We start from the raw sequence: 57,671 nt of genomic DNA on the forward strand, positions 1-57,671 counted from the left end.
CTGCCGGGGTACGTTGTGTGCAGTTGAATCACTTGAACCAGTGCCAGATTTTTGGTTTGGCGAGTCGTCCGCTTGTTTGTTCATCCCTGATGCCTTCATTAGAAATGTGTGGTCATGTCCATGCCGATGCATTTAATTATTTAGAGCACCTAGAAAACGCCACACGTCCTTAAACGCTCAGAAAAATCCCATGCCATTGCCATTCGCGGTTCACTATTAGATTCAGCGCATAACCATTATTAAGCGGCCTTCGTACTCAAAACATCCTGATAATGCTATCGTCCAGACCAATGAATAGAGTCTGATCACATCCCCTTCGCACCGTGTTCTTACACCTGATTGTTCAGATTCTTCTCTTTTCAAATACTCTTGAGTCCATCCTCTTTGGAACGTCCCTATGATCCGTCCCTGTTTTCGAGCTAAGCCGCTATCTCAACTGATTGCTTCGGTGTTGTTGATGTCACTTGGACATCTGACGCAAGCCGCGACCATTGATCTGCGTGTGCTTGAGACGACCGACTTACATACCAACATGATGGATTTTGATTATTACAAAGATAAATCCACGGATCGTTTTGGATTGGTACGTACCGCGAGTCTGATTCATACAGCGCGCGCTGAGGTTGCCAACAGTGTCTTGGTCGATAATGGTGATCTATTGCAAGGCAGCCCACTCGGCGACTATATGGCCAAAAAAGGGCTCAAACAAGGCGATATTCATCCCGTTTATAAAGCGATGAATACACTGGATTACGCGATAGGTAATCTCGGTAACCATGATTTTAACTATGGTCTGGACTATTTAAAGACAGCCATTGCCGGTGCTAATTTTCCTTACGTCAATGCCAATATCATTGATGTGAAAACGGGTAAAACGATGTTTCAACCGTATCGAATCATTGATACACCAGTCAAAGACCACGATGGCAAAATACAAACCCTGCGTATTGGCTATATTGGTTTTGTGCCTCCCCAGATTATGACGTGGGACAAAGTAAATTTGACAGGCAAAATCACCGTCAACGATATTACGCAGACGGCGCAAAAGTACGTACCCGAGATGCGTGCCAAAGGTGCGGATCTCATCATTGCGATCCCACACTCAGGATTATCCAGTGAGCCTTATCAGGCACTGGCGGAAAATTCTGCGTATTACTTAAGTCAGGTGAAAGGCATAGACGCCATTTTGTTTGGTCATGCACATGCAGTATTCCCTAGCAAAGATTTTGAGTCGATCAAAGGTGCAGACATCCAGCAAGGAACCTTAAATGGCATTCCTGCCGTAATGCCGGGAATGTGGGGCGATCACTTAGGCGTCGTTGATTTTGTGATCAGTAATGACAGCGGTCATTGGCAGGTTGCAAAGTCCAAGGCCGAGGCGCGACCGATTTATGACACGGTGACTAAAAAGTCTCTTGCTGCAGAAGACCCCAAACTGGTTCAAGTTCTGGCTGATGATCATCAAGCAACCCGTGATTTTGTCAGTCAGCCAATTGGTAAGTCAGCGGGGAATATGTATAGCTATCTGGCATTGGTTCAAGACGATCCCACCGTGCAAATCGTGAATAATGCTCAGCGGGCTTATACCGAGCATTTTATCCAAGGTGATCCTGACTTGGCGAAGATTCCTGTACTTTCAGTCGTGGCGCCTTTTAAAGCAGGTGGACGAAAGAATGATCCGGCCAGTTATGTCGAAGTGGAAAAAGGGCAATTGACCTTCCGTAATGCTTCAGACCTCTATCTTTACCCCAATACTTTGGTCGTGCTGAAAGTCACTGGTGCTGAGGTAAAAGACTGGCTAGAGTGCTCAGCAGGCATGTTTAATCAAATCGACGTGAACAGCGATAAACCCCAATCCTTGATGAATTGGGATGGATTTCGCAGTTATAACTTTGATGTGATGGATGGTGTTCATTATCAGATTGATGTGACCCAGCCTGCACGTTTTGATGGTGAGTGTGCTTTGATCCACCCCGATGCGCATCGCATCACCCAGCTCACTTATCACGGCAAAGCAGTGGATCCCCAAGCCACATTTTTAGTCGTAACTAATAACTATCGTGCTTATGGCGGTAAGTTTGCGGGGACAGGGGAGAGTCATATCGCCTTTGCATCGCCTGATGAGAGCCGTGCCATTCTCGCCGCGTATATAGGTTCAGAGACCAAAGCCCATGGGCAAGTGACACCTACGACAGACAATAATTGGCGTTTGGCGAAGATTAAGAGCAAGCATTCGCTTGATATTCGCTTTGAGACTTCCGCCAGTGACAAAGCAAAAAGCTTTATCCATGACCATGCCCAATACCCCGTCAAAGCAATGGGCACCGATGATCTAGGATTTGAGATTTATCAGATTGATTTACAGCAATAAGCATTGGTCTTTATCACCCCACGTCTTGATCACAAGAAGGGGGTGATGTTAAACCACTCAACGTCAGTCGATGTTAAACGCTAGAATTTTTGCGAGAGCAACGTCAAGTTTAGCTTTGAGTTCTGGGCTTGCGACTGTCATCGGTAAGCGTACATTATCTTGGATCAGCCCCATAATGCTGAGTGCCGCTTTAACAGGTGCGGGATTGGGCTCTGAAAAGAGCAAATGAATGAAGGGCTGCAAGGCATCATTAATCTGTCGTGCTTTGACCAAATTCCCTTCACCAATCAACTCATGCATTTTTTTATATAGATCGGGCCGGATATGTGCGGCGGCTGAGATCGCGCCTTGTCCTCCCAAGCAGGAACAGACAAAAATAATGCTGTCTTCACCGCTTAGGATATTTAAGGACGTATGACTGATTTGATCATTCAGTTGACTGATATCGCCATTACCACTTTCTTTGACGGCAACAAACTGTGGGTTACGGCTCAAGTGCTGTAGGGTTGCTAATTCAATATTCACACCCGTGCGATAGGGAATGTTGTAGATGGCGATGGGCAGATCAGTTGCGGCAGCGGCAGCTTCAAAGTGATGAATGATGCCTTGTTGTGACGGGCGGACATAAGCCGGTGCGCTCATCAGAAATCCTGAAATCTCAAAATGATTGCTATAGTGTTTGATATTTTTCGCAACTTCTACGGTATCACTTCCGCTAATCCCGACCATGACCGGGACCTGATCTTTAACCGTATCCAGCACGACTTTAAGCAGTTCGTTGTGTTCAGCATGGGTCAGTGTTGCTGACTCGCCCGTGGTTGCACCTACGATGAGACCATCGATGCCTTGATTGATCAGGTGGATGACGAGTTTTTTAACCGCTTCTAGATCAAGTCGATTATCTTGCCCGTGAAAAGGGGTTACGAGCGGAATCCATATGCCTTGAAATCGATTTATTAGTGCCGTCATGTGTTACTCCAGTGATAGAGGGTTGTTAAAAACACCACGTCGCAATTGCCACACACGAATGTGCTGCGCAACTTGATCTAGAAGTCGCCGTGAGATTTGAAACTGTAGGAGTAGTGGATAAGGATGTCATTGTTATCATTGCCCCGACAGATTCTCATCTGACGGGACAGTTCCCCCGTTAGACGAGAAACCGTTTCTTAGACTTATGGCTCAAAAGCGAGAAGCTTGTATATCCTGAATGCGCCATTGCATACACAGCCGAACCCAATACCCTTGCGGAGCAGGATAAGAACGCGCTGTGATGTGAATTAGGCATATAAATCAAAATACATAAGGGGTGATGAGTCTTGAGTGTACTTTGAGATTATTCATCATGACAAGAGGGGATCAGATGGATGGGTGCAATTTTTATGACATTTTTAGATGGGATGACTTTTGATAGATACTCTTTGGGCACAAGGCTAAGTCACTCAAATAAAAAAACCGCCTCAACGGTGAGACGGTTTCTTAATTTTTTAAGCATTTAAGCCATTAGAAGCGATAAGTTCCGCCGACGCTGAAGCCGTAATCATCATTGCCCAGAGTCTGGCCTGCATTCACACCGGCTTGCAGACTCACGTTTTCTGCAAGGAATTTACGTGCATTGATGCCCACAGAATAGCTGTCATCAAAGTGATCTTCAGTGCGCAGGTTATATGACGCGCCTACGCTCAATGTACGATCGAGGTAGTAGTCACCAGAAATGCCGTAGCTGTCTGAGTGATCACCAATACGGACATTTCCTTCCAAATTGACATCGTTGCTACCAAGTTTGGTCAGATATTTTGCACGAATCGTTGGGTCAGTATCATTGTCATGCTGGTTGTAAGTTCCGACTACACCGATCGCAATGAGCAAGTCGCTGATGGGTAATAAACCGACTTCAACGCCATATGTCCCATCATTTGAGCCATGACCTTGAAATTTTGGACGGTCAATATTTGCAGACGCGTAAAAGTTGCTGTTCGGAATGTAATACTCGCCAGCGATGTTGAAGTTTTGAACATCTAAGCCGTGGTCGCTATTGCTATAGCTATAGCCTGCAGAAACGTTACTCGCACGTTGGCTAAATGCAGCTTCAGCCAATGGGCCATTTTGGGTATGAACTTGATCAAAATAATAAGTTGCGCTACCACCAAAGATACTGGTTTCAATACTTGAGCCAGGAGCATCAATATTGCTGTATCCAACACCACCATTTAATTCAACTTGGTAGGCATGCGCTGCGTTTAGGGACAGAGTCGCGATAAACGCCGTTAATAATAATTTTTTCATCAATTTCTCCTAGAGGATCGTCGTTGTGCAATCCAGAAATACATCATTTGTTACAATTAAATGGTATTTAGTGTTTCAAAGTTTGTCAAATCTCATGACAGTTTTATGACATGAGAATGAAAAATTAGTCCACCTAGGATGATGAAAAATATAAATTAAAAGGAATTGTTGCAGGTTTGTGCATTCGGCTTTGCTTGACAGCAGCCGAAAAATGCAATAACGCAGGCGGAATATCTAGCTTCTTGCGCGAGCTACAGCACGATGCCAACGCTCCAAATGACTGGCGCGCGTGACTGAATCCATCGATGGTTCGAAGCGTCGTTCAAGCTGCCAAAGTCCAGATAACTCATCGACAGATTTAAAAATTCCTGCGCCCAGACCTGCCATCAGAGCTGCGCCGAGAGCGGTGGTTTCTCGCACCACAGGACGGAGCACAGGAACACCCAATAAGTCGGCTTGGAACTGCATCAGCATGTCATTGCCGCTTGCTCCACCATCCACACGCAGCTCGGTAAGTGGGCCGTGCGCGTCATGCTGCATGGCGGTAAGGACGTCTGCGACCTGAAAGGCAATCGCTTCAAGGGCTGCGCGTGCGATATGAAAACGATTGGTGCCACGGGTCATGCCGGTGATCATCCCACGGGCTTCGCTATCCCAGTAGGGTGCTCCAAGCCCAGTAAATGCCGGCACCAGAACCACGCCATCACAATCGGGGACTTGGCTTGCGAGTTTCTCCACATCACTGCTATCGCGGATGATGTTTAGCCCATCACGTAGCCACTGAACGATTGCGCCAGCCATAAATACACTGCCTTCCAAGGCGTAGTGGGTGGTTTGATCTGGGGTTTGCCATGCCAGCGTGGAGAGGAGTTGATTTTGGCTGATCTGGACTTGAGGACCGGTATTCATCAGCATAAAGCAGCCCGTGCCATAGGTATTTTTAGCCATGCCTTGCTTAAAGCAGCTTTGACCAAACAGCGCCGCTTGTTGGTCACCGAGTGCGGCTGTCAGCGGGATACGTCGTCCGAGTAATCCATCTGCCGTCTCACCAATCAGTCCACCCGAAGGTACAATCTCGGGGAGCAGAGCGCGGGGGATATTAAACAGTTCTAGCAGTTCGTCATCCCATTGCCGAGTATGTAAATTCATGAGCAGGGTGCGTGAGGCATTACTCATGTCGATCACATGACGCGCACCGCGTGTCAGGTTCCAAAGTAGCCAAGAGTCCACGGTTCCAAACGCCAGTTCCCCGCGCTGAGCCTGTTCGCGGGCTTTGGGAATATGATCAAGCAACCAGACCAGTTTTCCAGCGCTAAAGTAAGGGTCAAGTCGTAATCCTGTTTTTTGTTGCACCAGTGGTTCATGTCCCGCGAGGCGTAGACTCTCACACCATTCTGCTGTGCGTCGGTCTTGCCAGACGATGGCGGGTGCGATGGGCTGTCCGGTTTTCTTATTCCAGATGATCGTGGTTTCGCGCTGATTGGTCAGGCCGATGGCGGCGATATCTTGGGCAAGTAACCCTGCCTTGACGATGGCTTGCTGTGCAACGCCGATCTGGGTTTGCCAGAGCTCTAGTGCGTTTTGTTCCACCCAGCCGGCATGGGGAGTGCTGAGTGTAATCTCACGTTGCGCGGATGCCATGACATTGCCCTGATCATTAAAAACGATAGCGCGGCTTGAGGTTGTTCCCTGATCGAGGGCGAGGAGGTAGGTCATGCGGGTCATCCTTGAGGCTTATGTTTTTAACGAGCGCTTACATGGCAGCCTAACAAAAAGCGTTAACTTCTGCTATAGTAGCGGGCTATTGGGGATGTTCTGGCTTCGACGCTGGTTGTGAAACTCTTCGATGCATGTCGAGAGCGCATTATCTCTCGTAAATCAATTTTGCATTTTAATAGTCGCAAACGACGAAACCTACGCACTCGCAGCCTAAGGGCTGAGAATCGCCGCTATTGAATGTCTGTGGTCGATAGCCGCGAGCGCATGCACACAGAACCGCACACTGGGATGTCCCGTATCAGTGTGTCAACTCTAGGGAATCGCGGTAACACCCCTGTCTGTCGGGTCGGTTATTGTTAAACTAAATGACAAGTACTAAACATGTAGACTCACGAGCGTAGTGCTGGCGGACGCGGGTTCAACTCCCGCCATCTCCACCAATTCAATGAAACCGCATGTTCACACATGCATTTGTATCATCAAAAGAAAACCCGCCTAGTGCGGGTTTTCTTTTGTCTCTATGAAATCTTCCAACTCATTATTCCCTTCTCTACACTTAAACCACTATTCCATCCTACAGACTAGTGCTTTTGACTACTATTATAGTTTGCGGGTTTTAACAGAGACTGTGCGAAGAGAGTCCAATTGGTGTGATTGTAAGACGGATATCAATTTAGCTATAGATGCTAACTGCGCGGAAGCTTGAGCATAACTTTCCTTACTTGGTTTTTTTCCATAGCATTAAAAGGTTCTATCTAAGTGCTATTTTTCGCGGACGGCATTCTACATTGTATTATTCAAGATTCAAGCAATTTCGCCTAATTTAGCAACTGCTAATTAAAGTTAGCGCTTGCTATAGATTTAAGTATAAGTTTGCTTATATCGCAAAATAGAGCCATTCCAAGGGGTGTTTTACACATTTTGTTTGTTTTTCTACTACGCAACAACTTGATACAATTATTGGTGAAAGAAATCTAGGGCTCATTGGTCAAAAATCTGTCAGCAATTTGCGATTGCTGTAGGGAGATAAAATTAAAATAATTATCTGGAAGTACTTGTTATTAAATACTTTAATATCTAACGTTTGAGTAAGATATAACTGACCTGATGAAGCTTTGCTTTAATTTCTAAGAATTTTTTTATTGAATGCCAATTTTCATGAATGCTTTTACTACTGCCGTTCATATATGAATCATGGTATAAAAGTCGCTGTTACGTATCTGTATGAGTTTTCAGCATTACAGATAGTAATAACCCGTTTGAAGTGTAGAGACTTCAAACGGGTGAATTTACTAAAACCTGCTCCTCGCCAAAGGACCATCAAAAGTAAGGAAAACCAACTAGAGATGTAAGACAGGCTTTTGCGTCATTAGGAATACCTAATATCGCAATTGCGATAATACACAGATTGAACCACTGGTTCAAAAGTTAAATCCCTTTAACGTAGGTGTTAACTAAAGTTAAAGTTGTTTAACCGATTTATACCTATGAGGTATTTTTTACTTTAGTAGAATTTAGCTCGTTAAACCAGAGGTTTAGTAGGTATACCTACATGTTCCCTTTTGTTATTCACTAGTGAATAATTAAATGTAACAATTTGTTTGTATTGCGATGAAAAAGCTTTTTGATATCGTTTGAGGCTGTATGACTTTATCAATTGCTCTAGTTAGTAATGTTCCAGTTTTTGATCGTCCTCCTTAAGTCTTTTTAAAAAGGAGGTCGAAATGACCACTTCTGTTTTACTTAGCCTATCTACTTTATGTACTAAACTAGATACCACTCCCAACGGCATACGTAGTATTTCACTTCGCGATCCATCGTTTCCCAGAGCAATAAAAATGGGGACTACTCGACAGGCGCGGGTATTTTATGATGCCGCTGAAATTGATAATTGGCTGGAGTCCAAAAAGCGTGCTCGCGAGCAATGCTTTAATTTTCACGCTAGTAATTTGAATGCTTTGCTAAGGCGACAGTTCGAACTTAAATACTTACAGTTTATTCAGGTTAGCAATGCAGTCAGTCATGCAGGACGGCTACTAAGTATAGGTGGTAAGCAACTCAAGCCAAGATTAAGGCGAGAATTGATGGAGCTAGAAAGGTACTTGCAACTTTCACTATCATTTGAATTAATCTGAGAACTACTATTTATTTGTATTTAAAAAAGAAAATCCGCCTAGTGCGGATTTTCTTTTGTTTGTTCTTTTTCCCATCAAATAAGAGAAACCTATGAGCGGTTCAGTACTTAAGTCTTTGGACATCTCTAGAAAAGTTACCCCCAAACCCTGCGGGTAAGGGTGTGGATAAAAATGAGTGGAACGCGTGGAACTATTGAGATCGTTGATTTGTAATTAAGTGACTATTTTGTATGCAGTTATTCTTTTTAAATTTTAACGATCAATCCTCCTGATCGTGATTGAGTGGTCAAAGTGTGAGAGCCTCATGGTCAATTCCGCCATGTTATCGCTCAGGGTGAGTCGATTATAGTAAAACGATTCATCCGTAGAGAACTCCTGATGCTCAGTGTACAAGCACGATTAGCGCGCCATTTCCTTGATCTCAAATTTAAAAAAAGCAAAACCCGTGATCACCATCCTTTAACGTCCCGAAAAAGCCTTGCCCAAGGGATGAAGCACATGCCCGTGCCCAAAGGGATCAAGGTCATTCAAACCCATATTGGTCAGGTTCCCGTAGAGATTATTCGCGATTGGTCAACGACCAAAAGCTCAAGGGCGATGATGTATATCCACGGTGGCGGTTATCTCTCGGGTAGTCCAGAGACCCATCGGGCATTTACTGCGCGGCTCGCAATAGAACTGCAATGCGAAGTCTGGGTGCCAGATTATCGCTTGGCACCAGAGCATCCTTTTCCCGCAGGGTTGCATGATGTCGCGGAAGTCTGGGAAGCCTTTATCAAGAAGCAAAACGATAAGACTATCATTCTAGGCGGAGAATCCGCAGGCGGTGGATTAAGCCTTGCGCTGTGTTATCTCGCCCGCGAGCGTGGTTTACGCTTACCTGATCAGTTGTATTTGCTATCGCCTTGGCTTGATATTCGTATGGCGGGAGAGAGTTACAAGCGTAATGACGGGCGGGACATTTTGGTCAGTTCCTATTATGCAGAGCACGGATTTGCCAGACACTATGCGGGAACGCATGCGCGCACTGATCCTCTCATGTCGCCTTTGCTGGGTGATCCGACAGATTTACCGCCGACCTATGTACAGGTATCCGACACCGAAATATTCGAAGACGACAGTCGAAGCTTTGTTGAGACGGCGCGTAAGGCTGGGGTGAATGTTACCTTTGAGGTGGGGCGGGGTCTATGGCACGCGTGGCCTTTGTTTGCGCCATTCATTCCAGAGTCCAATCAGGCAATCAAACGTTTTGGGAAATGGGTGAAGCACTTTTAAATAAGAACGAGTCGGGAGTCCCACCAAAAATCTGTGGAAGTTACCCACATAGCCTGCGGGTAAGGGTGTGGATAAAATTGAGTGGAACACGTGGAACTATTGAAATAATTGATGATGCTATAAGTGTATATTTTGTATACAGTTATTGATGTCTGACTTGTTGAACTGTAAATAACGTCAACTTCAAGAAAATGGATGTTCACATCGACAAAAGAAAACCCGCTTGGCGCGGGTCTTCTTTTGTCTGCATGATGAGATTTATATCAGCGCTAAAACCTTCACTTGGTTTGCAAGTAAGCCTTGATCATCTCATGCGCTTGCGTCTTATGCGCTTGTTGCCACTCGGGCGCTAGTAAGTCAGTATCAAACATATACGATAGGGTATAAGCATTGGATTTATGAAAAACGCTTAAGCTCACCAGCGTTGTATACAAGTGCAGCGGATTGATGTTGGGTCGGATCGTATGATTCTCTTCCCCACGTTTGATGAGCTGACCCAGAATATCGAGGATCGGAAAGGACATCTCTTGAATCCGCTTGGACTGTTTGAGATAGATCGCCTTGTTCAGATTCTCAGATTGCAGGAGACTTTGCAGGTCTTTATTGCGTGCAAAATGGGCTTCGGTAAAGTCATAGAGTTTAAGGATGCCTAATACGGGATCAATATTGTGCACGTCTAGATTGAGCTTAAACTCATCATCGCGCAGCTCACTCAGGACATATTCCAAGACTTCGATATAAAGCTGCTCTTTACTCACAAAATAATGATAGATCATACGAATATTGATATCCGCAATACGCGCAATCGCTTCGACCCGTACACCGCTATATCCTTTTTCAGCAAACTCGCGCACAGCGGTTTGCAGGATGCGATCACGGGTTACTTGTGCATTTCTATTGGGTAGTTTGCCACCATCCACCTCGGCTACATCAGCGGAGGTATATTGTTTGTTCATTGCAGGCTACCTATGATCATTGAATGAAAATCTAAAATTAATTTTGGCATATTTAAAGGCTATTTCCTATGCGCGTGCTCTTAGCTGCGTTGATAAGGTTGCGTGAGTGCCGTAGGTGCGGTCTGACGTCCAATTAACCCCGCGACAGCCAAGAGCGCCAGTAAATAAGGCAGTACGATCAACAGTGCTGTAGGGACGTGAATATTGAGCAATGGTAACTGAAATTGCAATGAACTCGCCGCGCCGAACAGCAAACAGGCGAGGGTGGTCCGACCAATTTTCCAGTTACCAAAGATAATCGCTGCAATCACCAAAAAGCCGATGCCGTTGGTCATTCCTTCCGTAAAAGTATGGATATCGCCAATCGAGATCAGGCTGCCCGCAGCAGCAGACATGATGCCGGAAAAGAGTACAGCGCCATAACGTATCTTCGCGACAGATAGTCCAGACTGATCGACAGCGCGTGGCGCAGTACCCACTGCATTGATTGCAATGCCGAGCGTGGTATAGCGCAAGATAATTCCTGTCAGGATCAGAATGACCAGACCTAAATACACCAGCCAAACCTGATTGAATATGGTATCGCCAATCAGCGTGCCATGACCCAGACCAAACGGGGTCCATTTATCTAGACCGGGAACGATCATGTTGGAGCGTGCGCCAAAGATCTCACGATAGGCAAGGGTAGTGCCGCCCAATGCGAGGATATTTATACCAATCCCAGTGACAAGTTGGTTGGAGCGCAGCGTGATGCTTAAAAATGCCTGTAAGAGCGATAGAGGAATGATGCCAATCATCGCAATCAGTAAGCCCAGTGTTGGACTGCCCGTGAGCCATGATCCGTAGGCACTGAGAAATGCGCCCGTGAGCATCATGCCTTCCACGCTGGTGTTGAGGACGCCTGATTTCTGGCTGACCAGTTCTCCTGTAGCCGCTAACAGTAATGGTGCCGCCAAGCGTAAAGCTGAGCCTAAAAAGATGGCTGCAAGTTCATAAGTCATCATTTCTTTGCTCCCGAACCACTGAGCCAGATTGAGGTGCCTGCGAGCGTCAGAATGATGACGCCTTGCACCACGAGCACAATGGCAGAAGGCACTTGAGCAACCATTTCCATATTGATACCACCAGATCGCAAGAAGCCGAATAGCAGCGCCGCAATGAATACACCGCTGATTGAACCGCGTGCCAATAAGCCAACGACCATACCGTCAAAGCCATAACCCGAAGAGAATCCAGCTTTCAGAGATTGCTGATCGCCTTGCAGCATCAGCGCACCGGCTAATCCACCAAAGGCCCCGGAGATTGCCAGTGCAATGATGATGGTGGATGCAACCTGCATTCCCGCGCGTTTTGCCGCTTGCGGGTTTAAACCGACCGCGGAGAGCCTAAGACCAAAGCGGCTGTATTTCATGGTTACAAGGAGGATCAGCGCCAGAATAATGGTGATGATGAGACCCAAGTGCAGACCGAATCCACTGCTGATGAAGATATTCGGAATCTGCGTACTGTCAGGGATCGGTAGGGATTCGGGGAGTGCTGCACCATCTGTCATGGGTTGTTTGAGTAAGGCTTCAGACTGCACGCATCCATAGAGTACCCAGACAGCAATGAACGACAGTAAGAGGGTGCTGATGACTTCGTTCGTGCCTACTTTTGCCTTGAGCACGCCAGCGATTGATCCCCACAGCGCGCCGGCGAGCGTTGCTGCAAGCATGGGAATACCATATGACAGTCCATCAGGTAAGTGTGCACAGCCACTGTATAGACTGACTGCGGTGGCGACAATCCCGCCGACCGCAATTTGACCCTCAGCACCGACATTGGTCAGGTTGGCACGGTCTGCCAAGATAAATCCCATCCCCACCAGTGCAAAGACCAAACTGCGATTGATGGAGGCGCCGATCACATACGGAGAGCCCCATGCACCCTCGGCAAAAGCAGTCAACGCAGTTGTAATCGGAACTCCTGCGGTTGCGATAAGTGCCAGTGCGCAGAGCACTGAAAATAGAACTGCACTGGTCAAGATGATTGCAGTGCGGAGTTGGCTGCTCTGTAGCCATAGCGAGTAATAAGCGGTATTCATAGTGTTTGTCCTGCCATCCAAGCCCCGATTTGCTGACGATCCGCCTGCTGTGTAGCACAGGAGCCCATGATTCGACCGCGATAAAAGACAATGATCCTGTCGGCATGAGACAGAATTTCTTCTAGTTCTGATGAAATGAGCAACACACCCACGCCCTGATTTCGTGCTGTTTTCAAGTGGCTATAGACTGCACCTACTGCACCGACATCAAGACCACGCGTTGGATTGGCCGCCAGCAAAAAGACCAACGAATCCAGTGTCAGCTCTCTGGCTAATACGGCTTTTTGCTGATTGCCCCCCGAGAGTCGGCCAAATGCGAGATCGGGACTGGATGCGCGAACATCGAATTGTTTCATGAGCTTCAGCGCGTCTTGACGCATCTTATTGCGCTGCAAGAAACCATAGCGACTATATTGATCCAAGTGGTTGAGGAGGATATTTTCAGTGACGCTCATGGCTGTTATGCAACCTGTTGCGTGTCGATCCTCGGGCACGATACCGATACCCGCTTTTGTGATCTCTTTGGGTTGAGCAGTGGTCATGTCACGACCATTGACATAAAAACGTCCTGAACTGGTGGGCAGCATGCCCGCGAGTATGGCGGCCAGCTCACTTTGTCCATTGCCTTCTACGCCAGCAATCGCGACGATTTCACCTGTGTTGACAATGAAGGTGCAATTATCCAGTCGTGTAATGCCTTGCGCATCTTGGTAGCTCAGACCATTCACTTGCAGTATTTCGTCGCTGAGTGGTCGGCTATTGGGTGTGGCGACAGGCAAAGGCATCGCATGGGGTAGTAATGCCGTTGGTGTTTGCAATGCAGAATCGTCATCGGATTGGATCATGGCTCTGACTAATTGCTTTAAATCTTGCGCGGGGTTTTCAGAGCGCGCGACGATCCGCCCACCGCGTAATACCGTTGCCCGAGCTGCAATGGCACGAATTTCTGCGAGTTTGTGCGTCACCAAAATCACGGCACAGCCTCGCTCGGCTACCCGCTTGCAGATTTCAAGCAGTGCTTCAATTTCAGCAGGCAGAAGTACAGCGGTTGGTTCATCCAAAATCAACAGCTGTGGATTACGGATCAGACATTTGACGATTTCTACGCGTTGCCGCTGTCCTACGGAGAGTTCGGCCACTTGTGCAAAAAGATCCAGCTCAAAACCCAGATCGACTAACAGGTCTGCGATTCGCTGGGCGTGTTTTTTACGATCCAGCCAGCCACGCACCTGTCCCAGCAGCAAGTTATCCAGTACGGTGGTATTTTCGACCAAGGAAAAGTGCTGGTGCACCATCGCCACACCACGATTGAGCGCATCCTTAGGGTTACTCGGGAGGTAAGGTGCCCCATTCAGTGTCATGTCTCCGCCATCGGCAGAGATCACACCAAAGATGACATTGCATAAGGTCGATTTTCCTGCACCGTTCTCACCCAGCAAGCAATGGATCTCACCTGCGTGAATCTCTAAAGAGAGGTCATTCAGCGCTTGGAATGAACCGAAAAACTTATTGATCGATCGCAAGGCAAGCACCGGTTCTGCTTGCAGGGGCGAGGACGTTGTATCCGAGGACAGCATCACCATTACCCCTCTGAGACTTTGATCTTACCGCTCAAGATATCCTGTTCGATCTGAGTGATCTTTTTATCCATATCAGGCGTCGATTTACAGATTTTCATTCCTGAAGCTTTTGGACCCATGGCTAAACCAAATGCCTTATAGCCCGGCTGCCATGTGCCTTTAGACAATTGTTCAATCGCATATTGCACTTGATAGCCGACACCAGTGATGGTGTAGGCCAGATAGAGTGGATTGGTGCCGCAGCGGTCTGTGTAGCTACCAATAATGTGGGTGTTTTTTTCTTTTGCCGCTTGCTCTAAACCTTTTAGACCTAGATTCAGAATATGGTAATGAATGTCAGCGCCTTGTGAGATTGCGGCAAGGGTTGCTTCGTGTGCTTTCGAGACGTTATCAAAATCACCTGTAAAGGTACTCATTTCCTCAATCTTCGGATTGATATAGTGCGCACCATTGGCAAATTCTTTGCCGGCATTGACGATAGAAGGAATCTCCATACCACCGACATAACTGATTTTGCCGGTTTTGGTCAGCATTGCTGCTGCGGCGCCTGCAACAAATGCTATTTGCGCTTGTTTTACATCATATCCCGCGACATTACTGGGCATATTGGGGATCTGATTACCGCCGACGATAGAAAATTTCACCTGTGGGAAACGTTTGGCGACTTTCAGAATAGCCGCTTGTGTTTGCCCACCAATGCCGATGACCAATTGATTCTTAATCGCCAGATTGGTGAGAGCCTGCTCCATATCGGCATAGTTGATGTTTTCGATCAATTGCGTTTTAAGCTGCGGACCAAAGGCTTTCTGTGCCGTGGTCACACCGCTGTAACCCGACTCCATCCAGCCGCCATCTGCTTTAGAGCCGGGCAGCAGGACGCCGACTTGCATCTGTGGGGCGGCCATTGCAGACATGGAGGACATTACCAAGAGTGTTGCAGTGGCCAACCGCCATGAGATATGAGCAGCAGGATGTACGATGTTTGAAACTGTTTTTTCTAAATGTGACATGTTGATTCCCCGATAATCATTTAAGTAAGTAAGTGTTTCATTACTTAAAAAGCAAATTGGATGCCAAGTCGACAGAGAGCGTGGCAGCGTGGTTTTTAACTGCTGATTAAATTCAGTTTTCAGATTTATTCTTAAGGCCGATACCGCTGTATGACGTGTAGCAGTGGAGTGATTTTGGCATGCATAAACGTATTGTTCGTGAATCTGCAGCGCTAAATGCACCAGATTGAGAGGTGAATGCACCGCGGCTGTGCATGTGCGCATCATCAGTGAGGAAGTCGGTCTCATAAGCCAATCGCCAGGCCGTTGCTGCGTGGGTCGTGTGCACCTGTCAGTGTATGGTCTGCGTCAATCCGAATGACACCCGGATGGCCTGCGAGTTGGCTTTGTGCCGGGATCGCACTGACTTCATGGCCGCGTGCAGTCAACTCAGCAAATACGCTACGGCCAGCATCTTCTTCTAGCTTGAGTGCATCTCGGGTGTCAGAGAAGGTCTTGCCCAGCAAAAAACGTGGACGAGCGAGCGCGGTATAAGGATCCATCTGATAATCAATGAGTCGGGTCAGGATTGCAGCTAGTGTTTGTGGCTGGCCATCCGCACCTTGTGTCCCAAACAGCAGATGCGGGCGACCTTCTTTGAGATACATGCCCGGATTTAATGTATGAAATGGTCGTTTACCAGATTGCAGGGCATTATGATGCAGAGGGTCGGTGCTAAATGATGCGCCGCGATTGTGCCAAAGAATTCCTGTATCTCCAGCAACGATGCCGCTCCCCCAGTCAAAATAAATGGTTTGCAGTAAGCTGACACAGCGGCCTTCTTGATCGCAGACCCCAATAAAAGCAGTGTCGCCATGTTTAAACACTTCTGGCCAAGCGCGTGCATGCTGTAAGTGAATAGATTGTGCATGGGCATCAAGAACGGCAGAAGACAGCATGTGATCAATCGGCACTGATTTATAGTCAGGGTCACAGACCAGACGGTCTCGATCACGAAACGCACATTTCACCGCTTCCACAAGCAAGTGGTAGTAGTCGGCACTGCCTTCGGCAATGGTACTCATGTCGAATCGGTCCAAAATGCCCATGATCTGTAGTGTAGTGACCCCTTGCGTGGGTGGGCGCAAACTCACGAGCTCTCCATCACGATAAGCAACACGTAAGGGGGACTCGACTCGAGCGTGGGTATGGACCAGATCAGCCAATCTGATGGGGGAGCCTGCTTGCTCTAGTCCCGATGCAATATCCGCTGCAAGGTCGCCTTCATAAAATTCCCGGGCTCCATATTGAGCAATGCACTCAAGACTTCTCGCTAATTGAGGCTGAGCAAAGTGCTCGCCTATGCTTAATAGACCGCCGCCTGGTGCAAAAGTTTCTGAAAAACCGGATAAATCACGTAATACGTTGCCCCGCAGTCTCTGCCAGAAATGCTGAGACTCAGTTACGGGAAAACCCACCGACGCATACTCAATGGCACGATTAAAAAGTGACGGCCATGATTGCTGGCCGCGCCACTGCGTCTTGCTGATTTGATAGGCCTGATCCCAGCTATCGACAGCTGCGGCTGTGGTTAAAGCTGATCTGGCACCGCGTTGGGGAATCGCCCCAGAGAAATCAGGCAATTGCACTGCGGCTTGTCCAATCCCTGATATGGTTTGAACTGCACCGGACTGGTCACTAATGACCCAAAACGCATCGCCACCTAAACCATTAAAGTGGGGATAGGTCACGCTGAGTGCTGTAGCAACAGCGATTGCGGCTTCAATCGCATTGCCACCTGCTTTGAGTACTTCAAGGCCTGCAGCGCTTGCCAATGTATGTGGACTGGTGACCATCGCTTTCGTTGATGTCGCAAGTTGACTGCTATATAGGCTCATTCCTGAGAGCTCCAAATGTCATGTTGGCACTTATCTTGCTTAGAATTAGTAAGTAAGTAGTTCATTACTTAAGTTAGCAAGATTAATGCCAGATCATGAGATGGTCAGTATGCTGAAAGAAAAGCAAGATCACCGGTCATTTAATTGATTTGACAGGGTAAATCTTTAAAGTTTTGAAAATCGGGGGATTGATATGACTGATAAAGCAATACAGAGCGAAGTAGGACAGTTGGGGCGTTGCACCAAAACGAGCTGGCGCGCCAGTGCGCATAGCGTGGATATGGTTGCACCCATTCATACGCCTAAAGTCATGCAACTACACAGTGCACCACAACAGCTCAGGATTGATCTTAAGCAAACGGCCTTGATCATCGTGGATATGCAAAATGACTTTTGCAGTGCAGACGGCTGGGTCGACCATATCGGTGGTAATTATGCGATCGATCGTACACCCATCGCACCATTGCAGAGCATCTTGCCTGAGCTTCGCCGTCAAGAGGTTCCGATTATTTGGCTGAATTGGGGTAACCGCCCTGATCTTGCCAATATGCCGGCTAACCAGCATCACCTTTATAAGCCGACTGGGCATGGCATTGGTTTAGGCGAGGCTTTGCCAAAGCATGGTGCGCACGTTCTTGAGAAGGACTCGTGGGCTGCAGGAATTGTTGATGAGCTAGAGGTGAACCCACAGGACATCCTCGTCGATAAATATCGAATCAGTGGTTTTTGGGATACCGAGTTGGACAGCATTTTACGCAATCTGGCGATACGCACCATTTTGTTTGCGGGGGTGAATACTGATCAATGCGTTTTGCATACCTTGTCGGATGCCAATTTCTTGGGTTATGGCTGTGTCCTGCTTGAGGATTGCTGCGCTACATCTTCCCCTGATTTTTGTCGTGATGCCGCGATTTGGAATGTCAAAAAATGCTTTGGCTTTGTCTCTGATTCAACGCATCTCCTCGCGGGATTGGCACAAGTTGCTTCCGATGAGGAGGCAATATGAGTGCCTTTATGCCAGGGCCTTTGATCGAGGTTAGAGCCACTACCTCGGGGCCGCTGTCTGATCTGAGATTCGCGGTCAAAGACCTGATCGACATCCAGGGTGTGACAACAGGAGGGGGAAATCCAACGTGGTTAAGCACCCATGATGCTGCAAAAGAGCACGCGCCATGTGTTCAAGCGTTGCTAGACGCGGGCGCATCCGTTTACGGCAAGACCATTACGGATGAGTTGGCCTATAGTTTGGAGGGGGAAAATGTCCATTACGGCACCCCCTTTAATCCTCAATGGCCATGGGCGCTGCCCGGTGGCTCATCCAGTGGTTCTGCATCGGCAGTTGCCAGTGGTGAGGTGGACTTTGCTTTGGGAACCGACACGGGGGGATCTGTCCGTGTTCCCGCGGCATTTTGCGGGATATGGGGATTTAGGCCGACTCACAATGCAGTTTCTTTAGCAGGAGTGCTTCCTTTCGCTCCTTGCTTTGATACGGTCGGTTGGTTTGCATCATCTGGCGACGTGTTGGCGCGGGTGGCTGATGTCTTGCTACCAGAAGCGATCCATGCACCTTCAACTCTACCTTTACGATTACTTGAGGAAGCCTTTGCGATTCGCGCGAGGCACGAGCCTGATGATGCTTACCGTTTGCAGCAGATTGCAAATACGCTTGGAGTCATAGAGTCCATCAGCGTCTTTGATGATCAATCTGAAGCATGGCTGCGCTGCTATCAACATCTGCAAGATCATGACATCCAGACGACTCTGGGAGATTGGATTCGAGAGAGTAAACCACTGTTTGGAGCAGCAATCGCTGAGCGGTTTGCGCGTATCGAGAGCGTCGACTCCGCACAGCTTGCGGATTCGCGCATACGGAAAGAATCGCTTTGTCAATACATTCAGCAAATCGTTGATACCAGTTATTTGGTTTTTCCCACCACGCCTTATGCGCTTTTACCTAAAGACGCTAATGCCGATCTGTTAAGCGATTTCTACTACCACGCATTGACGATCAATGCATTGGCTGCTATTGGCGGCTTACCTCAAATCACGATACCAATCCAAAGTGATGCACAACGACCACTGGCACTTTCTATTTTGGGGGCGCGGGGCAGTGATCGGCAATTAATTGCTTTAGCAAGAGAGCTATTCAGAAGCCATCAGGGTTTGAATTCGGTATCTCTTTAGCCCAAGCAGGGTGGCTAGCCTACAAGAGATGCTGAATCGCATGCTGATCGTGGCTATGCCGAATCTAGATGAACAGTTTGAATAGGGAGGAATATCGTCCAGTCCATTAATGAAGACGAGTTATCGGGTCGAGTGTAAATGTAGTTATTGATGATTTATTTATTTTTTTCCGGGGGAATTTACGATGTTATTACAATCAATACAGTTATTGATGAAACGGGGACCCATGTTGGGGGCATTGATCGGCGGGGTAGCTACTGCCGTGCTATGCAGTAGTACCGCACAGGCAGCAGAATGGAGTGATACCTCACTGGGCTGGCGTTATGGAACCATGTTTGCTGAGCCCTATGATAACAAGCCCGATGGCAGTCGTCAGGATATCAGCAAAAATATCATTTCACTGACCCATAGCAGTGGATATGCCTATGGCACTAATTTCTTTAACGTGGATTTATTGCTGTCAGATAGTAAGGATCCCGGCAAGGGAACGACGGACGGTGCGCAAGAGGCCTATGTGGTCTATCGCAATACAGTGGACTTCAGCAAAGTCTTTAAAAAAGATCTCAGCCTAGGGCCAGCAAGAAGTTTTGGCATGGAAGGGGGCTTTGATTTTAATAGCAAGAATGACAGTTATAGCTCCAAAAAGCGTCTTTTCGTGGTTGGTCCAACCATGATGATGGATGTGCCCGGCTATTTAAATATCAGCGTGCTTGCACTGTTTGAAAGTAATAATCCCGATGGCATTGCCAAACGCTATGAATATAAAGCACATCCAGAATTAGAAGTTGTTTGGGGACTTCCTGTATTTTCCCTGCCGCTGTCTTTTGAGGGCTATGGACTTTTTATCGCACCGAAGGGAAAAAATGAGTTTGGTCAATCAACGGCACCCGAGACTCATCTGGATATGCAATTGATGTACGACCTCAGCTCTGATCTTGGAATCGCGAAAAAAACCTTACGTGTTGGTGCTGAGTACGAATATTGGCATAACAAATTTGGTAATCCAGAGTCACAAGCCGGGAAAGGTGCTACCGCCAGCACGCCCATGGTTCGCGTCGAATACCACTTTTAAATATTGACCCTTCTAAGTCTGATCACTCCTTTTTCATTTGAAAGAGGAGTAATAGATTCAAGTTTGCTTACATCACCTGAGTTTATGAAATGATGCGTCGTCCAAGATTCTTGCCCGATAATTTTACGCTGATGCTGATTGCTTCTGTCGCACTTGCCAGTCTGTTGCCTTGTCGCGGGCAGGTTGCGATAGATTTTAATCTACTGACCAATATCGCAATCAGTCTATTGTTTTTTTTGCATGGTGCGAAACTATCTCGCGAAGCAGCGTTAGCAGGATTCACGCATTGGCGGCTTCATCTTATGGTTTTAGCAGCTACTTTTGCGGTCTTTCCTCTTTTGGGACTCCTCTTAAAACCTGTACTAGGCTTACTTGTGACGCCCGCGCTTTATCTTGGGGTTTTATACATCTGTGTGTTGCCATCCACGGTGCAATCCTCTATTGCGTTTACCTCGGTTGCCCATGGCAATATTCCTGCTGCGGTATGCAGCGCATCTGCATCAAGCCTGATCGGTATTTTCATTACACCTATTTTGGTCGGCATGATGATCATGCAACATGACGGAAGCGCTGGTTATGATGCGGGTCATGCGGTCTTACAAATTGTGATCTTGCTCTTGATTCCTTTTTTAGCGGGGCAGGTGTTGCGCCGCTGGATATTTTCTTGGATTCAACGGCATCCGAAGTTGGTCAAGGTGGTTGATCAAGGCTCCATCCTGCTCGTGGTTTATACTGCCTTTAGTGAAGCGGTTATTGAGGGGTTATGGCATCAATTACCCATCCCTGCATTACTCGGTGTGCTGGTGATATGCGCAATTTTATTGGCGATCATGATGCTCTTGACGACCTATGCCAGCCGCTGGCTCGGTTTTGATAAAGCGGATGAAATCACCATCGTTTTTTGTGGATCTAAGAAAAGTTTGGCAAGTGGGATTCCGATGGCCAAAGTTCTATTTTTAGGTCACCCGATTGGGCTACTGGTTCTGCCGTTAATGTTGTTTCACCAACTGCAATTGATGGTCTGTGCAGTATTGGCCCAGCGCTATGCCGGTCGGATTAAATCTGATCGGACATCATGACGTGTAAGTCACCTTATCACGATAAGCTAAATGGTTGATATCGCCTAGGCTGCACGGATGTGGCCTTGTCAAAGTTACCCCCAATGCCTGCGGGTAAGGGTGTGGATAAGTTTGAGTGGAACACGTGGAACGTTTGATGTTACTGATAATTCTATAACTGTATGTTTTATCTGCAATCTCCTTTTTTGGGGTAATCCTAGGCGGGATTGGTTTAGCGCGGAGTCAATTGATTGTGGTAGTGCTTTGCCCTCGTGCTCTACACCAAATCTCCATATTCTAGAAAACAAAAGTTACGATTCAAGTGCTTGGAATATGGCAATATCTTGAGTTTAGTCCTCACAGAGTGCACATGATGTCAGACGTACAAATTTCCATTGATCTAAAATCCTGTATTGATCATAAAGTTTCACCTGCTGCGTTTGAACAAAAACTGAAATCTGCAATTCCAGCAATCGGTTTTACCGTAGAGATCGTTGATCATCCGACACATTCGAACGTATTAGGTATTCATCCAGTGGGTTGTTCTGAACTTGCGTTCTCATCTGAAAAACCGAATCTGCCTAAGCACGAAATCTATGAAATTATTACCAGCGTGTTTAATAACCTGAAGCAATAAATTTTTAATGAGATGTATTTGAATTAGAAAAGCCCAGATCGTGAGAGATGGGCTTTTTATTTGCGGGCATGATGAACCTTGCGGTAATCTGAGTTACCCCCAATGCTTGCGGGTAATGGTGTGGATAACTTGGAGTGGAACGCGTGGAACTCATAGAACCATTAGGAATTTTTTAGATGTGCATTATCTAACCAATTTGGTATAACTCGTCTTTTTGTATATAAAACAATTTTTCACATGTAATCTCACCAGCAGTTCGATTATGCTCGCTATATAGGAGCGGGATATGGATACGAGAAAAAAATTCCCACGCGTTTCAGATATTGTTCTGATTATTTTTCTAATCGCCTTTACCATCGGCGTTCTCTATAAGTGTACGCATCATCCCCATCATTTGGTGACCTTGAAATTCCAGACGCTAGATGAATGCTTGATCGGGGTTCGTGCTAGCGCCGGTGAAGATTTGGAAATCGCGTCTTCCAATGCTAATGGGGTCTCCGGTCATTTGACGGTGAGCAAACGCAGTTTTGGTTGCAGTCCGCAGATTCAAGGCGCACCCAATCTTGGCTATCAGGGCTGGTATCAAAAAGCACCGACATTGGAAGAGCGTCTGATTTCTGATTAAAGTGGATTGAGTGAGTAGAGTTTTTTGAGTATGCAGAATCTTGAGCTTCATTTACTCGACCCCAGCGACGCTGATAATTTGCTGGCTTTTGAACGCTCTAATCGTGCCTATTTTGAACGTTTAATTAACGCCCGATCTCCAGACTATTATCATATCGACACGGTTCGAGATTCGATTCATGAGTCTCTACAATTACGTGCCCTTGATTTGGCTTATCACTATGTGGCCAAAGTCAGTGGTGAGATCGTCGCTCGCGTTAATCTCACTCAGATTGCAAGGGATTATTATAATAAAGCGGTATTAGGCTATCGCGTTGCTGAGTCTATGACCGGTAAAGGGGTGGCATCAAAGGCGATTGAACTTGTTTTAACCGAGGCTTTTGATACATTAAATCTATGGCGGGTCGAAGCGGTGGTCCGTGAGCCTAATGTGGCTTCCATCCGGGTATTACAGAAAAATCATTTTTTGCAATATGGTCGTTCGCAGCAGGCAATGTCTCTTCATGGCGTTTGGTGTGACTTAATCCATTTTGAGTGCTTCTCACCAAAAGGTGCTCACCTGAATGCTGAGCCACACTGAGCGCTAAGGATTAAGTATCTTTAAGCAGCTTTTGCAATCGCTTTACCTCATCTTCTAGTGCTTCGATACGTTGATCGCGTTCGGTGAGAATGCGTTGTACATCTTTGGCTTCAAATCGTTGTGGGATGTGTTGTGGGCAGTTGGCATCCCATGCTTTGACCTTGAATAAAATGACCTGCTCCGGCCGCGCTTTATAATTGATCGGCATGAGCTTCGTTAGCAATTCTGGATCATCTTCGATCACGACTGCCTCACCCCAGATTTTAATCCGTTGACGATGTTGATAGTCCATTAAAAATAAATGCGCTTGAGGATTTTCTTGCAGATTGCCCATCGTAATAAATTGCCGATTTCCGGCAAAATCGGCAAAACCAATGGTCTCTTCATCAAGTACATGGAGGAATCCCGCGGGCCCACCGCGATGCTGAATATAAGGTTGTCCTTGAGCGCTAGCCGTTGCCATGAAGATGCTGGTCTGGGCTTCGATGAATGCTTTCAGGTCTGAGGTGATGCGAGTCTCCCACGAGCCAGATTGCTCCATGCGTGCGTAGCTTTGCCGTGATCCTTTTGCTGTTTGTATAGCTTTGATGGTTGGTGTGAAGGCGATATCACTGGAAAAGTCCATAGCTCAAATACTCTCTATTAAAGCCCTAAATCACTTAAGCCTGCGTGATCATCTGGGCGGCGCCCTGCTGTCCAAAAGAACTTGCGTTCACGCTCCAGAATGGGCAGATCATTAATGCTGGCGATGCGTAGACGCATTAATCCCTGCTCATCAAATTCCCAGTTTTCATTGCCATAGCTGCGGAACCATTGACCGTGCTCATCGTGCCATTCATAGGCAAACCGTACGGCTATACGATTTTCATGAAAGGCCCAGAGTTCTTTGATCAAACGATAATCCTGTTCCCTATTCCATTTGTCAGTGAGGAAAGCCTCAATCGCTTCTCGACCTTGTAAGAATGTCGATCGATTGCGCCATTGGCTGTTGGGTGTATAGGCCAATGCAACGCGTGCTGGATTTTTGGAGTTCCAGCCGTCTTCCGCCATGCGCACTTTCTGTGCCGCTGTTTCTTGTGTAAACGGCGGGAATGGCGGGCGAGGTGCCTCTAGACTAGGGTTCATTGAAGTCTCCATGGATGAAACTGAGTGGGAAAATATGATGAGTTTTACTGTTTGAGTCAGGGACTACAATTATCGTAATTGATCTATTTTGTATATAGAATGATTATCAGAAATAAAACACTATTTCAATAATTGGAATAATATGGATAAACTTCATCTGATCACCGTGTTTGTGAGTGTTGTGAATACCAACAGTTTTGCGGGTGCAGCACGCAAGCTCAATATCTCTCCACCTGCGGTGACTCGTGCTATCAATGAACTTGAACGCCAGCTCGGACTGGCCTTGTTGACTCGAACGACTCGCATTGTCCGCCTAACCGATGCCGGTGCGAGATATGTCGTGGATTGTCGGCGGATCTTGTCTGAGATAGCCGATGCTGATGATTCGGTAACGGGGATGCACGCCGCACCGCGTGGACGTTTGACGATTACGGCACCTGTTTTGTTCGGTAATCTGTTTGTGACATCTATAGTCACTGAATATTTAAGTCATTACCCCGAGGTCAGCGCATCTTGTTTTTTTCTGGATCGGGTCGTGAATATGTTGGATGAGGGTGTGGATGTCGCGATTCGGATCGGTGAGCTTCCTGACTCTTCCATGCAGGCGATTCGTGTAGGGCAAGTCCGTCGTGTGATTTGTGCCGCGCCAAGCTATCTTAAGCAGTACGGCATGCCAAAAAGTGCGGACGATCTCCAGCAGCATACGATTATTTCATCCAGCGGGGTGTCGTCCGCACTGGATCGACAGTGGCAGTTGATGCAGGAGGGGGAGGTTTTTTCAGTCAAAATCAGGGCGCGATTAACAACGACAACCAATGATTCTGCAATAACAGCCGCTGTAAGTGGATTTGGCTTAACGCGCTTACTTTCCTATCAAGTCGAAGAACATATTCGTGCTGGGCAATTGCAAGAAGTCTTGAGTCATTTAGAGCCAACACCACTACCAGTTCATGTGGTTCACCACGAAGGGCGGCATGCGTCGCAGCGCGTGCGTGCATTTATTGATTTAGCGGTTGCGCGGTTAAGGGCAAACCCTGCGATAGAGTAGACCCATTAGCATTCACAGCAGGCGTCTACATGCATGCCCAATCTGAACGAGGATTAAGTGGAATTGATTTATTAAATCGGAATAGACTGTCACCTTTGGTCGGAATTTTATCTAGTTTGTTTATTTTTTGTGTGACAATTCATCTTGTCAATTTTCGAGATGAAAAGTTGGCAGGCAAAAAAATAAGACTAACGTGATAAAAGGATGATCTATGAAAAATCGTATTCTAACGCCATTGCTATTGACCGGAGGTTTACTCATTTCTGGGTGGGCTTCAGCAACAGTCGCAACTTATCAATTTTGTAGTACCGATGGCTGCCGCACAGGTGGTAGTGCAACGGTGACTTCAGACTATGCCAAGACAAAATATCCGATCGTTTTTGCACATGGTATGGCTGGATTTTCATCTGCGGGTCCACTTCAATACTGGTATGGTATATCGCCTGATTTGGTGGCTAATGGTGCGAATGTTTTTGTCACTCAAGAAGCGTCATTTAATTCATCGGAAGTGCGCGGTGAACAATTACTGAATCAAGTACAGCAGATTCTGGCGATCACGGGTGCCGCCAAGGTCAATCTCATCGGCCATAGCCATGGCAGTCATTCGATTCGTTATGTTGCGGGTTTGATTCCTAATCAAGTGGCTTCCGCGACCGCAGTGGGTGGACCGAACAAAGGTTCACCTGTCGCCGATGTGATTTATAACTTGAGCAAGATTCCCGTTGTCGGTTCAACCATTCTTGCGCCAGTAATCTCGGCAGGTGTGAATGCCTTCTTCTCATTGGTTGGGATTTCATCAGGTCATTATTATGATCAGGATTCTTTGGCGGGTTTGAATTCCCTGACCACAGCGGGTTCTGCTGCGTTCACCGCGAATTTCCCAGCTGGGATGCCGACTTCTTCATGTGGCGAAGGTGCCTATGTCGCCAATGGTGTGCGTTATTACTCATGGGGCGGTACGAGCAAACTGACCAACGTGCTTGATCCATTAGACGCGGCGCTGGTCTTAACGGGCGCGCTGATCCCAGGGGATAGTGATGGTCTTGTTCCACGCTGTTCTAGCCACCTTGGGCAAGTGATTCGTGATAATTATGCGCAGAACCATCTGGATGAAGTGAATCAGACTTTGGGTTTGGTCAATATTTTTGCTGGAAGTCCTGTAACTTTATATCGTCAACAAGCCAACCGTTTGAAGGTTGCGGGCTTGTAACGCGCTACTGAAACAAAAAGGGAGTCTGTGGACTCCTTTTTTATGCCGCTTAAGTCCAATTTCATCCCGTCAAAAGCACGGATATGCTGCTTTTAATTCCTCATTTTATCGCTATACTCAAAGCATACCACGATTAAAAAGATTAACACGCGACATAATTGATGAGATTATCAACGAGTGAGAGGGCGCGATGAAGGACGTTATTCAGCCATCAGGCCAAGGTGAATCAAACACATTACAAGAACAAGCACTTCAGCAACTGGCTTCGGAATTACGTCGTCCTCCACAGAGTTTGTCCGCGTTCTCCCATCTATCGACAGAGCAATTGACTTGGCTCAGTACGCAAGTTGCCAAGGTCTGTGCACATGAGGATGAAAAACTCAACAAGGCACTACATCAGGCAATCCCTTGGTTACTGCGTCCCTTCCTTTTGCGACGATTCGTGAAGAGTCCAGCAAGTCGGAGGTCGTCATGAGTCTTCTTGCAGCCCAAGCCGAACTCCATAAACTCGCCGACAAACTTGATGTTCCGGTGGATGAGATTCGCTTTCTGACAGACATCCCACCTGAAGCATTACGCCACTTAAGAACAGCGCTCACGGATCGTGTCTTTGATCAGCAACGTCCATTATTCCGCTGGTTTGCGGCATGGGTACGCTGGTTTCCGGTTTTACTTTCGGTTCTCTTAGTGCGTTTTTGGATAGGGGCAACCCTTGCCACACGGGTAGCGAGTGAGTTGCCTGCTTGGCGCGTTGCTGATATCGCCAAGCATCTCTCGGCAGAGTTTATGGCCGATGTGGCGATGGGCTTTGATCCTCGAGTCGCACGAGAGCTCGTTCGTTTATTACCTGTTGCCCAGATTGTTGAAATTTCTGAAGTCTTGCTGAAACGTCGTGACTTTATGACGATGGGTCGGTTTGTGGGGCTCCTGCCAGATAAAGTTGTGCGTGAAGTCGCGGCTTCGATTGAGGACGAAGGCGATTTACTGGAAATCGTTTTTAATGTCGAATCCCGTGAGCGCATCGACCACTTGGTCCATGTGTTGCCTCCAGAGCGGATTCGGCTGACGATTTTGATTGTCTGTGATGTTTCGAAGCGTTTGCTTTGGCCTAAGCTCTTGGCTCTAGTGACCAATGTCAGCGATAGTATGAAACGTGAGCTGGGCGATTTTGCCGCCAGTCAAGGTGAGGATGTATTGGAAGCCATTATTCGTGCAGCCGATGAGGATGGCTTATGGGAGGACATATTACCTGTTGTTGCGTGTTTATCATTACCGGTTCAGCAGCGTGTTGTGAATCTACCGGCATTGCATGCCCCATTGGTGATGCAACATATTCTGGATGCTGCCAATCGTGAAGAGCTATGGACGGATATGTTGACGCTCGCCGCCAACATGAATGATGCGGGCCGTGATGCGGTCGCCGATGCGATGACACGGGTTGATGACTCTGTACTCGAGCGTGTGGCTTATGCTGCTTTGCTGCGCGCGCAGTGGGGGACTGCATTGGATGTGGTGCGCCGTTTGCCTGTTGAGTGGCATGAGCGTTGTGTGCAAGTCTTGGCAAAATATACGGATACCTTAGATCCTGAGACCGCCAATCAGATTCGATCTGATCTTGCCCTATATGGCATTACCCAGCCTGTAAGCCAGCTTGCATAGTCCCTAAGGCTTGATTAGCGAGGCAACGTGTCACGGATGGGAGTCAGGAGTTCCAGTCCATACTGATAGCCTCGTTCAATAAGCTCATCCAAGCGATGCCAATCAAACATCCCGATATCAGCTATCGGCATCCGTAAATAAATATCCGCATTAGAAATCGATGACATTTGGATCGTGGTGTCACTGGCCAGTGTTGCGGTGCGCATCAGAATCTCAGACAGGCTGGGCGCGCGTTTGGTGCCTTTCCAGTTTAAAAGTGCCATTTGATCGGGTTCTTCTTCACCCGCACCCGGTGCACGGATATCCCCATTCATACTGACATTACTGGCGATAATAATGCCGCGCTCCAAGTTGCGCATCACATCGGTGGGCAGGTTGTTTACGACACCGCCATCACACAGCAAATCTCCATGCCATGCGACAGGTGGTGCGACACCCGGTACACTCATGCTGGTGCCGACCCATGTGGCCAGAGTGCCACGATCATGGATCATCGGGTTGCCGGTCGTGAGGTTGGTCGAAATACAATAAAATGTACGGCGTAATTCTTCAATACGGCGATGACCAAATACCGACATCAGGCGTTTATGGAAACGTGCCCCTCGAATTAAAGACACTTTGGGGACGGTATAGTCGTTAAGATAATTCCGTGCAACAAAGGTTTCATGAGCAATATGACTCATCTCGACACTATCAAAACCACAGGCGACCAAGGCAGAGACAAATGCACCCATACTGGTACCACCCACGATATCGACAGGGATCTGGAGCTGCTCCAGCGCGCGAATGAGTCCGATATGAGCAAATCCTCTGGCGCCGCCACCGCCTAAGACGAGCCCCACGCCTTGTCCTGAAATTTGCCGCGCTAATGCGCTGATATCGGCATTTGCCCATGGATGAACAAAGTAGTGTGCGCGTGCCCCCGTTTCTTCGCGCCATGCGAGTGTATGCGGGGAGGGATCACCTTCTGATCTCAGCAGCACCAATTCAATGGGTGCAATCAACCCACTGCGATGCAGTGCATCAAGCACAGGGACATTTTCTGGTAGTCGTGTTGCTTCGGCCAGAATCAGGATACGATCGGCTTGGTGTAAGCAGCGCAATGACCAAGGATCGCGATCGTTGTCTGCCGCATAGAGAACATAATGATGACGTTCTTCTAAGGATGCTAACCACTCTCGAAGGTGGAGATCGTTGGCACTTTCATCAAGTGGTGTTTGTGCAACGCCATCACCAAAGATAGAGTCGACATGAGCTGCGGTGATGAGGCGAGTTTCAGGCCAGCCATCTAGATGCTCGACTAAGGCTTCGGCAAGTTGAATCGCGGATACTCCAGACGATGCGGGAATGACCGCCAACGTCCCGCCAAAATCTCGTTTTTTAGAGGCTTTAGGGTTGTTGTTCTGATTATAAAAATGACGACTGCGATTAATGACGAGGCGGGTTAGATCGAGCAGTGAGGCAGCATTGACCTGAATGAAATTCAAGAACTCAGACGCTCCAAAACGCAATAATAAGCTGTCCCGTACAGCATGAACCGATGTATTACGTACTTCACCGACGATCACATCCATTTCCCCAATCGGCTGGTGTCGCCCCACATAACCTAACATGACATCCAAGAGACTAACGCGTAGCCGACCATGCAACACCACATAAAAATAAAGAGAAGGATCTCCCTTTAGATAAAGTGCATCACCAGTATTGAGCTGGAGTGGCTCAGCGCAGTGCGCGAGTGACTGTAATGCGGTATCTGAAAGTTTAGCAAAGATAGAAACTTGCTCGAGCGCAGCAAGGATATTGATTGGCTTATGCGGGATTTTAAAGTCTACGGTCATGATGGGCGTCTCCAAGCGCAGATAGGGCGTAGAGTCCTTTGAATTATTATTTTGCCTGCGATCTTAGAGGATAAAAGCCGTTTCATCTTCCTCACCTGCGCTCATTGTATTCATTCATAGAGTGTGTTGCTTATGCAGTAAAGTCAATATCATTTAGCATGGTTTCACTTCTGCTTATGGATCGAAAAGTGAGTCGGGCAGGAGCTTAATGATGAATAGTTAGAGTACATTTCTTTATTCATTTAAAATATAAACAAGTTAATTTTTATTGTTTCTTTAAATAAGCAAACAGGATTAGCATATCTATTATCAAGGCTAAAGCGCATTTTTACTGTTTTATAAGAACGACTAAAACAGGGTGTACTGCTTTAAATCCCATGTTTTAAGTGATGGAGTAAATGAACATGAATGCATCCGTATCTAAAGAAATTCAACAAGCACAAGAACAATTACACACATCATCAAATTCCGAACATCAGGCAGACACCACTTTAACTGCTGTGCAAATTCAAGACATTCTTGATCGTGCTAAACAATATGCGATTGATGAAGAATTAGACTTTGCTGGTGGTGTGCCGCCTAAAGATGCATGGGCACTGGTGAGTGCCGGGGCCGCTGTATTGGTTGATGTGCGTTCAAACGAAGAGCGTAAATTTGTTGGTCATGTGCCGGCAGGTGAGCATGTCGCTTGGGCAACTGGAACATCATTGAATCGTAACCCACGCTTTGTGAAAGAACTGGAAATCAAACTTAAGAATAATAAGGATCAGGTCGTTGTCCTATTGTGCCGCAGTGGTAAACGTTCAGCACTAGCTGCTGAAGCAGCCACGAAAGCGGGCTTCACTCAAGTTTATAATATTCTTGAAGGATTTGAAGGGGAGCTGAATGAACAGCAACAACGCGGTGATCTTGGAGGCTGGCGTCATGCAGCCTTGCCTTGGGTGCAAGATTAATCTTTCTACTGAAGATCGTTCAAATCGAGAATAACTTCTTACAAAATAGGACTGCTGACCAACAACAGTCCTATAAATATTATTTCTAATGGCGCATTCTTTCAGTTAATGTAGACCATATCTCAAATTAGATGCTTGCCTCGTCGGGCTTAGAAGTTGTAACAGGAGTTCGCACCATGAGCCAGCCAGTCGTGCCAGCCGCCAATCAATCCCATCAGTTTTCTACAAGCACAACATCTACCAAGGCAAATGCTGATACGCCACATTGGCCATTGGAACGCATTGTCAGTGAACTCCGTGCTGAGCGTGCACGCTGGCGTGAGTCACAAAAGCGTACACGCGAGTTTGGCGGGCGCGAGTTGCCTTCTAGAGAAACACTGCGTGAGATTGTGGAAGCTTTAAGCGGTGCGCTTTTCCCGATGCGACTGGGGCCTGCTGACCTCCGTCAGGAAGGGGAAGACTACTATATCGGTTATACGCTGGATTCCGCACTTAACGCATTACATGAACAAGTGCGTTTAGCCCTCTATTATGAAGCCCGCTATCGGGCATCCGCGACACAGGCGGATAGTCATGCAGAGCCAGCAACTTCGGTCATTGAACAACATGCCGTTGAAATCGTACGTGCTTTTTCTTTGGCACTCCCTAAAGTCCGTCGTTTGCTTGACAGTGATGTGCAGGCTGCCTATGACGGTGACCCTGCAGCGCGGAGTGTGGATGAGGTGTTGCTCTGCTATCCCGGCGTGCTTGCCATTATTTATTACCGTCTTGCGCATGAATTATATACGCAGGGTGTACCGCTGCTTGCTCGGATTATCTCAGAGCTGGCCCATTCGACAACGGGTATTGATATTCATCCTGGTGCCAAAATTGAAGCGGGTTTCTTTATTGATCATGGTACGGGTGTTGTGATTGGTGAAACTGCGGTAATAGGTCAACACGTACGTTTATATCAAGCTGTCACTTTAGGTGCAAAGCGTTTTGAAGTGGCCGAAGATGGTACTTTGCAGAAAGACTATGCACGTCATCCGATTGTTGAGGATGATGTGATTATTTATGCGGGTGCGACCATTCTTGGACGGATTACCATCGGCAAAGGCTCGACAGTTGGCGGGAATGTCTGGTTGACACGTAGCGTTCCCCCAAACAGCCATATCACCCAACAAGACGCATCGCATCAAAAAGTTTGATGCGCTGTGATCAAAGCGTCATACATTTTGAGTATATGTAAGGCAAGAATTATTGAAACGACTTTTGCTCAAAGTGAGTGGGTTAGCGTTTATATTCCTTTATGAAGAAATGGTTTGTTTTTGGTTAATTTTAAATCAAAGGCATTATAAGTATTCTTGAATTTGAATAGCTTATCTGTTTTTTATATAAGTTATTCATATTTTGTGATGAAGGATTTTTCCGTTAGGCTAGAGCCGATCTAAAAAATTTAGTTTTCTATTTGGTTTGTTTGAGACGCGTCGTTTGTTATAACGTTTTTAATCACAGGAGCCAGTCATGGCGAAGAATCAGGATTTACCACACGCACAGGCGCTTGGCGATAATGCAGCCCGCCAGCTTGCCAATGCAACCAAAACAGCCCCGCAACTATCCACGATCACGCCACGTTGGCTAGTGCATTTGCTGCAATGGTTACCTGTTGAAGCAGGTATCTATCGCGTTAACCGTGTCAGCAATGCAGATGATATCCAAATTGCCTGTACTCAGCGCGATGAGTCACAATTACCGCAAACGTTTGTGGATTATGACACCACGCCGCGTGAATACTTCTTGAATGGTGTTTCGACTGTTCTTGATGTCCACACCCGCGTATCCGATTTGTACAGCAGCCCACATGATCAAATTCGTGAACAACTGCGCTTGACGATTGAAACCATCAAAGAACGTCAAGAAAGCGAGTTGATCAACAACCCAGAATACGGTCTATTGGCAAGTGTTGCTGACTCTCAACGCATTTCAACCTTAACCGGCGCACCAACACCAGATGATCTTGATGATTTGATTGGTAAAGTATGGAAAGAGCCTGGTTTCTTCTTAGCGCATCCTGCTGCAATCACTGCATTTGGCCGTGAATGTACCCGTCGCGGTGTACCACCACCAACAGTTAGCTTGTTCGGCTCACAGTTCATTACTTGGCGCGGTCTACCATTAATTCCATCGGATAAAATCCCTGTGGAAGATGGCAAAACCAAAATTCTGCTGATTCGTGTGGGTGAGAAGCGTCAAGGTGTAGTCGGTCTGTTCCAACCTGGCTTAGCCGGCGAACAAGCACCAGGCTTATCTGTGCGTTTTATGGGAATTAACCGAAGTGCAATCGCATCCTATTTGATTTCGCTGTATTGCTCGCTGGCGGTGCTGACTGAAGATGCGTTGGCGGTTCTCGAAGACGTGGAGATTGGCAAATATCATGACTACTCAGACAAGTACAAGTAATAGCGTGACAGGACTCTCTCCTGAAACAGCTGGCTTGCCTGATGAAGCAACATTGAGTCGAATCGCTAGTGCGCTTTTTCAGGCGTTACCCGGCGAGAAACCCAATTTTGATTTGCCTGCAAGTCCGCCGCAACCCGCCGATCCATTTTTGGCTCTAGGCGGTCGTGCACCTGCGCTTGCAACAGGTCGTGCATTGAATCCTGAAATTCCGCACAATGTGCCGAATCTACCGGATTCACCTGAGAAAAAAACGGCTTCATTGCCTGGTGTAGGGGGGGCGAATTATCCGCAAGTCCCTTATTCACCAGTCACCCCTGAGATTGCAACCTTGACGCCAACGCTGCCGGTATTGGCAGGTTCACCGTCTCCAAGTGTTGCAGGTAATGATTCACCGTTTTATTTTTTGCAAGGTTCTGGCGCAAGTCATGCACCTCAACCGGTTGATCCTGCACTTGCGTTGGGTGGTCGTGCACCCGCTGTGGCAACATCGCAGGGTTTAAATCCAGCAATACCGCACAGCGTTCCGACTGATTTGGATGCGCCTGAGCAAAAAACGGAGTCTTTACCTGTCGTCGGTGGTGCTAGCTTGCCATCTGCACCAGCTAAAGTCCCTGCACCCGTTGCAACATCAGATGTAACGTCATTGACACCCAGTGTGCCAAGCGTTCCAGCCAATGTTGCAAGTGCAGCGCCAAGCTCTGCTTTTGGTCGTGCACCTGATACGAGTGCGGCTTCTTCACCGTTTTATTTTGTGAATGAAGGTGGAGCACCTGTACCAACGTCTCCAACTGCACCTGCAACGGATATCCCTGATGAAGCACTCTTTGCGCAATCATTTGGGTTACCTGGTGCCGATGCGCTAAAAGCGTTGCTTGCAGGCAGTACGTCTAATCGCGCCGCACCAAGTGCCGCACCCACCCCAAGTCCATCAGGTTTCTACTTCCTTGATGTACCGAGTGCGGGTTCAGCATGGCAAGATAAACCAACGAACATTGTGCCAGTCAGTAGTGCGCATCAACCTTTTGATGTGCAATCGGTACGTCGGGATTTTCCAATCCTGCAAGAGCGTGTTAATGGTCGTCCATTGGTCTGGTTTGATAATGCCGCGACCACGCATAAGCCGAAGTCAGTGATTGAGCGCGTGTCCTATTTTTATGAACACGAAAACTCAAACATCCACCGTGCTGCGCATGAATTGGCAGCACGTGCGACCGATGCATATGAACATGCACGTAAAACGATTGCGCGTTTCTTGGGTGCGAAGTCTGAGAGCGAGATTATTTTCGTTCGTGGTACCACAGAAGCAATCAATTTGGTTGCGAAAACGTGGGGTGTACAGAATATTGGTGCTGGTGATGAAATCATCGTATCTAATCTGGAACATCACGCCAATATCGTGCCTTGGTTTCAATTGGCCAAGCAAGTGGGTGCCAAGCTGCGTGTGATCCCTGTGGATGACAGCGGTCAAATTCGTCTTGATGAGTATCGTAAGTTGCTCAATGATCGAACCAAAATTGTCTCGATTACCCAAGTTTCTAATGCGTTGGGTACGGTCACACCAGTCGCAGAAGTGATTGCTTTGGCTCATCAGGTCGGCGCGAAAGTGCTGGTCGATGGTGCACAGTCTGTGGCACATCTCCGTGTTGATGTACAGGCGCTGGATGCAGACTTTTTTGTGTTTTCTGGCCATAAAATCTTTGGCCCGACAGGGATTGGTGTTGTTTACGGCAAGGCGGACTTGCTGGAAAAAATGCCTCCTTGGCAGGGCGGTGGAAATATGATCCAAGACGTAACCTTTGAGCAAATCATTTTTCAACCTGCACCGAACAAGTTTGAAGCAGGCACGGGGAATATTGCTGATGCGGTTGGTCTGGGGGCAGCGATTGAATATGTCGAAAGCCTCGGCTTAGATAATATTGCCCGTTACGAGCATGATTTGCTTGAATACGGTCAGCATGGTCTAAGCAGTGTTTCGGGCTTACGCTTGATTGGTACTGCACGTGAGAAAGCCAGTGTCATGTCTTTCACACTGGAAGGCTATGAGAATGAAGAAGTTGGCAAGGCATTGAATAAAGAAGGTATCGCGGTTCGTACCGGACATCACTGTGCTCAACCGATTCTCAGACGTTTTGGGGTTGAGACCACAGTTCGTCCTTCACTTGCGTTTTATAACACGACGGAAGAGATTGACTTACTGGTTTCAATTTTGCATCAGCTACGTCGTGCACGAAGCATTCGTCGATAACAGTTTGTAAAATCGACTAGTGTAAAAAAGCCACTAAGCATTCGCTCAGTGGCTTTTTATTACGCTGAAATTTTATTGGCTACTTCGGTAGCCAACATTCAATCAGGCCTAGAATGGCGATTCAAGTGGAGTACTAGGACTCACTTTTGTCGAGGAGGGCTGAGGTGTGTGTTTAGGTGCTGTTGATTCTGCAGTTTTAGATTCTACAAGATCGGCAATACTATCCGATGTTGTGGAAGTCGAATCTGTCGTGGAATCAGATTCAGTATCTATCACTTTCTTTTTACGAGGCTTAATTGCGCCTGACGCGTTGCTACTATTCGGGTTACCAGGATCTTTATCAATCCAGCTTTCTGGCGTATTGGCGAGTGCTTTGGCCATATATTCGCTCCAAATCGGCAGGGCAGCAACGCCCCCAAATTCTTTACGACCCAGTGTACGAGGCTGGTCAAAACCGACCCATGCAACCGCGACTAGCGTTGGATTGAAACCAGAGAACCATGCGTCTTTAGCATCATTGGTTGTTCCTGTTTTACCGCCTATGTCATTACGACCCAGTTTCATCGCCGCATAACCCGTACCATGTTGAATCACGTCACGCAAAATGCTGGCCATGTCATAGGCTGTTTTAGCGGTCAGTACACGTTCAGCACGACGATAATTCGCAGGTAGTGGAGTGGTTGCAGGTGAAGATGCCGGATTGTCTGTTGAGTTGATGCTGCCATCTGGGTTACTGGTCAGTACCGTCGGCGCGGCACTGCTTGCATCAGGCTGTACGCTACTTGCATCAGATAGGTCTTGCTGGTCTGGATTATTGGCTGCGTCGCAACTGCGGCAAACGCGAACTGGGTCTGCCTTGAAAAGTACATCGCCTTTGAAGCTTTCGACACGTTCAATAAAGTAAGGCTGGATACGATAACCGCCATTAGCAAAAGCGGCATAACCCGTGGCGACTTGGATAGGTAAGGCTTGTGCTGCCCCTAAAGCAAGCGCTAGGTTCTTAGGCAGTTTGTCTTCCATAAAACCAAAGTGTGTCAAATGCTCAACGGCTTTATTGATTCCAACGGCCTGCAATAAGCGAACAGAAACCAGATTTCGGGATAGATACAATGCTCGGCGTAAGGTAATGGGTCCCATAAACTTGCCATCAGAGTTTTGTGGGCGCCAATTGCCGACCTGTAGGGGCGCGTCATTGATAATGCTATAAGGTGTGAAACCACGCTCTAAGGCCAAGGAGTAGATGAACGGCTTGATGTTAGAACCAGGTTGTCTCCAGCCCTGCATACTGCGGTTAAAGTTGCTTTTTGCGAAGTCATAACCCCCGACAACCGCTTGAATGGCACCGTCATTCGGGTCTAGGGAGACGAGCTGTGCTTCGGCTGCTGGAATCTGCGTGAGTGTCCAGTTGATCCGTGACCATGCTGCTTTAGACAGGTCTAGTTTGGGTTGGGAGGGCTCTTCTGTTTTGGCTTTTGTTGCATCAGGTGCTGGATCATCAAGGTCCGCAGCGTCTGCTGGGTCATTCGTCTTGGCGGATGATTTATTTTGTGCATTCAAATATTGTTGGATTTGATCGGCGGTGAGATCCGATGGACGCACACGAATAATATCGTTCACATGAACAATTTCAGATGCATTGCTGGGCGCACCACCAACACGATCTGTCGAATAATATTTTCGTGCCCACGACATTCCGCTCCACGGTACTGTGATGGTCAATCCATTACTAAACACAGCATCAAAACTTTGTTTGGATACTTTAGTGACTTGTACAGGCCACATGTTGTTAATCACATAATGATCCGCGAGGGGTTTGGCATTGGATTCTGCACCACGCCAGCCGTGACGATGATCATATGCCTCAAGCCCTTTATGAACAGCATCTTCTGCCATTTTTTGGCGATCCGATGGGATTGTGGTGTAAACGCGATAGCCCGAGTTGAGTACATCTTCACCAAATTCTTCGACCATTGCACTACGAACCATTTCGGCTACATAAGGCATGTCAACATCAAGACGTTTAGTATTGGCGCTGTAGTTCAGCGCAAGGGGCGCATTAATATTTTCTTGATATTGGGCTTGGTTAATAAATCCCAGTTGCAGCATACGTCCAATAATCCAGTTACGTCGTTCGATCGCACGATCTGGGTCATTGACAGGATTGTATTTAGTCGGTGCTTTAGGTAGTCCTGCAATCATGGCCATTTCTGCAATGGTCAGGTCCTTTAAAGGTTTGTGGTAATACACTTTGGCCGCTGCGGCAATGCCGTATGCGTGTTGTCCTAAAAATATTTTATTCACATAAAGTGTAAAAATTTCTTGTTTATTCAGGTTTTGTTCAATCTTTCGGGCTAGAAAAATTTCTGTTAATTTTCGTTTGAGGGTCCGTTCTGGGCTTAAGTAGAAATTCTTGGCAACCTGCATGGTGATGGTCGATCCACCTGATTGCCCACTACCGCTTTGCATTGCTTCCGTCACTGCGCGGCCGAGTCCCTTAAAACTGACACCGTTATGAGTGAAAAAAGAGGAATCTTCCGCTGCTAGAAAAGCATTGACCATGAGTGGCGGGATTTCATCATACGTGACAGGCCGCGATATCTTTTCACCGAATTCGCCAATCAATTTATTGTCTTTTGAATAGACTTGCAGAGGAATTGCGACAGGCGCTGACTTGAGCTGAGCGATGTCTGGCAAGCTTGGAGCAATAAAGAGATAGAGCCCATAAAATCCAATGGGAAGAGCCAGTAGGAGCACCAGTAATAGTGCAAATAGTGGGTGGATTCGGCCTGCGCAAGATAGCTTTTTCATGACAAGTGAGTTTTAATGCCTTAAGTCAAGGTTGACGCCGTAGTATACCCACAACAAACAAGGATGGCATCTTATTGCTTTTATTTAAGTCTTCCCCCCGATTTATTTTTTGAACGCACTTGTAATGCTGCAAAAGGCGTGTTATCACTATCCTATAGCTGAATTGTTACTAGATGTATTGGATATTCGGTGATTCTGTTGGCACTTTGTGTTGTTTGAGTGTGATTGTGTTGCCAGCTTAGGGTTTATGGATGTTTTAAACGGAATTATTCCATAAAAAATATTTGTAACTTGAGTGCTGAAACGCATTCAAAACAAACCTAGTTTTTTGTAAATGTGGAGTGGCGACTAGGCACTGTTTTTACGTAGCTTCTTGTATTTGAAGCGACGAGTAGGTAGTTAGGTGGATTGCTGGTTACGGCTTTTCAAATTTGGACAGAACAATAAAAGGGAATTTAATGTGTTTTCCTTTGGACGCAAACAAAATTCTAGCCTAGTAGGGTTAGACATCAGCACGACGTCTGTCAAGCTTTTAGAGCTCAGTATTCGTGATGGTCGCTATTATGTCGAAAGTTACGGCTCAGAGGCTCTTCCTCCAAATGCAGTAGTTGAGAAAAATATTGCTGATGTTGAAGTGGTTGGAGAGGCTATTGGTCAGCTCGTAAGACGTGCTAGCCCAAGATCTTCTCAGGCAGCTGTTGCTGTAGCAGGGTCCGCTGTGATCACTAAACTGATCGATATGGAAGCGGATATGACGGACGATGAGCGTGAAATGCAGATTCGTTTGGATGCCGATCAATATATTCCTTACCCGTTGTCTGAAGTCAACTTGGATTTCGAAGTGCTTGGTCCGTCTGCTGTTGTGCCTGGACGGGTTAGCGTATTGCTTGCGGCTTCGCGTTCAGAAAATATTGAACAGCGTGTCGATGTGCTTGAGATTGGTAATTTAACTGCCAAAGTGGTTGATGTTGAATCTTACGCAATTGAACGCACCTTTGGTTTAATGGTTGATGCCCTACCTGATAGTCCAGATATTGTCGCGATTGTTGATATCGGTCATACGATGACGACGCTTAACGTGCTACGTCATGATCAGATCATCTATACCCGTGAACAACTCTTTGGCGGCAAGCAACTGACAGAGGATATTCAACGTCGCTATGGTTTGTCTTTTGAGGAAGCCAGCCGTTCAAAAAAAGAAGGCAATCTTCCTGACGATTACGAGCCTGAAGTGCTGATTCCGTTTATGGAATCCATTGCACAACAAGTCACTCGTTCTCTGCAGTTTTTCTTCTCGTCTAGTCAATATAACGATGTCGATCATATTTTGCTAGCTGGTGGCAGTGCCAGTATTCCGGGGCTTGCACGCTTGATTCAAGATAAGTTAGGCAATCGAGTAAGCGTGGCTAATCCATTTACTCATATGGGTTTTGCCCCTCAAATCGATACCAATGCGATTGGAAATGATGCACCTGCGCTCATTATCGCCTGTGGACTTGCGCTCAGGAGTTTTGATTAATCATGGCACAAATTAATTTACTTCCCTGGCGCGAAGCTCAGCGTGAGCAGCGCAAAAAAGAATTTATGCTCACGGGTGGCGCTATTTTTGTTTTGGCTTTGATTCTGTCTGTTTTGGTCTGGATGGTCTTTAAACATTATCTTGATGAACAGCTCCAAGCCAATCAACAGATTACTACTGCAAATGCAGCACTCGATACGAAGCTGAAAGATTTGGCGCAATTACAGTCCAGACGTGATGACATTGTTTCACGGATGAAAGTGATTCAAGATTTACAAGGCCAGCGTCCAGTTGTGGTTCGTATTTTCGATGAATTGCCAAGATTGACGCCGAGTCATGTCTATATCACTAAATTTGCACGGAAAGATGACAAGTTTACGATCGAAGGCCGAGCACAAAGTCCAAATGATGTATCTGAGTTTTTACGTAATTTGGAAGCATCTCCATGGTTCCGGAATGCATTTATGAATTCATTTCAAGGTGCTGTAGAGCCCGCTACGCCAGTGTCTGGCGGTGTTGTGCCGAGAGCAGAGGATAGCTATGGTCAGTTTGTGATTTCAGTTGATTTGCAACTTCCTGAAACTGATGTAAAAGGACAAGGAGCTTCGACTGCGAAGCATTTAGGAGGTGCATCATGAAGGCGGACAATAACCCTCTAGCAGCTAAGTCGATTTCAAAAAAATTCTCCTTTGAGGAGTTTAGTAATAGTTTTAAATCGCTAGATCCGCAGAATATGGGGAACTGGCCCCTCCCAGTAAAAATTACTGCATTTATTTTTATCGGTGTTTTTGTATTTGTGCTTGCTTATCTTTTATTGATTGCTCCTGTACGCGAGGATATTGCAGCGGCTGAAGCGCAGGAGCGAAGTTTATTAAATGATTATCGTGACAAGGATTCAAAACTTCGAAATTTGTTGCAATATCAGAAACAAGTCGAAGAAATGGAGTCTACCTTTGGTCAATTGTTACAGCAACTTCCTAAAGAAACTGAAATTCCTGGGCTGGTTGAAGATATTAATTATACCGGTGTAGGCAGTGGCTTGCAGTTCGATAAAATTAATGTAGAAAAAGAAGTGACAAAGGACTTCTTTATTGAATTGCCAATGACGATCAAAGGTCGTGGTGACTATCATTCATTTGGTGCTTTTGTCAGTGCCTTGGCTGCATTACCACGGATTGTGACCATTGATGATTTTGATATTTCTCCAATTAATGATAAATCAAAATCTGAAATACCGGTCTTGGGTTTGACCGTGAATGCAAAAACTTATCGTTATAACGATAAAGTCGATTCCAAAAATAAACCCAAAAGCCCGCAGGATGCCGCAAAGAAAACAGGGAGTGCATCATGAAGCGTAGAGTGATGACAGAAAATAAAAGTTCCCAATGGCAAATTCGATCAAAAAATGCACCGAAAATTTTGATTTTTGGTGGGGTGCTGTTAGTGGGTATGTTATCAACCGGTTGTAGCTCGCGGGTTGATGGTGTTGCAATGGAAATGCAGAAAATCCATAACGAGCCGACCTTACCCATTACACCTGCACCTGTGTTCTTGCCAGTACCCACGTTCACGTATGCAGCACAAGGATTTCGGAGTCCATTTATTGCACTGAGTCTTGCAGAAGAAATGAAGGTTATGGCTGGACGTCATGTGATGCCTGATTTGAGTCGACCATTACAGTTTTTAGAGCAATTTCCATTAGAAAATCTACGTATGCGTGGAACGATACATAATCAAAAAGGTCCTCTTTATGGTTTGATTGAAGATCCTCAAGGTGGTGTGCTTCGCGTTCAAGTTGGTAACTATTTAGGGAAAAATTATGGGCGTATTGTGGGAATTACACCTACCCAAGTTAACTTGGTTGAAATTGTCCCTGATGGAAAGGATGGTTTTGTTGAGCGGCCACGTAGCCTAATCATGGTTGATGCAGGCGGATAAAAAATTTTGAGGATAACGATGATGAGCAGTAGCAGCATGGTAAGTCAAATGCTATCGAATTGGTTGGGTCAAGGGGTAAATGACATGGAAGTTAGAGGTGTTAAAGAGTCAGCACGTGACCTTAAAAAGGTTTTCGACCGGGAAGTTGGGCATGAGTTGGCGATGCGCTCAGTCGCACGTCGTTTTGTGATAAAAGCATTGCCTATGCATTTGGCTATTGTGAGCGCTTGTGCGATTACGATGACAGCCTATGCAAGTAGTACGGTGACGCTCACTGGAATAAACACGACGGCATTGCCTAATAATGAGACTGAACTTCGTCTTGCATTTGATGGTACTCCACCTAATCCGCAAGCTTATCAATTAGACAAGCCAGCACGCTTGGTCGTAGATTTGCCTAATGCAAAAAGTAGTTTAGCGAGTCGTTATCAGGATATTGGTTCAGGAAATGCACGTAGCTTGGCTGTTGTCGATAATGCAGAGAGAACTCGTTTAGTTGTAAACTTGAGTCAAGCCAGTGGATATTCAACACGTGTTGAAGGGAATACTTTGGTATTGAAAGTTGGCGGTACTAAAGTATCAGCTGCTAAAGCTGTCGCGACACCTACATCAGTAAATACTGCGATGCCTGTTGCTGGAAACAAAAACATCGCCTATGAAGTAACAGATGTTGACTTTCGTCGTGGCGGTGCAGGAGAGGGTAATGTTCTCATTGCGCTGAATAACCCGAATGCACCTGTCGATGTTCAGCAGCAAGGGACTAAAATCATTGCGCGTTTTTTGGGTACGAAGTTGCCTGAGCGTTTACGTCGTCGTTTAGACGTGAATGATTTCGGCACTCCAATTAAAACTATTGATGCTTATAATGAAGGCAATAATGGCATATTGGTGATTCAGCCACAGGGGGATTTCGAGTATCTGGCCTATCAGGCAGATAATAAACTCACCATCAGTGTAAAGCCAGTCGTTCAGCAAAAGACGGCTGAAGCCAAACTCCCAACTTATACTGGACAAAAGTTATCATTAAACTTTCAAGATATTGAAGTGCGTTCAGTTTTACAATTAATCGCTGATTTTACTGGCCTTAATTTGGTTGCCAGCGATACCGTTGCAGGGAAAATTACGATCCGTTTACAGAACGTTCCTTGGGATCAGGCTTTAGATATTGTGTTAAAAACCAAAGGTCTAGATAAACGTCGCAATGGTAATGTGATTATGATTGCGCCTGCGGATGAACTAGCGGCACGTGAAAAGATTGAAATTCAAAATAATCGCCAAGTTGAACAACTGGCACCGTTGACGACGCAATATATTCAATTGAGTTATGCAAAGGCAAGTGATCTACTTCTGTTAATTACCTCTGGGCGTAATAATGGTGGAGGAGGTAATGGCTCTAATGGAATTGGTTCTGGAGGGGATGCAAACGTAGGAAGCTTACTTTCTCCTCGGGGAACTGTATCGATTGACGCGCGCACCAATACTCTTATTGTGCAAGATACAGCAGTAACGATTGATAAAGTCCGTGAAATGATTGCGCGTCTTGATGTTCCTATTAAGCAAGTTATGATTGAGGCTCGGATTGTACGTGCTTCAGATACCTTTAGTAAGGAATTAGGCGTGCAATGGGGTATTCTCTCTCACGGTACGGCAAGTCGACCAAATTTATTGGTTGGTGGTAATGAGACAACATTGTTTGACCTACGTAATCCGCAAAGTTCGACTTTGAATGGTCAAACAGGGGTGAGTTATACCATTACCCGACCCGATAATTTGAGTGTGGATTTAGCTGCGACGGGTTCTGGTGCCAGTAGTATTGCACTGGGTGTGATGAGCATCTCTGATATTATGCTGGATTTAACCTTATCAGCGCTTCAAGCTGATGGTAAAGGTGAGGTTATCGCGACACCTAAAGTTTTAACTTTAGATAAGCAAAAAGCCCGGGTTGCTGCGGGTACACAAATTCCATATCAGCAATCGACATCCAGTGGCGCAACCTCAGTTGCTTTTGTTAATGCTGAGCTCAGTTTAGAAGTCACACCAAGTATTACCCCTGATGGTCGTGTCGGAATGGATTTATTGGTCAACGCTGACAGTCCTGGCGATGCCGCTCCAAATGGGCAATTGACCATCAACACCAATCGATTACAAACAAATGTATTGGTTGATGATGGACAGACAGTTGTGTTGGGTGGTATTTTCCAGAATCAGATTTCAAGTAGTACGACTAAAGTTCCATTCTTAGGCGATTTGCCTTATCTTGGTCGTTTATTTAGACATACACTTCAGTCTAATAATAAACAAGAAATGCTGATTTTTGTCACACCACGTTTGGTCAATAGCACCACTCAGGTGAATCAAAGTGCTAAACCTTAAACTTTTAAGGTTTAGTCACTAAGCAGTTGATGCAGGGTGTTTTGATGCATAATGCAACAAAAGAGGCCCCCACCGATTCAACGACGAATGATCTACTTACGGGTAATTTATTCTTAGTTGGACCGATGGGGGCTGGTAAAACTACAGTAGGGCGGCACCTTGCCGATCTACTGGGTCGTACTTTTATTGATGCAGATCATGAAATTGAACGACGTACTGGCGCTACCATTCCTTGGATTTTTGAAAAGGAAGGCGAGGCGGGCTTTCGGCTGCGTGAAGAAGCAGTTATTGCTGAATTGACGGCAATGAATAACATCGTTTTGGCAACGGGTGGTGGTGCAGTGACCCGAGAACAAAGTCGTTTATATCTGCGTCAGAGAGGTACGGTTATTTATTTATATACGCCTGTTGCCATGCAGGTCGCAAGAACCTCTCGAGATCGTAATCGTCCTTTATTACAAACCACTAATCCTGAAGCACGCTTACGCGAATTGCTGACGATTAGAGATCCGCTTTATCGTTCGATTGCTCACCATGTCGTTATGACATTAGATGGTTCAGCAAGGGAGCTTGCTCAAAAGATTATTCAGATCATTCAACCAAACGCGATAAAATAACAATAAATGATGTCCTACCATTCGTGGTATATTTTTATCTACACTTTTGAATTCTTCCTTCTATGACGCAGCAATTGATTTCAGCCGATGCCGAATCTGCATTGATGACCGTACAAACCCTTCATGTTGCTTTAAATGAGCGTAGTTATCCGATCTATATTGGCGGAGATTTGTCTTTAGCTGAATATTTGTTGCCTCATATCGCTGGTCATCAAGTCATGATCGTGAGCAATACCGTTGTCGCACCTCTTTATTTAGCGCGTTATCGGGATGTTTTAAATGAGGCGGGAAAAACTGTAGCGGAGTGCATATTGCCGGATGGTGAGTCTTATAAGACGTTGGAAAGTCTTAACCTGATTTTTGATGCATTGATGTCGAATCGTTTTAATCGTGATTGTACCATCTTGGCTTTAGGTGGTGGTGTGGTTGGGGATATGGCAGGCTTTGCTGCAGCAAGTTTCCAACGCGGGGTGCACTTTGTGCAGGTGCCTACCACATTATTGTCTCAAGTGGATTCTAGTGTAGGTGGTAAAACGGGAGTAAATCACCCACTGGGTAAAAACATGATCGGGGCATTCAAACAGCCCAAAGCCGTCTTGGCTGATATGATGCTCTTGGGTTCCTTGCCTGATCGCGAATTATCTGCTGGTCTTGCTGAAGTGATTAAGTATGCTCTGATCGGAGACGAGGATTTTCTCGTCTGGTTGGAAACGCATATGACTGAACTTGTGGCGCGTAATCCTGCCAAACTTGCAGAGGCGGTTTATCGTTCATGTGCACATAAAGCTCGAATTGTAGCGGCCGATGAACACGAAATGGGTGAGCGTGCTCTGCTCAATTTGGGACACACTTTTGGTCATGCAATAGAGTCCTACATGGGGTATGGTCAGTGGTTGCATGGTGAGGCTGTTGCAGTAGGCATGCTCATGGCGGCTGATTTATCTGCTCGATTGGGTTGGATTAAGGCCCATGATGTTGTGCGTGTTCGCAATATATTGCGTGATGCGAATTTGCCTGTGAATGTGCCTGACATTGCACCAGATGACTTTTTGACACTGATGGGGCAAGATAAGAAGGTGTTAGAAGGGCGCCTTCGACTGGTGTTGCTGAAGAGAATCGGTGAAGGTGTTATTACTCGTGAATTTGATTTACAGCTATTAATGCAAACCCTGGGAAATAAAACTCCAGGCGTAGAGGTGATATGAGCTCAAATCTATCGGCACCAAAGCCGCCTAATTTTTATCCGAAGACGTGGTTTGTTTGTGCCATCATCATATTAGCGGCGAGCGCCATATTGTGGATTTGGCTACAACTCGCCAGTCGCGTGACTAAAGAGCGTTCCTTTGCGGAAACTGAAGCGGCGTCCAAAACAATCACGCCTGATCAGTTTCCTGCAAACTTAGGCACATTGTCCGATATTGTACCTGTATTGGATTTGACCAAAATTACTTCTAATAGACCTGAAGCTGCACATGCTGCTGAATTTAAAGCATTGGCGTTTATCACTGAGCATCAGAGTGATTGGACGCTGCAAGTGATGAATGTTTCTCAAGAAAGCGTGATTACAGATTTTTTAGCAAAACGTTCAGACCGTTCGCGTTTTCAGTATTTTCGCTATAACAAAGGCGGAAAAGACGAAAGTTTTATTTTGACTTACGGCGCATTCCCTGCCATACAGACGGCTTTAGGCGCTGCGCAAACCATGGATTTTGGCTTGCCATCCAGCGTGAAAGCTTTTCCTGAGCGTTTTTCAACCTATCGACCTTTTGTGAGTGATAGTGATGAAAATATGGTGGAGTCTTCTGCAAACTCCCCGCGTCAAGTGAAGCTCAGACCGGTTGCTATTCCTCCTCCAACGGACGCGATTGAAGATAAGCTCGCTGAGATTGCAGCCGAGTCTTCTGCTGCAATGACTACGTCGCCTACACCAACATCTAAGACTGCTCTACCGGCGAATGTCGATGGCTTTAGCGGGCTTCCTGATGCGCCTGCGCCAGATCCAGTTGCTCCAGCGCCGAATAACTCGAAAAAAGGTGCAGCTTCTTCTACAGGGGCTGTACAGGATCCCTTTAATTAAATTGATTCTGTGGTGGATGTCTTTTGGTATAAAAAAGCGTCAGAAATGGCGCTTTTTTATGGGTGCAGAATACATCAATGAAGCTGTATTTATTTGCGTGATGTTAGGTATTTTTTGGTGTTTGAGGGGCGAGGGAGCATGTGCAAAGCGTTGGATAAATGCGATAATATGCTTGTGTTGCATTTATGTTGTATTTAATAAATCAAGCATTGCATTTGAGTACGCGTGAGTTTTTCTTTACACTATTAAGCCGTTTTGTCTGTCATCGTTTATTTTGTCGTGCTACTTTGGACGATGAAACTGGTTGCATGTCTTAATGATTCACTAACGTATAGGATGGATGAGTCAGGTTTTCGCATGACCGCCATAACAAGTTTGACAAGCGTCTAGTGTCGTAACCAGTATCTATTGTGTTGTTTTGATATTTCTTTTGCTTTCTATTTAAGGGTACGCCATGCATATGTCGCCGCTCGCTACATCTTCTTCGGAAGCCCATTGCTCATCTGAATCGATTTCTGATGCAGCAGTGACGGGTCTGTATCAACCTGAAGATTTTCGGGATAACTGTGGCTTTGGTCTGATTTCCCACATGCAGGGTCAGGCAAGTCATCATTTACTTCAGACAGCGATTCACAGCTTAAGCTGTATGACCCATCGTGGCGGTATTGCGGCAGATGGTAAAACGGGTGACGGATGCGGTTTGCTATTGGCGATGCCAAAAGACTTTTTCCGCGCAGAAGCAAAGAAACTTGGCGTCACTTTGCCTGAGTTATTTGCTGTAGGTACGATTTTTCTCAATACTGATGCAACCTTGGCACAACATTCCCGCGAGATTCTGGCTGCGGAAGTCACTAAAGAAGGCCTGACGGTTGCGACGTGGCGTCCTGTTCCGATCAATGTGGACATTTTAGGTGAAATTGCGCTGCGTTCATTACCTGCATTTGATCAGTTGATCGTTGCAGCACCCGACGGCATGGAAGCTCCAGAGTTCAATCGTAAATTGTTCTTGGCGCGTCGTCGTGCAGAGAGTCAATTGACGCACGATCCTTTGTTTTATGTAACATCGCTTGCTAGTACGGTGATCAGCTATAAAGGCTTGATGATGCCGAAGGATATCGCATCCTTTTACTTGGACTTGAGTGATGAGCGCTTAACATCCCATATCGTGGTTTTCCATCAGCGCTTCTCTACCAATACAGCGCCACGTTGGGCTTTAGCTCAACCTTTCCGTTACTTGGCGCACAATGGTGAGATCAACACCATCACAGCAAACCGTAACTGGTCTGTTGCGCGTACACCAAAATTTGAAAACCCATTGTTACCTGGTTTGCTAGATGTTAAACCGTTAGTGAATCGCACGGGTTCAGACTCTTCAAGCTTGGATAATATGCTGGAGATTTTGGTCGGTGGCGGCATGGATATGTTCCGCGCACTGCGTATGCTTGTTCCACCAGCATGGCAGAACGTTGAAACCATGGATGCAGATTTACATGCATTTTATGAGTTCAACTCTAAGCACATGGAAGCTTGGGATGGTCCTGCGGGTCTGGTGATACAGGATGGTCGTCATGCAATCTGTATGCTCGATCGTAATGGTCTGCGTCCCGCGCGCTGGGTGATTACCAAAAACGGTTACATCACCCTCGCTTCTGAAATTGGTGTTTGGGATTATAAGCCTGAAGATGTGGTGTCTAAAGGTCGTGTGGGTCCTGGTCAGATTCTAGTTGCGGATACGCAAACTGGTGAGCTACTGCGCACCGTTGATATCGATAACCGCTTGAAATCAACCCATCCCTACAAGAAGTGGTTGCGTGACCACGCTGTTCATATCAAGACTGACGATGATCTCGAAGAAAGCCTGCAAGAGTTTGGTCTGAAAGGCGATGCACTGAAAGCCGCGCAAAAAATGTTCTTGATCAGCTTTGAAGAGCGTGATCAGATCATTCGCCCATTGGCTGAAAGTGGTCAAGAAGCGGTTGGTTCGATGGGGGATGATACGCCGATGGCAGTATTGTCACGTCAAGTTCGTCACGTAGCAGACTTCTTCCGTCAACAGTTTGCCCAAGTCACTAACCCACCAATCGATCCGTTACGTGAATCGATAGTGATGTCGCTTGAGAGCTCGTTGGGTCGTGAACAGAATGTGTTTGAGCAATCCCCTGAGCATGCTGAGCGTGTGATTGTTTCTAGCCCAATTTTGTCCGCGAGCAAAATGCATCAGCTTCGTACGCTTGATCGTGCGGAATATCAGATGCACACCATTGATCTAAACTATCCAGAAGCGGAAGGTTTGGAAGCGGCTCTACGTCGTATTTGTGTTGAAGCGGCTGATGCGGTACGCGGCGGGGCAACGTTTATCAACCTTTCTGACCGTAATATTCGTGAAGGCTATCTGCCTGCGAATGCGATTTTGGCAACGGGTGCTGTGCATCATTATTTGTCTGAACAGGCAGTACGCGCTGACGGTAATATTCTGGTTGAAACCGGTTTAGCTCGCGATCCACATCATTTTGCTGTATTACTCGGGTTTGGTGCCAGCGCGATTTATCCGTACCTTGCGTATGACGTAATCAATGATCTGATTGCCAAAGGTGATTTGCTGGGTGATCCACTGTATGCACAAAACAATTTCCGTAAGGGGATTGATAAGGGCTTGCTGAAAATTCTCTCAAAAATGGGGATTTCAACGGTTGCATCTTATCGCGCTGGTCAATTATTTGAAGCGATTGGTTTGTCGCGCCCTGTGGTTGATCTTTGCTTTAAAGGTGTACCAAGCCGTATCGAAGGTGCGCGTTTCGTTGATCTGGAAAACGATCAAAAGAAACTGGCAGCCTTGGCATGGCAAACCCGTAAGCCGATTGAACAAGGCGGTTTGCTGAAGTTTGTCTTTAATAAAGAATACCATGCCTTTAACCCTGACGTGATTAACAACCTACATACTGCCGTACGTTCAGGTAAGTTTGAGGACTATCAGTTATACGCTGATCTGGTCAACAAGCGACCTACAGCGACTTTACGTGATTTACTGGGTCTTGATACCAGCAACAGCATTGCAGTTGAAGATGTCGAACCAATTGAAGCGATTCTGCCGCGTTTTGACTCTGCGGGCATGTCACTGGGTGCGTTGTCTCCTGAAGCGCATGAGTCGATTGCCATTGCGATGAATACCATTGGTGGTCGTTCGAACTCTGGTGAGGGCGGCGAAGATCCAGCACGTTACGGCACGATTAAGAACTCAAAAATTAAACAGGTGGCTTCAGGTCGCTTCGGTGTAACCCCTGCATATTTATCTTCAGCAGAAGTGCTGCAGATTAAAGTGGCGCAGGGTGCAAAACCAGGTGAAGGTGGTCAGTTGCCTGGTGGAAAAGTGAATGCCCTGATTGCGCGTTTGCGTTACTCAGTACCAGGCGTGACCTTGATTTCTCCGCCGCCACATCATGATATTTACTCTATCGAAGACTTATCGCAATTGATTTTTGACTTGAAACAAGTCAATCCAAAAGCGCTGGTTTCGGTGAAGTTAGTATCGGGCCCAGGCGTGGGAATGATTGCTGCTGGTGTAGCTAAAGCCTATGCTGATTTGATCACGATTTCCGGTTATGACGGTGGTACAGCCGCATCTCCATTGTCATCCATTCACTATGCAGGATCACCATGGGAGCTCGGTTTATCTGAAGCGCATCAAGCCCTGCGTGTGAATAACTTACGTGGTAAAGTCCGTGTGCAAACCGATGGTGGTTTGAAAACAGGTTTGGACGTGGTCAAAGCCGCAATCTTGGGTGCAGAGTCTTTCGGCTTTGGTTCCACGCCGATGATCGCCTTGGGTTGTAAATACCTGCGTATTTGTCACTTGAATAACTGTGCGACAGGTGTGGCAACACAGCAGGATCACTTGCGTAAAGAGCATTACATCGGCGAACCTGAAATGCTGATCAATTTCTTCCATTTTATCGCGCAAGAAACGCGTGTATGGATGGCGGCGCTTGGTGTTAAGAGTCTGAAAGACTTGATAGGACGCACTGACTTGCTGACTTGTTTGGAAGGCCAAACCGATAAGCAGAACCATTTGGACTTGCGTCCAATATTGACTACACATGCTTCTGCAAAAGGCAATGATCAGTACTGTACCTCAGCACGTAATGAACCGTTTGATCGTGGTGTCCTTGCCGAACAGATGGTCATGGATATGCAAAATGCCATCACAGCTAAGTCTGGTGGTACGTTCAGCTATAAAATCATGAACGGCAATCGCTCGATTGGCGCGCGCTTGTCTGGTGAGATTGCCAAGTTACATGGCGACCTTGGCATGAGCAATCAACCGATTACCCTAAAGCTTCATGGCACTGCAGGACAGTCACTGGGTGTGTGGAATGCGGGTGGTTTGCATATCGAGCTTGAAGGCGATGCCAACGACTACGTCGGTAAAGGCATGGCTGGCGGTCAGATTTCGATTTATCCACCGAAAGGCTCTCCATTTAAATCGCAAGATACTGCGATTATTGGAAATACCTGTTTGTACGGCGCAACGGGCGGCAAGCTTTTTGCAGCAGGAACAGCAGGTGAGCGTTTCGCAGTGCGTAACTCGGGTTGTCATGCAGTGATCGAAGGTGCGGGTGATCATTGCTGTGAATACATGACTGGTGGTCTTGTGACCGTGTTAGGTCGTACTGGCCTGAACTTTGGTGCGGGGATGACCGGTGGTTTTGCTTACGTACTCGATTTAGAAGGTGACTTCTTTGATCGTTGCAACCATGAGCTGATTGACTTGAACCGTATCAGTTCAGAATCGACCGAAGAGCATCGTCAGCATTTGGTTGAAGTACTTGAAGAGTATGTCGAAGCAACGGGCAGTGCGTGGGGCCAACAGTTGCTGGATGAGTTTGATGAGTTCAGCCGTAAGTTCTGGCTGGTCAAACCGAAGGCCGCTAGCCTTGCCAGTTTGTTGAAAACGACCAAAGCTGATCCACAATAAGGCTTGGCTCATCAATCACACGATTTTATTCGCGTGATTGATGAGATCGTCATAAATTGGTTGTTGATTCGCTATAGAATACGCAGCAATCGCATAAGCAAGAATAATCTGTCAGCGTATTGAACGATATTTACGATTTAATGCAATAGCAGGCACGCACGCGCAATCGTGCTGACCCAGTGAGGATGACACATGGCTGATCGCCTAAGTAATGATTTTCAGTTTCTCGATGTTGCAAGACAAGAGCCTGAGAAAAAAGATATTGATACGCGTACGACTGCATTTGTTGAGATTTATCAACCTTTTGAAAAAGTAGAAGTTGCTAATCAATCTCATCGTTGTTTGGACTGTGGCAATCCATACTGTGAATGGAAATGCCCAGTACACAACTATATCCCCAATTGGCTCAAGCTGATTAGCGAAGGACAGTTGTTCCAAGCGGCTGAATTATCGCATCAAACCAATACTTTGCCTGAAGTGTGTGGTCGTGTTTGCCCTCAAGATCGTTTGTGTGAAGGCGCATGTACGCTAAATGACGGCTTTGGAGCGGTGACGATCGGAAATACCGAAAAATATATTACAGATACCGCTTTTGCGATGGGTTGGCGCCCTGATATGTCCAAAGTCGTTTGGACTGATAAAAAAGTGGCGATCATTGGTGCTGGCCCTGCGGGTCTGGGCTGTGCAGACGTACTTGTGCGTGCTGGTGTTAAACCTGTGGTTTTCGATAAAAACCCAGAAATTGGTGGTTTGCTCACTTTCGGTATCCCTGAATTCAAAATGGAAAAAGATGTGATGATTCGTCGTCGCACCATTTTTGAAGGCATGGGCATTGAATTCCGTTTGAACACCGATGTTGGTGTCGATGTAACCATTGATGAGTTATTAGCCGATTACGATGCCGTGTTCATGGGTATGGGCACATACACCTACATGAAAGGTGGTTTTGCCGGTGAAGAGTTAAATGGCGTCTATGATGCGCTGGATTACTTGATTGCCAATGTGAACCGTTGCCAAGGCTGGGAAAAGTCACCGACTGACTATATCAGCATGGAAGGTAAACGCGTCGTGATCTTGGGCGGCGGTGACACCGCGATGGATTGTAACCGTACCGCAATTCGCCAAGGTGCGTCGCATGTCGCATGTGCGTACCGCCGTGATGAAGAAAATATGCCCGGTTCACGCCGTGAAGTGAAGAATGCGCGTGAAGAAGGTGTTGAATTCCTGTTTAACCGTCAACCAATCGAAATTGTTGGCGATGCTAATGGCGTGATTGGTGTGAAGGTTGTGACCACACAATTGGGCGAAGCAGACAGCCGTGGTCGTCGCAGTCCTGAGCCAATCCCAGGCTCAGAAGAAATTCTGCCTGCTGATGCCGTGATCTTGGCTTTTGGTTTCCGCCCAAGTCCAGCGGCATGGCTTGCAAGCCAGTCTGTAACGTTAGATGGCTCTGGTCGTGTGACTGCACCGGAACATCAAGCATTCCCATTCCAAACCAGCAATCCAAAGATTTTTGCCGGTGGTGATATGGTGCGTGGTTCTGATCTGGTCGTTACCGCAATTTGGGAAGGTCGCCAAGCGGCGGAAGGAATTCTGGATTATCTGAAGATCTAATGGTTGATTGAATTTAGATTGTATGAATAAAAATGCTCATCATCAGATGAGCTTTTTTTATGATCAAGGGTGATTGTTAGACTTAAAATCCAGCTACACTTAAAGAATGACTATCGAAAAATAAAAGAAATCATTATGAATAGACCTTCTTTTTCTACTGTTGTTTTGATTTTACTGGTGTCATTTGGTGCTTATCATTGGTGGAATAAGCAACATGCACAGACCCTAATTGCGCAAAATGATTCTACACAAGATATGGATTCAGTCCGTGCAAATAATGCAGCACGTCAGGGACGCGAAGTGATTCATCTGTATACCGCGACATGGTGTGGCTACTGTAAGCATTTAAAGGCGAGTCTTGATGCGAGCGGTGCACCCTATTTGGACCACGATGTTGAAAATTCCGTTGAAGGTAAGCGTTATGCCGAAGAAAATCATATTTCAGGTGTACCCGTGACGGTTGTCGGTCATGAGACGGTTGATGGTTTAGATGTCGATCGCTTGCAGTCAGTTTTTTATCATGCAGGGTATGATGTGAAGGGGTTAGAGATGTGAGTAACAATCACAATGTTTTCACAATAACCCCCACAATCTCCGTGGCCTGCTGAACAATACTATCTCGATACGCTTCAAATAAAGCATCGCTGATCTGATCGTCATCGCCCGGCTTAAAGTTGGTCATGACAGGCACATGCAGATGACCTGCAAGGATAGAAGGGTTATAGAGATCCCTCAGTAGGGTATTGCGATAGCCACTTTCATTAGAGAGATAGTTTCCACCGCTGCCTTTTTGTGCGCAAGCATTGGCAAGGGGGGCAACAGGAATTTTGGGCGGCGGGACTTCACTGTTAAAATCTTGAGTGGCCATCTTCTGACAATCAGGGAAAACACTGTAGGGTGTATGCCAGATGACGTCATAACCACCCTGTTTATGGGTCTCAGGATTAATGATTGATTTCCCCGTATGGGCAGCCAAAATGGCGTTGATAGGTAGGCTCGTCACTGTAAATTGCTTGGGCTTATCCTGAACCCATGGACGAGGGTTATAACCTAAAATGTCAGTAGGTGGATAAATACTGGCTTCTTCAACTGAGGGTAATGTCGCTGGGATGACGAGCCCAGTATTATCTGCAAAATTCGTTGCATGATAACGACTATGCCAGTTCTCAATCCAAAATGCACCTTTACCGCCTTGGCTCATCGTAATCGAAGCCAGCACATGACCTTTGCCTTTAAAGAAGGGCGCTACTGTATATTCCTGCATGCCTTTCTGGAAATCACTGTAGTTCACAGGCAGTAAGTAGGTTTGGATGACGGCTGTGGAACCATCCGATAGTTTGAAGGTCTTGCCATTTAATGCCAGTGCGATAGCGCCTGAAGGATTCCCAATACGTACTTTTGTCGAAGGGTGGTCTGCTCCCGGCGTTCCTAGCGTAAAAGGATCAAATCCGCTGATGATGATGCGTTTCACATGCGAATCAGAAGGAAACTGCATAGAGTATTGTCCACGTGAGGCGCGCTCTAAGGTCCACTGTAGTTCTTCGCGCTGTGCTTGAGTGAGTGTAAATGAAGGCTTCCACTGCCGTAAAATCAACGTCATTTGTAAGCGCGCCCAGTACAGCATTCGATCATCACTTTGCGGTAGAGACCCCTTTATTTCCTGACCTTGGACACGATTAACAGCCGCTTGCCAAAGTTCTATTCCAGCACGTTTGACCAATCTTTGACTGTCATCAAACGATTTGATCGTCTGGATATCACATAAGTTGCGAGAAAATTGGGGTGCGAAACGGTCAAATCCGGATGCTTCAAGGATTTGAGTTGCGAAAGGTTTGCCATTTGGTACTAAGATATTCTTGAGGCGTTGTTCTTCATAGGATGGGGTTACCATCGTATCCAAGCAATTGGAGTCACCCTGAATGGTGTTGATTAGAGGTGTCTTTAACGAGGGATTCGAGAAATCTTTTTGACATCCAGCCGAGATTACAAGGAGCGCTATTAAGGGGAGTTTTTTAAAGCCTTGGGTGCGATATTTTAAAGAACTCATCGAGATGGATGTCCTTGAATTAAACTATTCAAGATGGAATCGTAGCATAACGATCCCACTTGAACTCATATTCTTAGACTCAATTCACTCCGACTAGCTCTACCCATTTGCCGTCTTTGACTTGATATGCTGTGATCTGTCCTGTTTTCAAATCGCCTTTGTCATCAAACTGAATTTGATTGGTGACGCCTGCATAATTGGTATCTTTGATTTTTGGGGCATAGACTTTAGGGTCGGTTGAGTTTGCAGCCTGCATGGCTTTGGCAATCACTTGTGTCGCATCATAATAATAAGGCGAGTAAAGCTGTACTGGGCCATACTTCTGTTCAAAGCGTTGTTTGAATGAAGCGCCTTGCGGCATCTTTTCAAGGGGCAGGCCTGCAGAGGTGATCACTACGCCTTCGGCAGATTTCCCTGCCAGTTTGATGAACTCAGGCGTGTTCATGCCATCGCCACCAATAAATTGCGCGGTAATGCCTAGATTACGCACCTGAATAATCATCGCAGCTGCTTGCCCATCATTTCCGGCAAAGAAAATTAGATCGGGGTTCTTGCCTTTAATCCGGGTGAGTACTGCATTAAAGTCTGTTTCTTTGTCACTGGCGGATTCACGAGCAATCAGATTGCCGTTGAGTGTTTTAAGGTACTTTTCAAACTCATCGGCCATACCGACGCCATAGGCACTCCGGTCATCAATGATCGCGATGCGCTTTGCACCAAAATGTTGTGCGGCAATTTTTGCCAAAGTTTGACCTTGCTGTACATCGTTGGCGATCAAACGAAAGGCATAAGGAAAGCCCTGTTGGGTATATTTTGGATTGGTCACCGCGCAGGCAATCAACGGAATACCTGCGGCGTTATAGAGTGCTGATGCAGGTAGGGTTGTACTTGATGTCGTATGGCCGATCGCGGCATTCACATGGGCATCGACTAGCCGCTGTGCAGCTGCGGTTGCATTGCGCGGGTCAGCCTGATCATCTTCGCTTTGAATTTTAAAGACCACGGGTTTGCCCGCAATCACAATTTTCTGTGCATTTAAATCATCAATGGCCAGACGTACCCCATTTTCTTCGTCCTTGCCATAGTGAGCCAGTGCTCCGGTCAATGCACCGACTACACCAATAGTCACGGTATTGGTATTTGCATCTTCGGTTTTCTTGCTGCAATGGCTTAGAGCAAGGCCGATTAAAGCAATACCAAAGACTTTACTGAAACGGATGGCAGGCGAGCTGGCTGGACTATGTAGGTGTAGGTTCATGCTATATCTGAATCGTATAAAAATATCATATAGAAAGATAACATGAAATTATGAGCTTCTATATTCATTTTGTGGGAAAGCATGTGCTTAAGGATGCAAGCTAATTTGTGCTGATGACGTCTGTCATTCAATGATTCAAAGGATTTGGTCGGAAATAAATGTGCTTAACAATTCACTACGTCATTTATAGTGAGACATGCGCTATTGTTATGACTTTGCTACACCTATTTTTGAATTGGGCGATTTAAGGAATATGATCATGACACGTCGTTTATTGACAGCGGTTGCATTATCTACGGTATTGTTGACCACCTTGCCAAGCTGTGGTTATAACACTTTGCAGGCCAAAGACGAGGCCGTCAACGCCAGTTGGTCAGAGGTATTAAACCAATATCAACGTCGTGCGGATCTCATTCCGAACCTTGTGAATGTGGTCAAAGGCTATGCGACGCATGAAGAGAAAGTGCTGACTGAAGTGACCGCT

General features: G+C 46.6%; 46 protein-coding genes and 1 other RNA gene (2 of these 47 running past the window's edge). 32 read left to right on the top strand and 15 right to left on the bottom strand.

Features of this window, described 5'->3' with window-relative positions; translation table 11 throughout:
• Window positions 1-173: the 3' portion of a YkgJ family cysteine cluster protein gene (locus HYN46_RS02850; RefSeq protein ID WP_114898018.1), read on the top strand. It extends 136 nt beyond the left edge of the window; 173 of the gene's 309 nt are visible here — the last part of the coding sequence; its start codon lies beyond the left edge, outside the window; its stop codon occupies window positions 171-173.
• 224 nt (window positions 174-397) lie between these two features.
• On the top strand, window positions 398-2,371 hold the full coding sequence (locus tag HYN46_RS02855; RefSeq protein ID WP_114898019.1) for a bifunctional 2',3'-cyclic-nucleotide 2'-phosphodiesterase/3'-nucleotidase: 1,974 nt from the start codon (window positions 398-400) through the stop codon (window positions 2,369-2,371).
• 63 nt (window positions 2,372-2,434) lie between these two features.
• On the opposite strand, the gene dapA is transcribed toward HYN46_RS02855, so the two are convergent.
• The 3 genes from dapA to glpK form a co-directional block, all read right to left on the bottom strand.
• On the bottom strand, window positions 2,435-3,340 hold the full coding sequence (gene dapA, locus HYN46_RS02860) for a 4-hydroxy-tetrahydrodipicolinate synthase (protein WP_114898020.1): 906 nt from the start codon (window positions 3,338-3,340) through the stop codon (window positions 2,435-2,437).
• Window positions 3,341-3,871: 531 nt separating this feature from the next.
• A complete protein-coding gene (locus HYN46_RS02865; RefSeq protein WP_114898021.1) occupies window positions 3,872-4,654 on the bottom strand; it encodes a putative porin in 783 nt (260 codons plus the stop codon).
• 234 nt (window positions 4,655-4,888) lie between these two features.
• Window positions 4,889-6,370, bottom strand: coding sequence for a glycerol kinase GlpK (glpK, locus tag HYN46_RS02870; protein WP_114898022.1), 1,482 nt, complete (start codon window positions 6,368-6,370; stop codon window positions 4,889-4,891).
• A gap of 90 nt (window positions 6,371-6,460) precedes the next feature.
• On the opposite strand from glpK, the gene ssrA reads away from it, so the two are divergent.
• The 3 genes from ssrA (at window position 6,461) to HYN46_RS02885 (ending at window position 9,783) form a co-directional block, all read left to right on the top strand.
• Window positions 6,461-6,813, top strand: a transfer-messenger RNA (tmRNA) gene (gene ssrA / locus HYN46_RS02875).
• Between the two features lie 1,284 nt (window positions 6,814-8,097).
• Window positions 8,098-8,508 (top strand): helix-turn-helix transcriptional regulator, encoded by a 411-nt coding sequence (locus tag HYN46_RS02880; protein WP_114898023.1) that lies wholly within the window; start codon window positions 8,098-8,100, stop codon window positions 8,506-8,508.
• A gap of 378 nt (window positions 8,509-8,886) precedes the next feature.
• Entirely contained in the window at window positions 8,887-9,783 is an 897-nt protein-coding gene (locus HYN46_RS02885) for an alpha/beta hydrolase (protein ID WP_114898024.1), read from the top strand.
• 278 nt (window positions 9,784-10,061) lie between these two features.
• On the opposite strand, the gene HYN46_RS02890 is transcribed toward HYN46_RS02885, so the two are convergent.
• From HYN46_RS02890 to HYN46_RS02915, 6 genes are all read right to left on the bottom strand, one after another.
• A complete protein-coding gene (locus tag HYN46_RS02890; protein ID WP_114898025.1) occupies window positions 10,062-10,739 on the bottom strand; it encodes a TetR/AcrR family transcriptional regulator in 678 nt (225 codons plus the stop codon).
• 80 nt (window positions 10,740-10,819) lie between these two features.
• A complete protein-coding gene (locus tag HYN46_RS02895; RefSeq protein ID WP_210009321.1) occupies window positions 10,820-11,743 on the bottom strand; it encodes an ABC transporter permease in 924 nt (307 codons plus the stop codon).
• Window positions 11,740-12,822, bottom strand: a complete 1,083-nt coding sequence (locus tag HYN46_RS02900; RefSeq protein ID WP_114898026.1) for an ABC transporter permease — start codon at window positions 12,820-12,822, stop codon at window positions 11,740-11,742. Before HYN46_RS02900 ends, HYN46_RS02895 begins: the two co-directional genes overlap by 4 nt.
• Window positions 12,819-14,399 (bottom strand): ABC transporter ATP-binding protein, encoded by a 1,581-nt coding sequence (locus HYN46_RS02905; protein WP_114900548.1) that lies wholly within the window; start codon window positions 14,397-14,399, stop codon window positions 12,819-12,821. The genes HYN46_RS02900 and HYN46_RS02905 overlap by 4 nt, the downstream gene beginning before the upstream one ends.
• 5 nt (window positions 14,400-14,404) lie before the next feature.
• Window positions 14,405-15,412: a BMP family protein gene (locus tag HYN46_RS02910; RefSeq protein ID WP_114900549.1), complete on the bottom strand. Its 1,008-nt coding sequence runs from the start codon at window positions 15,410-15,412 to the stop codon at window positions 14,405-14,407.
• A gap of 284 nt (window positions 15,413-15,696) precedes the next feature.
• On the bottom strand, window positions 15,697-17,289 hold the full coding sequence (locus tag HYN46_RS02915; protein ID WP_210009323.1) for a gamma-glutamyltransferase family protein: 1,593 nt from the start codon (window positions 17,287-17,289) through the stop codon (window positions 15,697-15,699).
• A 193-nt stretch (window positions 17,290-17,482) separates the two neighbouring features.
• On the opposite strand from HYN46_RS02915, the gene HYN46_RS02920 reads away from it, so the two are divergent.
• The 7 genes from HYN46_RS02920 to HYN46_RS02950 all read left to right on the top strand — a co-directional run bounded on the left by HYN46_RS02920 (window position 17,483) and on the right by HYN46_RS02950 (window position 23,444).
• Window positions 17,483-18,295 (top strand): cysteine hydrolase, encoded by an 813-nt coding sequence (locus HYN46_RS02920; protein ID WP_114898027.1) that lies wholly within the window; start codon window positions 17,483-17,485, stop codon window positions 18,293-18,295.
• Window positions 18,292-19,473, top strand: a complete 1,182-nt coding sequence (locus HYN46_RS02925; RefSeq protein ID WP_114898028.1) for an amidase — start codon at window positions 18,292-18,294, stop codon at window positions 19,471-19,473. The genes HYN46_RS02920 and HYN46_RS02925 overlap by 4 nt, the downstream gene beginning before the upstream one ends.
• Window positions 19,474-19,657: 184 nt before the next feature.
• Entirely contained in the window at window positions 19,658-20,545 is an 888-nt protein-coding gene (locus HYN46_RS02930) for an outer envelope protein (RefSeq protein ID WP_228254869.1), read from the top strand.
• Between the two features lie 92 nt (window positions 20,546-20,637).
• On the top strand, window positions 20,638-21,624 hold the full coding sequence (locus HYN46_RS02935) for a bile acid:sodium symporter family protein (protein ID WP_114900552.1): 987 nt from the start codon (window positions 20,638-20,640) through the stop codon (window positions 21,622-21,624).
• Between the two features lie 349 nt (window positions 21,625-21,973).
• A complete protein-coding gene (locus HYN46_RS02940) occupies window positions 21,974-22,240 on the top strand; it encodes a hypothetical protein (protein ID WP_162818072.1) in 267 nt (88 codons plus the stop codon).
• A gap of 286 nt (window positions 22,241-22,526) precedes the next feature.
• The gene (locus HYN46_RS02945) at window positions 22,527-22,865 is read left to right on the top strand and encodes a hypothetical protein (protein ID WP_114898030.1); all 339 of its coding nucleotides are present in this window, start codon (window positions 22,527-22,529) and stop codon (window positions 22,863-22,865) included.
• A 30-nt stretch (window positions 22,866-22,895) separates the two neighbouring features.
• On the top strand, window positions 22,896-23,444 hold the full coding sequence (locus HYN46_RS02950; protein ID WP_114898031.1) for a GNAT family N-acetyltransferase: 549 nt from the start codon (window positions 22,896-22,898) through the stop codon (window positions 23,442-23,444).
• A 10-nt stretch (window positions 23,445-23,454) separates the two neighbouring features.
• Here HYN46_RS02950 and HYN46_RS02955 read toward each other — a convergent pair whose 3' ends face one another.
• A complete protein-coding gene (locus HYN46_RS02955; RefSeq protein WP_114898032.1) occupies window positions 23,455-24,069 on the bottom strand; it encodes a pyridoxamine 5'-phosphate oxidase family protein in 615 nt (204 codons plus the stop codon).
• A gap of 17 nt (window positions 24,070-24,086) precedes the next feature.
• Entirely contained in the window at window positions 24,087-24,569 is a 483-nt protein-coding gene (locus tag HYN46_RS02960) for a nuclear transport factor 2 family protein (protein WP_114898033.1), read from the bottom strand.
• Window positions 24,570-24,711: 142 nt separating this feature from the next.
• Between HYN46_RS02960 and HYN46_RS02965 the strand changes: the two genes are divergently transcribed.
• The 4 genes from HYN46_RS02965 to HYN46_RS02980 all read left to right on the top strand — a co-directional run bounded on the left by HYN46_RS02965 (window position 24,712) and on the right by HYN46_RS02980 (window position 28,486).
• Complete coding sequence (locus HYN46_RS02965; protein WP_114898034.1) at window positions 24,712-25,617, top strand: LysR family transcriptional regulator; 906 nt, start codon at window positions 24,712-24,714, stop codon at window positions 25,615-25,617.
• Window positions 25,618-25,828: 211 nt separating this feature from the next.
• Window positions 25,829-26,827, top strand: a complete 999-nt coding sequence (locus HYN46_RS02970) for a lipase family alpha/beta hydrolase (RefSeq protein ID WP_114898035.1) — start codon at window positions 25,829-25,831, stop codon at window positions 26,825-26,827.
• A 190-nt stretch (window positions 26,828-27,017) separates the two neighbouring features.
• Complete coding sequence (locus HYN46_RS02975) at window positions 27,018-27,302, top strand: hypothetical protein (RefSeq protein ID WP_114898036.1); 285 nt, start codon at window positions 27,018-27,020, stop codon at window positions 27,300-27,302.
• On the top strand, window positions 27,299-28,486 hold the full coding sequence (locus tag HYN46_RS02980; RefSeq protein ID WP_114898037.1) for a hypothetical protein: 1,188 nt from the start codon (window positions 27,299-27,301) through the stop codon (window positions 28,484-28,486). The genes HYN46_RS02975 and HYN46_RS02980 overlap by 4 nt, the downstream gene beginning before the upstream one ends.
• A 14-nt stretch (window positions 28,487-28,500) precedes the next feature.
• On the opposite strand, the gene HYN46_RS02985 is transcribed toward HYN46_RS02980, so the two are convergent.
• The gene (locus HYN46_RS02985) at window positions 28,501-30,291 is read right to left on the bottom strand and encodes a patatin-like phospholipase family protein (RefSeq protein ID WP_114900553.1); all 1,791 of its coding nucleotides are present in this window, start codon (window positions 30,289-30,291) and stop codon (window positions 28,501-28,503) included.
• 437 nt (window positions 30,292-30,728) lie between these two features.
• Between HYN46_RS02985 and HYN46_RS02990 the strand changes: the two genes are divergently transcribed.
• The 4 genes from HYN46_RS02990 to HYN46_RS03005 all read left to right on the top strand — a co-directional run bounded on the left by HYN46_RS02990 (window position 30,729) and on the right by HYN46_RS03005 (window position 35,964).
• Window positions 30,729-31,277 carry a rhodanese-like domain-containing protein gene (locus HYN46_RS02990; RefSeq protein WP_114898038.1) on the top strand — a complete coding sequence of 183 codons (549 nt, stop codon included), beginning with the start codon at window positions 30,729-30,731 and terminating at the stop codon, window positions 31,275-31,277.
• Between the two features lie 176 nt (window positions 31,278-31,453).
• The gene (gene epsC / locus HYN46_RS02995) at window positions 31,454-32,467 is read left to right on the top strand and encodes a serine O-acetyltransferase EpsC (RefSeq protein WP_114898039.1); all 1,014 of its coding nucleotides are present in this window, start codon (window positions 31,454-31,456) and stop codon (window positions 32,465-32,467) included.
• Between the two features lie 316 nt (window positions 32,468-32,783).
• Window positions 32,784-33,719 (top strand): family 2A encapsulin nanocompartment shell protein, encoded by a 936-nt coding sequence (locus tag HYN46_RS03000; RefSeq protein ID WP_114898040.1) that lies wholly within the window; start codon window positions 32,784-32,786, stop codon window positions 33,717-33,719.
• Entirely contained in the window at window positions 33,694-35,964 is a 2,271-nt protein-coding gene (locus HYN46_RS03005) for a family 2A encapsulin nanocompartment cargo protein cysteine desulfurase (protein WP_114898041.1), read from the top strand. Before HYN46_RS03000 ends, HYN46_RS03005 begins: the two co-directional genes overlap by 26 nt.
• Window positions 35,965-36,072: 108 nt before the next feature.
• Here HYN46_RS03005 and HYN46_RS03010 read toward each other — a convergent pair whose 3' ends face one another.
• The gene (locus HYN46_RS03010; RefSeq protein WP_114898042.1) at window positions 36,073-38,772 is read right to left on the bottom strand and encodes a penicillin-binding protein 1A; all 2,700 of its coding nucleotides are present in this window, start codon (window positions 38,770-38,772) and stop codon (window positions 36,073-36,075) included.
• A 460-nt stretch (window positions 38,773-39,232) separates the two neighbouring features.
• Between HYN46_RS03010 and HYN46_RS03015 the strand changes: the two genes are divergently transcribed.
• From HYN46_RS03015 to HYN46_RS03070, 11 genes are all read left to right on the top strand, one after another.
• Window positions 39,233-40,291: a pilus assembly protein PilM gene (locus HYN46_RS03015; RefSeq protein WP_114898043.1), complete on the top strand. Its 1,059-nt coding sequence runs from the start codon at window positions 39,233-39,235 to the stop codon at window positions 40,289-40,291.
• Window positions 40,292-40,293: 2 nt separating this feature from the next.
• Window positions 40,294-40,929 carry a PilN domain-containing protein gene (locus tag HYN46_RS03020; RefSeq protein ID WP_114898044.1) on the top strand — a complete coding sequence of 212 codons (636 nt, stop codon included), beginning with the start codon at window positions 40,294-40,296 and terminating at the stop codon, window positions 40,927-40,929.
• A complete protein-coding gene (locus HYN46_RS03025) occupies window positions 40,926-41,642 on the top strand; it encodes a type IV pilus inner membrane component PilO (RefSeq protein ID WP_114898045.1) in 717 nt (238 codons plus the stop codon). Before HYN46_RS03020 ends, HYN46_RS03025 begins: the two co-directional genes overlap by 4 nt.
• A 98-nt stretch (window positions 41,643-41,740) precedes the next feature.
• Window positions 41,741-42,229 (top strand): pilus assembly protein PilP, encoded by a 489-nt coding sequence (locus tag HYN46_RS03030; protein WP_228254924.1) that lies wholly within the window; start codon window positions 41,741-41,743, stop codon window positions 42,227-42,229.
• A 162-nt stretch (window positions 42,230-42,391) separates the two neighbouring features.
• Window positions 42,392-44,602, top strand: a complete 2,211-nt coding sequence (gene pilQ / locus HYN46_RS03035) for a type IV pilus secretin PilQ (RefSeq protein ID WP_407640785.1) — start codon at window positions 42,392-42,394, stop codon at window positions 44,600-44,602.
• A gap of 44 nt (window positions 44,603-44,646) precedes the next feature.
• Window positions 44,647-45,219, top strand: a complete 573-nt coding sequence (aroK, locus tag HYN46_RS03040; protein ID WP_114900556.1) for a shikimate kinase AroK — start codon at window positions 44,647-44,649, stop codon at window positions 45,217-45,219.
• A 104-nt stretch (window positions 45,220-45,323) separates the two neighbouring features.
• Window positions 45,324-46,424 carry a 3-dehydroquinate synthase gene (aroB, locus tag HYN46_RS03045; protein WP_114900557.1) on the top strand — a complete coding sequence of 367 codons (1,101 nt, stop codon included), beginning with the start codon at window positions 45,324-45,326 and terminating at the stop codon, window positions 46,422-46,424.
• On the top strand, window positions 46,421-47,296 hold the full coding sequence (locus HYN46_RS03050; RefSeq protein WP_114898046.1) for a hypothetical protein: 876 nt from the start codon (window positions 46,421-46,423) through the stop codon (window positions 47,294-47,296). The genes aroB and HYN46_RS03050 overlap by 4 nt, the downstream gene beginning before the upstream one ends.
• Before the next feature lie 460 nt (window positions 47,297-47,756).
• On the top strand, window positions 47,757-52,268 hold the full coding sequence (gltB, locus tag HYN46_RS03060) for a glutamate synthase large subunit (protein WP_114900558.1): 4,512 nt from the start codon (window positions 47,757-47,759) through the stop codon (window positions 52,266-52,268).
• A 192-nt stretch (window positions 52,269-52,460) separates the two neighbouring features.
• Window positions 52,461-53,882, top strand: a complete 1,422-nt coding sequence (locus HYN46_RS03065) for an FAD-dependent oxidoreductase (protein ID WP_114898048.1) — start codon at window positions 52,461-52,463, stop codon at window positions 53,880-53,882.
• 135 nt (window positions 53,883-54,017) lie between these two features.
• A complete protein-coding gene (locus tag HYN46_RS03070) occupies window positions 54,018-54,437 on the top strand; it encodes a glutaredoxin family protein (RefSeq protein WP_114898049.1) in 420 nt (139 codons plus the stop codon).
• A 7-nt stretch (window positions 54,438-54,444) separates the two neighbouring features.
• Here HYN46_RS03070 and HYN46_RS03075 read toward each other — a convergent pair whose 3' ends face one another.
• Both HYN46_RS03075 and HYN46_RS03080 read right to left on the bottom strand, forming a co-directional pair.
• Window positions 54,445-55,929 carry a hypothetical protein gene (locus tag HYN46_RS03075; protein WP_228254872.1) on the bottom strand — a complete coding sequence of 495 codons (1,485 nt, stop codon included), beginning with the start codon at window positions 55,927-55,929 and terminating at the stop codon, window positions 54,445-54,447.
• Window positions 55,930-56,008: 79 nt separating this feature from the next.
• Complete coding sequence (locus tag HYN46_RS03080) at window positions 56,009-57,187, bottom strand: branched-chain amino acid ABC transporter substrate-binding protein (RefSeq protein ID WP_114898050.1); 1,179 nt, start codon at window positions 57,185-57,187, stop codon at window positions 56,009-56,011.
• 253 nt (window positions 57,188-57,440) lie between these two features.
• Between HYN46_RS03080 and HYN46_RS03085 the strand changes: the two genes are divergently transcribed.
• Window positions 57,441-57,671, top strand: partial view of a LemA family protein gene (locus tag HYN46_RS03085; RefSeq protein ID WP_114898051.1) — the 5' end (the start) only. 378 nt of this gene lie beyond the right edge of the window; only the first 231 of its 609 coding nucleotides appear in the window; its start codon is at window positions 57,441-57,443; its stop codon lies beyond the right edge, outside the window.

The organism is Aquirhabdus parva (assembly GCF_003351745.1).
Taxonomy (GTDB): Bacteria; Pseudomonadota; Gammaproteobacteria; order Pseudomonadales; family Moraxellaceae; genus Aquirhabdus; species Aquirhabdus parva.

Excerpts from the sequence above, each read along its gene's own strand:
- HYN46_RS02920 (WP_114898027.1), top strand. The coding sequence starts at position 17,483 with ATGACTGATAAAGCAATACAGAGCGAAGTAGGACAGTTGGGGCGTTGC.
- HYN46_RS03080 (WP_114898050.1), bottom strand. The coding sequence starts at position 57,187 with ATGAACCTACACCTACATAGTCCAGCCAGCTCGCCTGCCATCCGTTTC.
- HYN46_RS03030 (WP_228254924.1), top strand. The coding sequence starts at position 41,741 with ATGTTATCAACCGGTTGTAGCTCGCGGGTTGATGGTGTTGCAATGGAA.
- HYN46_RS03050 (WP_114898046.1), top strand. The coding sequence starts at position 46,421 with ATGAGCTCAAATCTATCGGCACCAAAGCCGCCTAATTTTTATCCGAAG.
- HYN46_RS02855 (WP_114898019.1), top strand. The coding sequence starts at position 398 with ATGATCCGTCCCTGTTTTCGAGCTAAGCCGCTATCTCAACTGATTGCT.
- aroB (WP_114900557.1), top strand. The coding sequence starts at position 45,324 with ATGACCGTACAAACCCTTCATGTTGCTTTAAATGAGCGTAGTTATCCG.
- HYN46_RS03065 (WP_114898048.1), top strand. The coding sequence starts at position 52,461 with ATGGCTGATCGCCTAAGTAATGATTTTCAGTTTCTCGATGTTGCAAGA.
- HYN46_RS02960 (WP_114898033.1), bottom strand. The coding sequence starts at position 24,569 with ATGAACCCTAGTCTAGAGGCACCTCGCCCGCCATTCCCGCCGTTTACA.
- glpK (WP_114898022.1), bottom strand. The coding sequence starts at position 6,370 with ATGACCTACCTCCTCGCCCTCGATCAGGGAACAACCTCAAGCCGCGCT.
- HYN46_RS02935 (WP_114900552.1), top strand. The coding sequence starts at position 20,638 with ATGCGTCGTCCAAGATTCTTGCCCGATAATTTTACGCTGATGCTGATT.
- HYN46_RS02945 (WP_114898030.1), top strand. The coding sequence starts at position 22,527 with ATGGATACGAGAAAAAAATTCCCACGCGTTTCAGATATTGTTCTGATT.
- HYN46_RS03000 (WP_114898040.1), top strand. The coding sequence starts at position 32,784 with ATGGCGAAGAATCAGGATTTACCACACGCACAGGCGCTTGGCGATAAT.
- HYN46_RS02965 (WP_114898034.1), top strand. The coding sequence starts at position 24,712 with ATGGATAAACTTCATCTGATCACCGTGTTTGTGAGTGTTGTGAATACC.
- epsC (WP_114898039.1), top strand. The coding sequence starts at position 31,454 with ATGAGCCAGCCAGTCGTGCCAGCCGCCAATCAATCCCATCAGTTTTCT.
- HYN46_RS03005 (WP_114898041.1), top strand. The coding sequence starts at position 33,694 with ATGACTACTCAGACAAGTACAAGTAATAGCGTGACAGGACTCTCTCCT.
- aroK (WP_114900556.1), top strand. The coding sequence starts at position 44,647 with ATGCATAATGCAACAAAAGAGGCCCCCACCGATTCAACGACGAATGAT.
- HYN46_RS03010 (WP_114898042.1), bottom strand. The coding sequence starts at position 38,772 with ATGAAAAAGCTATCTTGCGCAGGCCGAATCCACCCACTATTTGCACTA.
- HYN46_RS02950 (WP_114898031.1), top strand. The coding sequence starts at position 22,896 with ATGCAGAATCTTGAGCTTCATTTACTCGACCCCAGCGACGCTGATAAT.
- HYN46_RS03075 (WP_228254872.1), bottom strand. The coding sequence starts at position 55,929 with ATGAGTTCTTTAAAATATCGCACCCAAGGCTTTAAAAAACTCCCCTTA.
- HYN46_RS02975 (WP_114898036.1), top strand. The coding sequence starts at position 27,018 with ATGAAGGACGTTATTCAGCCATCAGGCCAAGGTGAATCAAACACATTA.
- pilQ (WP_407640785.1), top strand. The coding sequence starts at position 42,392 with ATGCGCTCAGTCGCACGTCGTTTTGTGATAAAAGCATTGCCTATGCAT.
- HYN46_RS02890 (WP_114898025.1), bottom strand. The coding sequence starts at position 10,739 with ATGAACAAACAATATACCTCCGCTGATGTAGCCGAGGTGGATGGTGGC.
- HYN46_RS02910 (WP_114900549.1), bottom strand. The coding sequence starts at position 15,412 with ATGTCACATTTAGAAAAAACAGTTTCAAACATCGTACATCCTGCTGCT.
- HYN46_RS03070 (WP_114898049.1), top strand. The coding sequence starts at position 54,018 with ATGAATAGACCTTCTTTTTCTACTGTTGTTTTGATTTTACTGGTGTCA.
- HYN46_RS02955 (WP_114898032.1), bottom strand. The coding sequence starts at position 24,069 with ATGGACTTTTCCAGTGATATCGCCTTCACACCAACCATCAAAGCTATA.
- HYN46_RS02940 (WP_162818072.1), top strand. The coding sequence starts at position 21,974 with ATGATGTCAGACGTACAAATTTCCATTGATCTAAAATCCTGTATTGAT.
- HYN46_RS02895 (WP_210009321.1), bottom strand. The coding sequence starts at position 11,743 with ATGATGACTTATGAACTTGCAGCCATCTTTTTAGGCTCAGCTTTACGC.
- HYN46_RS02980 (WP_114898037.1), top strand. The coding sequence starts at position 27,299 with ATGAGTCTTCTTGCAGCCCAAGCCGAACTCCATAAACTCGCCGACAAA.
- HYN46_RS03025 (WP_114898045.1), top strand. The coding sequence starts at position 40,926 with ATGAAGGCGGACAATAACCCTCTAGCAGCTAAGTCGATTTCAAAAAAA.
- HYN46_RS02905 (WP_114900548.1), bottom strand. The coding sequence starts at position 14,399 with ATGCTGTCCTCGGATACAACGTCCTCGCCCCTGCAAGCAGAACCGGTG.
- HYN46_RS02865 (WP_114898021.1), bottom strand. The coding sequence starts at position 4,654 with ATGAAAAAATTATTATTAACGGCGTTTATCGCGACTCTGTCCCTAAAC.
- HYN46_RS02915 (WP_210009323.1), bottom strand. The coding sequence starts at position 17,289 with ATGAGCCTATATAGCAGTCAACTTGCGACATCAACGAAAGCGATGGTC.
- HYN46_RS02880 (WP_114898023.1), top strand. The coding sequence starts at position 8,098 with ATGACCACTTCTGTTTTACTTAGCCTATCTACTTTATGTACTAAACTA.
- HYN46_RS02990 (WP_114898038.1), top strand. The coding sequence starts at position 30,729 with ATGAATGCATCCGTATCTAAAGAAATTCAACAAGCACAAGAACAATTA.
- gltB (WP_114900558.1), top strand. The coding sequence starts at position 47,757 with ATGTCGCCGCTCGCTACATCTTCTTCGGAAGCCCATTGCTCATCTGAA.
- HYN46_RS02925 (WP_114898028.1), top strand. The coding sequence starts at position 18,292 with ATGAGTGCCTTTATGCCAGGGCCTTTGATCGAGGTTAGAGCCACTACC.
- HYN46_RS02970 (WP_114898035.1), top strand. The coding sequence starts at position 25,829 with ATGAAAAATCGTATTCTAACGCCATTGCTATTGACCGGAGGTTTACTC.
- HYN46_RS03020 (WP_114898044.1), top strand. The coding sequence starts at position 40,294 with ATGGCACAAATTAATTTACTTCCCTGGCGCGAAGCTCAGCGTGAGCAG.
- HYN46_RS02885 (WP_114898024.1), top strand. The coding sequence starts at position 8,887 with ATGCTCAGTGTACAAGCACGATTAGCGCGCCATTTCCTTGATCTCAAA.
- HYN46_RS02930 (WP_228254869.1), top strand. The coding sequence starts at position 19,658 with ATGTTATTACAATCAATACAGTTATTGATGAAACGGGGACCCATGTTG.
- HYN46_RS02900 (WP_114898026.1), bottom strand. The coding sequence starts at position 12,822 with ATGAATACCGCTTATTACTCGCTATGGCTACAGAGCAGCCAACTCCGC.
- dapA (WP_114898020.1), bottom strand. The coding sequence starts at position 3,340 with ATGACGGCACTAATAAATCGATTTCAAGGCATATGGATTCCGCTCGTA.